Source organism: Streptomyces neyagawaensis (assembly GCF_023516595.1).
In the GTDB taxonomy this organism is placed as follows: Bacteria; Actinomycetota; Actinomycetes; order Streptomycetales; family Streptomycetaceae; genus Streptomyces; species Streptomyces neyagawaensis.
The window spans coordinates 283,782-326,433 of sequence record NZ_JAMGBG010000013.1 but is presented as its reverse complement, the minus strand read 5'-3'; the positions used below and the strand labels follow the sequence as shown (position 1 = coordinate 326,433).

Genomic DNA, 42,652 nt, shown 5'->3' with positions numbered 1-42,652 from the left:
CTGCGGATAGCGGTAGCCGAGGGCCACGTTGAGGATGCCGCGCTGGGGGCCGCCGCCCTGCGCGACTATGGCCTGGAGAAGCTGAACGACCTCGGGGAGACGGTCGCCACCCGGCGGCGGCACCGCGACCACTTCGCCCGACTGGGCGCCGCGTACGAGCGGGCCTGGTTCGGCCCCGACCAGGTCGGCATCACCGAACGGCTGCGCATCGACCAGGACGACTTCCGGGCCGCGCTGGACTTCTGCCTCACCACCCCCGGCGAGGCGCAGCACGGGCTGCGGCTCGCCTCCACCCTATGGTTTTACTGGGTGGCGTACGGCATCTGGGGCGAGGGCCGGCACTGGATGGACGGCGCGCTGCTGGTCGGGGCCCGACCGGACGGGTCCCTCACCCGCGCCCTGTGGGCGGGGGCCCTCACCTCGCTGGTGCACAGCCGCTCGGCCGCCGTCCTCGCCGGTCTCGATCCCGCCCGGCCCGCGCCCGCCGACGACTCGGAGCTCCCGGTGCCCGCTCCGCCGCCCGTCACCCTCGGCCCCGGCGGCCTGGCCCGGACGTCCCACGCCTCCTTCGTCGTCCTCACCCGGATCGAGCTGGCCTGCACCCTCGTCAGCCGGGGCCGCGCCGCCGAGGCGATCCCGTTGTGCGCCGAGGCCGTCGCCCTGTGCGAGGCCCACGGCGAACAGTGGGCCCGCTCCTGGGCGTTGCGCACCCTCGCCCTCGCCCACTGGTCGGCCGGGGAGTACGCGCGGGCCGCCGGGCACGCCCGCGCCTGCCTGCGGCTGCCGTACACCGAAGGCCAGCACCAGAGCCTCGCCCGCACCCTCGACCTGCTCGCCGCCGCCGAGGCCCTGGCGGGGCGGGCCGAGCGGGCCGCCGTCCTGCACGGGGCCGTCGACCGCATCTGGCACGCCATCGGCGGCGACCCCACGGCCGCCCACCGAGCGGGCCGGCCGGGCGTCGCCGAACGCCGTGCCCGCCAGGTCCTCGGCGACCCCGCCTACGAACGGGCCCGCCTGCGCGGCGCCGGCCTGTCGCCCGAGGAGAGCGTCGCGTACGCCCTCGCCGAGGGTGGGGAGCGGGCGGGGACGGCGACCTTACGCGAGGATCCTGCCGTGGTGCGGAGGGGCCCCGCCCCAAGCGCGCCGAGGGGCCTCGCCCCAGCCGCACATGGAGGCCCCGCCCCCGTCGGCCGTACGGGCCCCGCCCCCGCCGTACCGAAGGAGCCCGCCCCCGACTTACGCGAGGGCCGGTCCCCGGCCGGGAATCCCGCCCCCGGCAGCGCCGCGACCGCCGGACCGCCCGCGGACCCCGTGCCGCTCACCCGGCGGGAGCTCCAGGTCGCGGCCCTCGTCGCCCAGGGCCGCACCAACAAGCAGATCGCCGACCATCTCGTCATCGCCCGCCGCACCGCCGAGGGCCATGTCGAACGAATCCTGGCCAAGCTGGGCTTTCGCAACCGCAGTCAGGTGGCGGCCTGGTTCAGCGCGCGGTCGTGGTCCTAGGCCCTGAGGTCAAATGATCTCGGTTGGTGGATCATGGTCGTGCGATACGCCGACATGAACTGCCCGATGCCCGAAGCCGCGCGACGTGGTGGAACGGTGCTTCACACCCGCTGGAGCAGGGACGCGGCATCGCCGGTGTGACATGTGGCGACAACTCCCGGCCCGAATGTGCTTGAGGCCCGCGGTCTGCTCTCCTCCGCCAGTCGCGTCATGGTCTTGGTGGCGACCTCCTTGACCAGGAAACCCATGTCCACGTCGGGATCGGCGTCACTGCACCATGTGACGCGTGTGTGGAGGAACAGCCCTCCGTCCTGAACGCACACCACGTACTCGGACCGGAAGAGGTCGGGCGGCGTGGACGAGGTTTCTCGGGTCACCGAGTGCTTGCCCCATGCCAGCGTGCCCACATCTTCGAGTTCCCGGTACCCTCTGCCTCCGCATTCTCCCTCCCTTCTTGCGGCGTAGAGGACACGCAGCGCACCTGTGCGACCGTCTGCGGGCAGGGACACCATGACGTCGACCCGAAGAAGACCTTTCTCCCCCTGCAACGTCAGGGCGCACATCATTCTCTGTCCTGCTCTGCGACGCCTGTCTTCAGGGGCTTTGACGGGCTCTTCGGCAGTGCTCATCGACTGTTCGGGGCCGGCGAGATATCGCACGGAAGAGATGTCGACGGCCGCACAGGGATCTTCAGGCAGCCTGTAAGAAGGCGCTTCCATCCCAACGGCGACAGTCGCAGGGACGGCCAGGGCCGCCAGACTGAGAGCCCCGTACCGTAGGAGCCGCGGCGAGCTGAACTCCCGTGAAGGGGCCGGTTCAGACGCCTGGGCGGTGCGCACCACCAAGATGGCGACGCCGACGGCCAGAGCACCGTCGAAAAGGATCTGCCGCAGCACGGAGGCCGTGAAGCCTCCGAATACCTCTACTTCGCCGAGACCTTCTGTCGCGTCGAAGCCAAGGGCCGGCAGGGCTATGGCGGAAACCGTGCCCGCGAGGAGCGCTGTCAGCAGTGCAGCCGCGCCCGGCCACCGCCGTGCCACGAGAGAGCCGCCGACAATGGCCATGCCCCATACGGAGAACGCTACCTGGCAGTGGATGTAGTAGGCGGAAAACCCGGTGCGGGCCACCGTGCCGGGGAACTCCCGATACAGCAATGCCCGCGCCATGACCTGCCCGGCAATGATGCAGAGGCCGCCCACCAGCCCTGTCATCGCCACAACACCGAATGGCGGACGTGTGCCCACCAGGAGCGGGACCAGGGCGATGATGAACAGTGCCGAGAGGAACAGCCAATTGTGCTGAAGGGTAAGGAAAGGTGCGTAGCACCACGACAGCAAGGCGTTCGCCGGACCCTCCCAATAGTCCCATCCCTGTTGTCCGGCGACCCTCGCGATATGCGACCATGTCCAGGTGAGCATCGGCGGGTCGTCATGGTCCCGGAACCACATGAGGAAGAACGGTCCGAAGACCACGGAAGCGACAGCGGTCGTGCATGCCCACATCGATCGAGGGGATGCTCCTTCCCCGTGCGAAAGCCAACGGGCGGCGATACCGGCCAGCCAAGCGGTGACGAGAAGAAGAGCGGCGAATAGGAGCCCAGCCGAGATCACCGCAGCTCCCGGGCTGAGCTCAGGCCAATGGCCAAGGGAACCCCAGTAACGGAGATCCAGGCTCATCGTGAGCGGGTCGCCGAGAAGCATCCCGGCGCAGAGGCCGAGCAGTGCGCGAAGGGGGAACTGCCTCTTTCCCAGATGACGTGCGAGGAACGCCGTACGCCACACCACTGCGGCGAGGGCGCCGATCACGAACACGGTCGCCGCGCCGACGGTGAGCACCTGGGCAGTCCAGGCAGGCATGAACAGCGCTCCGTACTGCACCCCCCCTGTCGTGGCCGCCATGGTGGCACAGCCGACGTAGGCCGACTCCCAGAACCCCGCGCGCAGGATGTCGTGCGGTGATCGGACCACCTTGCGTCGTAGCTGCGAGGACGGATGGAATGCGAACGGGCGGGTGATCCCGCGCCACGAGGGCTTGTTCTTCTCCGCCTTCTCCAACTTCTCCAGGAACCGGAGCAGCCCGTCCTGTGCGTCCGTTCCATGGTCGGCGGCACCCGCGTCGGCATGCAACTCCCGGAGGCGGCGCGCGGAAGCGTACGTGCACAGGCTGATCGTCGCGAGCAGTGTCAACCGGGCGATCTCTGCGAGGAGGTCCGCAGCCGGAATCGACCCGGTGCCGAGCGGCATGATGACCGCGCAGGAGACGAAACCGACCATCAGGAACGCCCGCCACAGCGCATCGGCCGCGCTTCCGATACTCATGTCCCGGTTGCGGATGTGAGTCAGCTCGTGCAACAGGACCGCGGGCACCATCTCCGAGTGGTGTTCGGACAAGAAGCCGGAATCGAGCTGGACCACGTAGCGTCCGGGCCGTCCGTAGGTCGATGCGTTCAGGCCGGACTTCGCCACGAGCGAGCCGTCCTCCTGCCAGGCAGGCAGCAGCACGAGCGTGACGTCGGTGTGCGAGGGGATCCTGGCCCTCTTCTTGAGGTCACCGAAGTTCTTCAGCAAGTTGCCCGTCAAGGGAATCGCCCCTGAGCGGGACTGCAGCCACAGTGGGGTCACCACGTACAGGAGTCCTGCGACCAGCAGTACGACCGCGAGGCCTCCCAAGACCCAGTACCCCATCTCGCGGTTCTCGCCGGCCACACATGCCCACTGCTCCTGCTCGGCCTCCCGCAGCCTTCTCAGCACCTCGTCGTCGACGAGCACCTCGATGTCGTAGCGCAGGTCCAGGCCGGAGACACGACTTTGGTACTTCTGTTCACAAAGCGAATGGGTGCTCAATACGTCCTGCCCGCGGCCGGGCACCAGCAGATAGAGCACGATGAACAGCTGGGCACTGGTGGTGAGGATGGCAATCACCAGGAGGGCGAAGCGCGTTGACGTCCCGGAGACGACCGACAGTGGAGACGGGAGCCCGCCGCTCTCCACCGGGTTCTCAGTCGGTGCTGTCATCGAGCGCGTCCAGCACGGCATCGGCCAGTTCTTCCAGCCTCTCCTCCGGCAGACCTGCCTCACCGGCCGTCTCCCGGACGATCCGCCGCACCTCGTCGGAACGCTCACGTACCCGGTCCCTCCGCCGGTCGGCACGGGACTCCAGTACTTCAGCCGTGAAATACCGAACGACCTCCACGGCTACCGCCGCGACCACCGGTGCCAGGAGAGCCACGACTTCGGCCGGTCCGCCGGAACCAAAGGGGGTGAGGGTGAACCACTTGAATCTCCGCCGAGGACGCCGGACGGCGGGCCGGCCATCCATGTGAGCCTTCAACAGCGGAAGCTCGGCAGGCTTGAGCCGTACCATGATGTCCTGTGCCAGCTCGTGCGGAGCGAGGGGCACGCGAACCTCTTCTGCGGGGTGCTGCGAGCAGTTCTTCACCGCCGCGAGGCCGGCCGGGAGGTCGAGCCGGGCGCGCAGCGCCTCGTCCACGCGTCCGTCGGCCCTGCGGATCATGGCATCCACGGTGGCCATGTCGTCGTCAGACATCGTCGGTCCCCTTCTCCTTGCTCCTGGACTCCTTGAGCAACTCGATGAGCTTCTGACGTGCTCGGCAGAGGTTCTGCCGCACGGCCTCGGGGCTCATGTTCAACTCGTCGGCGATCTCCGCATGGCTGAAGCCGTCGTACTGATAGTTCATGACTCGGTGCTGGGCGTAGGGCAGAGCTGCGAGGGCGTCGATGACCGACCGCGTCTCCTCGTCGAGCTCCACAAGGGCGTCCGGCGAGAGCGGTCCGGCGGTCTCCGGCGGCTTCTCCACGGTCAGCTGTCTCGCGCAGGCCGAGCGGAGGAACCTGCGGTAGGCCACCTTCCGCATCCAGGCCGACGGGTTTCTGATCGAATGCCACTGCGCGTAGGCCTCGATGAACGCCTCCTGCACTGCATCCGCCGCTTCATGCTCCGTGGCGCCGTTCCTCATGAGGAAGCGCACGAGTGCCGCAAACTCTGCGACGTAGAAGTCGTCGAACCCATCCATATAGCTCCTCCGGTCGTCGGCCTCATGAGGGAGTGCGCCGGGCGGGACGATTCGTGACATCCCTTAGGGCCCTTCTTATGGATCTCCGCGACCGGACGACGACGCGAACTGTTGGACACGGCCTATGCACCCGCCGGGTCACCCGGCCGCCGCCTCCTCGCCCTCCACCCTGACCACCAGCTGCGGCACCTCCGCGGCGCCCAGCTGCTCCAGCACCAGCGCGAGCAGCTCCCCGCAGCGCACGGTCACATCGCTGCCGGGAGGCAGGGACGCGGCGAGACTGATCAGCTGCCAGGCGCAGTGCGCCTCCATGAAGCACAGGTCCCGCAGATCGAGGACGAAGTGACCGGGCCCGGAGTCGTCCCCGCGGTCCAGGGCCTCACACAGCGCCTCCACGAAGTCCGTGCGGGTGCCCACCTCCGCGGTTTCGACGATCCGGCCGCTCTCGGGGGTCCCGGTGACGGCCGGCGAGTCGAGCCGTTCCACGACCCGCAGCGGGTGCGCCTGTGCGACACGGGCCGTCAGGTCGTCATCGAACCGCCGCCGGTCGTACCAGCAGATCGCGGTGAACAACGGGTCCGCGAACAGCGGTGCCACCGACGCCTCGTAGTCCAGCAGCCGCTCGTGGTCGAGACGCACCCGGGGCGCCCAGCTCATGTCGGCGGCGATCCGCAGCCCCGACCAGCCCTCCGCGTGGGACCGGCCGACCTCGGTGCCGTACGCGTCGATCGTGCGCTTCTCCTCGAAGCGGCCGTCGGGGACGTAGATCTCCGTGTTCCGCTTCACCGCCAGCTGCCCGCGGTCCCGCGCCGCCACCGCCCAGCCACTGCCCCCGTCCAGCAGCGTGACCACCTCGTCGTCCGTCAGGTCGTCCGGGTCCAGCACCAGCAGCACCTTCTCCCGGCGCGCCAGACTGGTCCGCGTGTACGCGGTGAACACCTTCCACGGAGACTCCCCGGCTACGTCCGCCGTCGCCATGCACGCGTGATCCCCCAGCCGCAGCCCGTCGACGGACACAGTGCGGCGCTCCGCGGAACGTTCGGACGACATCGGGGCGCCTCCCTGGCGGTACGGGACTCTGCGCGGAGGTTAAGCCCTCGCGGGCCGACGTTGAGGGGATGATCACGACTGTCCGACTTGGGTCCGGCGGCGAGCGAATGAGAGGCAAGGATGAACGGTCACGTCCCCCACTCGTGACCGCGACCCGGACCCGAGCCACAGGCCCTCGATGGGCCGACAGCCAACCGCCGACAGCCCGACCCGACCGGCGGCAGGCCCTACTGCGCACTCACCCGCTGCAACAGCCCCCACGTGAACTCGGCGACGACCTCCCGTCGGGCGCCCCGCGCGTCCGGCGCGGTGAACGCCAGCCCCCAGCGGGTCGGCGCCGTCCCCTCCAGCGGCCGGGCCGGGGCGAACGCGCGGGCCACCTCGTCGACCGTGCACGACCACGGGGTGAGGTCCTCCAGCGTGGCCGGGGCGGGGCCGGCGGCCCCCGGCGCCCGGACGAGCCACTCGTTCCAGACCGCCCCGTCCGGGCCGACCAGCACCTCGAACCGGAGGTCCGGCCACAGCGGCACCGGCCACAGCCGGGCCTCGCAGTCCAGGTCGCCGATACGGCGCGGCGCCACGGACTCCGGCGGGCCCAGCACGGACCGGTACCGGGCGGCGGCGCCCCGCGCCCGGGGCGAGCGGACCATCGCCTGCCACCGCTTGTTCGCCTCGCGCATCTCCGCGATCGACACCCCCAGCTCCCGCCGGGCCTCCTCCACGAGCCCGGGATTGTGGTCGGCCATGCGCCGCAGCAGCACGAGCTGGAAGTCGAGCGGGGTGAACGGACCCGAGGGGCTACCGGGGCGCTTCGCGGAGGGCATGGGAGCCATGCTCCCGCACCGTCCCCCCGCCCGGGCGGCGCCCGTCCGGCAGGAACAGCACCGAGTTCACGTACCGCGGCCCCCCGAACGGCAGGACCCGGCGCAGCAGACCGTGCGACGCCACGTACGACGTACGCGCCTGGTGGGCCTCCAGCACGGCCGGGTTCAGCCGGTGCCAGGTCCCGGCGGGCAGCACCCAGCCGGTGTAGCCGAGGCCGGTGAGGAGATCGACGACGGGGGCGATCGGCTGGATACGGGACTCCAGCTCGACGAAGAGGGCCGGACGGTCACGGGCGAGGGTCGCGGAGGCACCGCGCAGCACGGCGAGTTCGTTGCCGTCCACGTCGATCTTGACGAAGCCGACCTCGCTCAGGCCGAGCCCGTCGAGGGTGACGCACGGGACGTCCAGGGCGCGGGCGTGGATGTCCCGGCGGACCAGCGACGACACGCCCCGTCCGCCGTCGTCGCCGGGCGGCAGCCACAGCCGGGCGGTGCCCGGCCGGTCGGAGGCAGCGGCCTGGACGACCCGGACGTTGCCGGGGGCGTCCGCGACGAGCAGCCGGGCCAGCCGGGGCACCGGCTCGACGGTCACCACCCGCGTGGCCCGCCGGGCGAGCCGGTGCGTCCACGGGCCGTACCAGCCGCCGACGTCGACGGCCGTGCCGCAGCCGGGCGGGCACAGCTCGTCGAGCCGGGTCAGCTCGGGCTCGAACCGGGGATAGACGAACCGGGCGGTCGCGGCGACCGCCCGGTCGGGCAGCAGCGGGGCCAGCCGGGCGGCGAGCGTGGTCATGAACACATCCTCCTCAGCAGTTCCTCGTGTTCGTCCTCCGTGACCTGCTCGCCCGAGGACGGCAGCAGTTGCGGGATGCCGTCGACGATCGGGTACCGGCGGTGCAGCCGCGGGTTGTAGAGCGACTCCGGTGCCCGGGACGCCTCGTCCGGGCCTGCCTCGGGCACGACCAGATGCAGCGGGCCCTTGTCGAGCGGGCACGCCAGGATCTGCAGCAACGGGTCGTCGGGGTTCATGGCGGCGTCAACTCCTTGGCGGGGGCGGTGGGTTGCTGCGTCGGCGGCGGCGCGTCGTGCTTGGGCATGCTCAGCAGGACACCGACCGCGAGCACCGTGCCGGACAGCCGCAGCGCCAGCCGCAACGGATCGTCCGGCAGCGACTCGCCGAACGACAGCGTGCCGAGCACGGCCGTGAACAGGCTGGTCACCGTCGTGCACACCGGCACGATCAGCGACGCCCGGCAGCGCTGCAGCGCCGCCTGCGACATGACCAGGCCGAACGCGCCGGTGAACAGCAGCAGATACGGGTACGGGGAGCGCAGCACGGCGACCACCGCGTCCCCGATCCCGCCGACGGTGAGACGGCTCGACACCCCCTTGATCGCGAGGGAGCTGACGCCGTACAGCAGGCCCACGGCCACGCCGTACTCGACGCCGGTGGTCGGCAGCCGGTGCCGGTGCCGGGCGCGCCGCTCCGCGGACCGGTACAGCCACACGCCCAGCGCCAGCGACGGCAGACAGATGGTGAGGACCAGCGCGTACGGCGCGTCGCGGCTGACGGTGTCGGAGCCCTCGTCCAGCGACAGCACCACCATCAGCAGCGCGGCGAGGATGGCGCCCAGCGCGTACCGCTCCCGGCCCGTGGTCTCCTCCCCGAGCAGCCGCGCCGACAGCAGCACCAGCAGCACCAGCCCGGAGACGAAGATGCCCTGGGCGGCGGCGATCGGCAGCGTACGGTACACGGCGAGCTGCGCCGCGAACCCGGCGGCCAGCGACAGCGAACCCCCGATCCACAGGGGGCTGCCGAGGACCAGCCGCAGCAGTCTCAGCGGTTGCCGCACCGACACCTGGGGCAGCGCGCCGAGCGCCCGCTTCTCCAGCACGAACCCGGTGCTGTACAGCGCGTTCGCCAGCAGGGCCGCGGCCACCCCCCACCACATGGTCACGCGCCCCGCGTCGACGGCGGCCTGCGCGCGTGCAGCAGCAGGATCGACGCGGCCGACGGGGCCGCGCACACCAGCCGGTCCAGCGGACGCATCGGACGCGGTACGCCGTGGAAGGGCGCGCCCCGCAGCCGTACGATCTCGAAGCCCGACGCGGCCACGAACTCCCGCAGCGCTCGGGCCGTGTAGAGCCGCAGATGGCCCACGACCTCGGTGCCCGGCCGGCCGTGGATGCCGCGCAGGCTGACCTCGGAGAACACCGGCTGGACGCCCGCGAGCAGCAGGGCCCGGTTGTACCAGGCGGCGAGGTTCGGGGTGGAGAGCATCAGATGGCCGCCGGGGCGCAGTACGCGGCGGATCTCGTCGAGCGCCGCGTCCGGGTCGACGAGGTGCTCGATCACCTCGCTGAACAGCACGGCGTCGGCGGACGCGGCCCGGAACGGCAGCCCCCCGTCGGTGAGTTCGCCGCGCACGGCGTACGGCAGACGGGTGCGGGCGCGGCGGAGGGCGTCCTGGGACCAGTCGACGCCGATGAGGCGGTGGCCGGGCAGGAGGGGCGCGGCGGTGGCGGCGGCGGTGCCGTCGCCGCAGCCGATGTCGAGGATCGTGCGGGCGCCGCGGGCGGCCGGGCCGAGCGCCTCGGCGAGCATCCGGGCCTGGCGGAGACTGCGAGGGCTGCCGGAGGCGACGGGAACGGCCGGGTCCTCGTAGAAGTCCCGCAGGCCGGGGCGGTCGGTCGTGTCCGTCGGAGCCGTTGTCCTGGGTGTCTTCGTGGACATCAGGGGGTGTCCTCTTCCGTCGCGTGCAGATAGTGCTCGAAGAGGTCGCGGAGGTGGGCGCCGTCGCCGTGGCCGAGCAGGGCGCGGGACCAGCGCAGGGCCAGGTGGAGCCGGCCCGCCGTGGAGGCGGTCGTGACGGTCAGGCCGCGCGGCATGCGGGCGGGCGCCGAGAACCACACGGCGTGGGCGCGGCCGGCCTCCTGGCCGAAGTCCAGGGAGTACGGGATGCGGCCGATGTTGCTGAGCAGGGTCGTCGACGTCCAGGGGGCGGCCGCCCGGCGCAGTCCCCGGGTGAGGGCCGCCCGCCAGGAGACGGGGACGACGGGCGCGGTCAGGAGCGAGGCGCCGTGGCCCAGTTGGGGTCGGGCGAGCGACTTCAGCGCACGGGTGCGGTCGGCTGTGCGGCGCAGCAGGACGGCGGTGGGCGTACGGCGCTGGTCCACCTCCTCCGGGAGGAAGGCGACGTCGACCAGGCGGGTGCCGTTGCCGATGGGCATGCGGGTGTCGCGGGGGCGGTCGTCCACGGGCATGGTGATGCGGAAGGGGCGCGGGCGGGCGCCGTGCTCCCGGTTCCAGTGGGCCAGCATCAGGGCCGTGGTGACCATGAGCTGGTCGTTCACGGTGTACGGGGCCGACCTGGGGCGGCGGGGCACCGGCAGTTCGGTGACGAGCAGGCCGTTGCCCGGGGAGGGTTCGGGTGTGCCGGGGGCGACACGCGCGGGCGGGGCCCAGGTGGACGGCGTCTCGGGGCCGGCCAGGGGGAGGTCGGGGGTGGTGGCGCGGACCGGGGGCGCGGTGGGGGCGTTGTCCTCGCCGCCGTACAGCTCCGCCGCGGTGGCGAGGATGCGGAGGCAGGCGGGGCCGTCCAGGGCGGTGTGGTTGATGGTGAGGAAGAGGACGGTGCCCTCGCGTTCCGGGAGTTCCGCCGGGCCCGCGCCCGCGACCACCTCCAGACGGATCGGCGGGGAGAGCGACAGCGGTGGGGCCTGGGTCAGGGACCTGGTGCGGGCGTCCCGCAGGGCGTGCGGACCCGGGGGCGGGAAGCTCACCACCTCCACCTCCGGTTCCTTCGTCAGCTCCCACTCGTAGCGGCGGCTGTACCAGTGCGCCGGGGCCTCCCGCATCAGGATGCGGGGGTGCCGGTGGAGGGCCTCGGTGAACGCCGCCCGGAGGCGGTCGGGGGCGAGGCGGCCCGGCAGATGGACCTCGATGTGGACGGTCTCGGGTTCCTCCTCCTGGAGGCAGTGGCGGGACACCTCGTCGACGACCGGGAACGGGATGCGGACGGGGCCCCGGGCGGCGTCGTCGCGGGCCGGATGGTCCAGTGTGGTCATGTCCGCCCGCCCCTCCCGGTGACGCCGTCGCCGTCGTCCGCGGCACCCGCACCACCCCCGCCGCCGGAGGCACCACCCGCGCCGCCGGAGGCACCACCCGCGCCGCCGGAGGCACCACCCGCGCCGCCGGAAGCTCCGCCCGCAGGGCCGGTGCCACCCCCGCCGCCCCCGTCGTCCGCCGACGCGGCGGCCCCCGGCTTCGGCTTGGTGAGGGGGATCCGGCGGGTCGGCGTGTCCGGTTCCCGGTACGGGGCGCCGGGGCCGCGCGCGGAGATCGTCTGGCTCGCGGCGGGGCCGCTGGTGCGGGTCCGCCGCGGCAAGGGCTCCGTCGGCTCCTCCGCACCCGGCGGTACCGGGAACTCCCGTGGGGAGCCGGGCCGTTCCGGGGACGGCTCGGCGCCGGACCCCACGCTCACCAGCGCCGCGAACAGCCCCAGGAGGGCGAGGAGTTGGGCCACCGGCCCGAACGCTCCCTGGTCCGCCGCCACCGGCTCGCCCGCTCCGGCCGCCGCCGCGACGCCCGCCCCGGCGAGGGCGAGGAACGCGATCGGCACCAGCAGGGCGTGCCGCGTCCGGGCGAGGAGCGCCAGCAGTGGGACGAGGAGCGCGAGGAAGCCCGCGATCACGATGCCGACGAGGGTGAGGGCGACCGTGCCGAGCCACAGGCCGGGGGCCGGCGGTGCCGGCTGCGGCGCGTCCGGGTTGGGCTCCCGGCGCCGCCACAGCGCCAGCCCGACGAGGGCCGCGAGGCCCACCCCGGCCCCGATCAGCCCGGCCTCGTACGTCACGGACGGCTCGTAGGACAGCTTGACCGCGCCGCCCGACCCGCCGGGGATCCGCCAGCCCTGCTGCCAGCCGTCGAGCCGTACCGGGGTCAGCTCACGGCCGCCCAGGGTGGCCTTCCAGCCGTCGTTGTAGTTCTCGTACGTGGTGAGGTACGAGGCGGCGCCGTCGCCGACGGTCACCTCGCGGCGGTCGCCCAGCCAGTCCCGTATCCGCAGCTCGCGTCCGGTGGCGGCGGGCGCGGTGACCGTGCCGCGGGTCAGCGTGACCTCGGTGACGGCGAGGGCCCCCGAGTCGTCGGAGTCGACGGTGTGCCGTTCGTCGGCGCCCAGCTCCAACGCGGCGTCGGGCCTGTCGTTCTGACAGAGCGTCAGCTCCAGCGGGCGGCGCTCGGTGAGGTCCCGTACGGTCCCCTTCGCGCTCGTCTCGTACCGCTTGCCGTCGACCTCGACGACCGGGCCCTCACCGCACGGGAGGTCGACGTCGCGCGTCGGGGCGGGCTGCGGGGTGCGGTACGGGTCCAGCGCCGGGACGTACGCCTCGACCAGGCCGACCGGGAGGCGCAGATCGTCCCCGGCGACGGGGTTGTGGACGGTGAGCCGGGCCGTCTCGGTGACGGTGATGTCGAGGCGGTCGGTGGTGATCGGGTCGAAGCGGACCCAGCCGTTCTCGTCGACGGCGGCGACGGCCGCGCCGTCCGGGGAGCTGATCGCGACCTTGGTCGCCCGGGTGGACAGACCACCCGCCGGGGCCAGCACCAGCGAGCCGATGGGCTGCTTGCCCGTCCAGCGCAGATGGATCGTCGGGTCGTCGCCCGCGATCCACGCGGAGGTCAGGTCCCCGTCGGTCAGATTGCGCGGCGACAGCCCGGCGCCGAGGGAGGCGGTGGAGTCGGCGGTCGCCGTGATGCGGTTCTCCTGCTCCGGGGCGACCTTGTACAGCAGCTTGTCCAAGGCTTCGCCCGGCACGGGCACGGCGCTCGCGCTCACCTCGTACGTGCCCGCCGTGGTCGTGCCGAAGACGCGGTGCAGCCCCGGTTCGGTGCCCGTGGGGGACAGCCCGGTGGGGTCGGCGGCGCGGCGCAGGGAGACCATCTCGACGGGGGCGCCGGTGTTGTCGGGGCCCTGGGCGTCCGTCGGCAGCCGCAGGGTCCGGGTCACCCGGACGCCGGGGATCTCGATCTCGGAGAAGCCCGCGCCGACCAGCCCGGTGTGCCGTTCCGCCGAGTCCAGGATCGTGACCTTCAGCCAGTTCGTCTCGCCCGGCCGGGCGCCCACCGTCTGGGTGGAGCCGTCGGCCTGTAGGTTCGTGGACCGTGAGCCCCGCTCGGTCTCCACCTTGATCCGGGTGGGCGCCGACCGCACCCCGTCCTGCGGCAGCGGGGTCACCTCGAACGTCGACGGGATGTCCTGCGCCTCCTCGAAGTCGATCCGCAGCCACTGCCCGTCCGCCGACCCCGGCGCGCCCTCCGCCCAGGCCGTCGCCGGGTCGCCGTCGAAGGCGTTCACCGGGTCGAACCGGGGGAGGTGGAACAGCCAGTTGCCGGACGTCGACGCGGTGACGGACTTCGCGCCGCGCAGCTCCGCCACCGTCTGATGCCCGAGCCCCTTCAACGGGAGGATCTGCCGCGGCTTGCCGCCCGCGTCCTGCACGCTCCCGCTCGGGTTCCGCTCGTCGGCCGTGTACGTGTACGACGTGTTGGCGTTGACCAGGCCGAAGCGGGTGTCCGCGCGCCGCAGCCCGTCGCCGACCACCTGGACGGCCGGGGTGCCGAGACCGGGATGGTTGTCACCGGTCAGCACGGTCGCGCGGTCCCGCATCGACGGGTCGGCGGCCAGCGGCAGCAGCGACTCCGGACCACCGGACACGACGGCGGTGTCCGCGATCCCCTTCAGCCCGGCCTGCCCGGGACGCGGCACGTCCTCGGCCGGCCGGTAGATCTCCACGGCCCGCTGCCGCGCGTACAACCCCTCCACCTGCAACGGGGTGTTCTCGGCGATCACCCCGCCGGTCATCACCGGCCCCAGCCCCTTCACCCGCTCGTACCCGGACTGCTCCAGGGTCCGCTTCACGGTGCTGGTGGGCACGGATCCGATCTGGTCGGGGTCCAGGTCGTTGCGGACGACGACGTAGTACAGACCGGCCCGGCTCAGAAAGTCGGCGAGCCCCGGCACCTCGGCCCCGGTCAGCAGCGCCTGCTCGACGGCGTCCATCGCGCGCCGGTTGCCGGGCGTGCCGAAGGGGACGTAGTCGCGCTGCGCCCAGCGGGACTCGGCGAGCACGTCCAGCGGCTGGTCGATGGTGGAGCCCCACGTGTGGATGCCGTGCGCGGTGGCGGGCACGACCAGGGCCCGGGAGTCCGGCGAGTACTTCTCCAGCCAGTCGGCCGTGGCCCGCCAGTACGTCGGCAGTTCCTGGAACGAACCGGGTTGCAGCACCGACCCGTTGAGGTACGGCCACAGCAGCCCCGGCAGGACGACCACGGCCGCGACCAGCGGCGCGAAACCACGCCCCCGGACCCGCCGGGCCCCCCGCTCCCGCGCGGCCACGCCCACGAGATGGGCCAGCCCGAGGACCAGGGCGAGCGCCAGCCCCGTCTGGAACTTGTAGATGTTCCGGAAGGGCACGAGGACCCCGTTCAGCAGGTCCTGGACCACCCCGTGGAAAGGCGCCCCGAACGATCCCGCGTACCCGGCGAGCGTGACGAGGGCGACCGTCAGCACCGTCAGCACCAGCCAGCGCCGCTCGGGCATGTCCCGCCGGGCCAGCCCGGCGAGGCCGAGGCCCGCCGCGAGCGCCGACGACAGGATCACCGGCGCCGACGCGGCCACGGACCAGCCGGCCGGCAGCCATGCCTCACCGAAGTGCAGATAGCCCACCCAGTTCCCGGCGCCCCTGAGCGCCTCGGTGGCGGACATGGTGGCCGTCGTGGTCTGCGACGTCTCCACATAGGGCAGGAAGTTCTCCCCGTAGAAGCCGAGGAGCAGCAGCGGGACCACCCACCACAGGGTCGCCAGGATCACCCCCGGCACCCACCAGACGATCAGTCTCCGCCGGCGTGGTCCCGGCGGCCGACTGAGCAGATACAGGCCCACGGGCAGCAGCGAGGCGAGGGTCGAGGCGGCGTTGACCCCGCCCATGAACGGGACGAACAGCGCCGACCGCAGCGCGGCCACCCGCGCGCTGTACCGCTCGTTCGTCAGCGGCAGCAGCACCCACGGCAGGAACGCCCCCGGCAGGGCGGCCGCCGACGTCGACCCGACGACGGTCGTGAACACCGGCCACAGCGCGTACGCGGCGGCCGCCACCAGCCTCGATGCCGGGCTCCCGATCCTCAGCCGCTCGGCCAGCCGCAGCGCGCCCCAGAAGGCCACCGACACGATCAGCGACATCCACAGCCGCTCCGCGAGCCACACGGGCAGCCCGACGAGATCGCTGACGCCGTAGTAGGGCAGCATCGGCCACAGATAGCCGGCGTACTGGTCCTGGATCCCGCCGAACCCGCCCCGGTCGTGCCACAGCTGCCCGAGGTCGGACACGAACTGCCAGGGGTCGGTGGTCACCCCGAGCTTGGTGTCGAAGGTCTGCCGTCCGGGCCGCGCGGCGACCAGCAGCACGAACACCACGGCCCAGAACCCCAGGAGCCAGCGGCGCGACCGACGCCCCTCGGGGGGCCGCCCGGTCGTGCCCGCCGGCCGCACCGGCGCGGGAGGTGGAGCCTGGACCGTGCTCGTCATGGTGCACACCGCCGGAGGATGAGAAGGAGGTTCCAGGTGGCGAACTCGCGCAGGCCCGGCGCCTTCACGACGGTCTCCGCGAGAAACGGCCAGTAGCGGGAGCGCGCCGACACGACCGTCACGTCGTCCCGTGCACGCACCTGCCGCAGGGTGCGTCCGATGTGCACGGCGAAGAGGTTCTCGCCGAGCGTGTGCTTGGCGTCCTTCCCGGTGCGGCGCCGATAGCGGGCCCGCGCCCGCTCCGCCCCCAGGTAGTGCCAGGGCGCCCACTCGTGGCCGCCCCACGGGGACAGCCAGTTGGTGAACGACACATAGATCAGCCCGTCGGGCCGGGTCACCCGCACCAGCTCACTGAGGAACGTCGGCGGATCCGCCACGTGCTCCAGCACGTTGGACGAGAACGTGACGTCCGCGACCCCGTCGGCCAGCGGCAGCAGATACCCGTCCGCGATCACCGCCCCGTCGGGCGGCTTCGCCCCCAGCTCGGCGAGATCCGGCTCGAAGAGGTACGCGTGCGCCCCGCGACGCCGGAACTCCTCGGTGAAGTAGCCGCTGCCCCCGCCGACATCGACGACCGTGCGGCCCTCCAGGGCCCCGCCGTACGCCACGACCTGGTCGACGGCGTCCCGGGCGAGCAGCGCGTAGCAGGACGCGGGATCGTCCTGCTCCCTCATGAAGGCCCGGAAGAGGGCGAGGGACCGCCGCAGCGACGGATCCTTCAGGGCACCCTCTCGCGCGTTCAAGAGCCCCCACCCCGCACCGCCTCCGCGGCGACCGCCCGGAACCGCCGCACCGTGTGCCCCCACCGGAAGTGCGCCGCCCGCTCCCGCGCCGCCCTCCCCATCAGCTCCCGCCGGTCGGCCGACAGCGCGAGCGCGCACCAGGCCGCGGCGAACGACGACTCCCCCCGGGCCAGTACCCCGGTCTCCCCGTCCACGACGGAGTCCCGCAGGCCCGGCACGTCGAAGGCGACCGACGGGGTCTGCCGCACCGCGGCCTCGGTGACGACGAGCCCCCACCCCTCCATGGCGGACGGGTGCAGCAGCAGCCAGGCCGCGCACAGCAGCCGGTGCTTCTCGGCCTCGGAGACATGCCCGGCGAATTCGACGCCGGGCCCGGCCATCGCCTCCAGCCGTTGCCGCTCCGGTCCGTCGCCGACGATGACGAGCCGACCGCCGGTGACGGGCCTGACCCGCTCCCACAGCCGCAGCAGCAGATCGATCCGCTTGTACTCGACCAGCCGCCCCACGGCGACGAACAGCGGCTCGGGCGACCGTTCGGCACGTGGCCCCGGCTCCTCGACCCCGTTGTGGACGACCCGGATCCGGTCGCCGTCCACGCCGATCGCGGTGAGCGCCGTCGCCGTGGACGGGGAGACGGCGACCACGAGGTTGCCGCGCTGCGCGCCCGTCAGCGCCCAGTGTTCGAGGCTTCTGCCGAGCCGGGCCGCGGGCGCCAGCGCCCCGCCGAACCGCATCTGCCACACATCGGTGTGCACATGGTTGACGAGGCACAGCGTCGGCCCGCGGTGCCACAGCGGTGTCAGGTACGGCATGCCGTTGCACACCTCGACGAGCAGGTCGCAGTCGCCGACCTGACGGGCGAGGGTGCTTCTGGCCCGGAAGTGGTGGCTCAGGTCGCCGCCCGCGGACACGACCCGGTAGTCGCGCAGGGCCGCCGGGCCCCCGCAGAGCAGGGTGACCTGGTGACCGAGTCCCGTCAGGCCCTCGGCGAGCCGGTGGACGAGGAGCTCGGAGCCCCCCGCCGCCGGATTACCGAGGTCACGGCGGGCGAGGAAAACGATCCGGCGTGGCGGTGGGGCGCCCGCCGGGGCGTGCCGGACGCCGCGGGGAAACGCGTCGACCAGCGAGAACGGCACGTGCTGGGGCATGGGTGCTCCAACTCGTCTCGGGGTGCGGAACTCAGCGGGGGAGAAGGAGGTTCGCTGTGAGGGTTGTTCCGGTGGGGCGTGTGGGGGGACGGTCCGGTCGCGGCGGGCAGGTCGTGGTGCGCGGGAGCGAGGTCGGGAGCGAGGTATGGGTGGGCTGTGCTCAGGTGGGGTGGACAGTTTTCGCCGAGAGTTTCGAAGCTGCTACTCACCGACGTGACAATTTCCGGGGTTTGTTGAACTGACGCCCTGTCATATCGTGATCGGATCCTGGGGCGACTCGGACCTTTCGGGACGCCGCCTGCCGCGCACCACCAAAACGGCACCCGGCACGGCGAGGACGAACCCCACCACAGCGGTACCGATCGGCAGCGTCCGCCCCACCAGCCGCAGCAGTCCGCTGTCCCGGTCCGCCTGCTCGACCGCGAACTTCTGCGTCTCGGCGGTGAACGCCAGCTTCCGGCTGTCGAGCAGCACGGCCGCGTCCTCGGTGCCGCCGGGCGCCCGCAGGGTCCGGCGCGGCCCGGTCCGCGCGTACAGCACGCGTCCCGTGGCCTGGTCGACGACGAGTTCGAGGCCGTGGTTGGCATACCACTCCTCGGCCAGTACCTGCGGCCGGCCCGGCTCGTCGACGAGGGCGCCGGGCACGAGCCGCGTGCCGGTCCTCGTCGCCGGAACGGTCGCCGTGAAACGCATCCCCTCGTACCCGCGGATCTTCTTGCGGCCCTCGTAGTGGAGCGTGACCGTCGCGCCGAGCGAGTTGTCCCACCAGCGGTAGGAGCGTTCCCGCACGTCGAAGGGGAACTTCAGGTACGCCTCACCCTCGATGTACGGCTTCTCCTTGCAGCAGTGCACCGGCCGGTTGGTCCTGCGGTCGCTGACCCAGCGGTGCGGGACGAAGTCCAGCGCGTCGTGCGGGTCGGCGGCCGGCAGCGACCTGTCCGTGTCGACGCTGGTGATCACGTCCCACACGGCCGCTCCGCTGCGTTCGCTCTCGGCCACGTCGCCGCGTACCCGCTGGGTCACGGTGATCTTCTGGTCCGGTACGGTCCGCACCTGCTCCACGTCGAAGACGCTGCCCGTGCCGGTGTAGACGGCGGTCGTGTCGATGTCGATCGGGTTCAGCGCGGCCCGTGGCTCCACGTACCAGGCCAGCAGGGGTGCGAGGACCAGCAGGAAGGTACCGAGGCCCAGCAGGACCAGGGACAGGGGTGAGGCTGTACGGCGCATCCGGGCACTCCAGGGGCGTTGGAAGGTGCGGCTCGGGTAGGCGTCTCGGATGGGGCGACGCCAGGGGGAAGGTGCGCGTGACGTATGGGCCGGGAACCGTAGGCGGAGTCTTGACGCAGTGTCAATGCATTGCTGACACTGGGCCGGAGCCGGTGTCCGGGACGGACGACTGGCTGAGGGGCCGTCGACACGCCCCCGGCGAGGTGGACGAGTACCGGGACCGTCAGGAGGTCCCGAGGTGTGGGGTGCCCTGGGTGGGGCCGACCTTTCGACCGAGAGGCTGACCCTGCGATGTCGCACGCCGAGACCACGCACCAGACGCCGCCGGACCCGCCCTCCGCGCGGGCGACGGGACTTCCGCGGCGCGCCCTCGCCGCCGCGCTCACCATGGTGGCCGCCGCCGCGCTCGCCGTGGCGGCCGCGTTCGGTGTCGTCGCACTGCTGGAGGCGACCCCGGACCAGCCGAACACCCCGCTCATCACGTACGAGAACGCCGGCCAGGAGCGCTGAGGGGTGACCGGGCGCCCGGGAACCGTCTCAGTCCGCTCCGCCTGGCACGACGTACCGCGTGACCAGGTGCGGGAGTTCGCCGCGATCGCCCTGGCCGAGGCGCCGGCCCTCGCCGAGGAGATCCTGGGCGAGATCCGCCGCGAGTACCCCCATCTGCCGGTCGTCCTCGACGACTCCGGCGAGCCGATGGCCCTCATCGGCATCCGCCGCGCCATCGAGGTCTTCGTCCAGCACCTCCAGACCGCGGAGGGCCGCCCGCGGGTGCCTCCCGGCGTGTTCCAGGAGTTCGGCCGGGGCGAGGGCCTGCACGGCCGCAGCCTGGACTCCCTCCAGGCGATCTACCGCCTCGGCGTACGCCTCGCCTGGCGCCGCTTCGCCGAGATCGGCCAGCGCGTGGAGATCCCGCCGCCCGCGATGTACGAGCTGGTCGACGCCGGCTACGAGTACCTGGATGGGCTGGTGGACCAGTCGGTGCGCGGCTACGCGGAGGCGGCGGCCCGGCAGGCCGGCGAACGGCTCCGGCTCCAGCGGCGCCTCATGGAGCTGCTCCTCGTCGAGCACCACCGGGGCGACCCCGCGGACGCGCTCACCGAACGTGCCGCCCGGATCGGCTGGCCCCTGCCCGAGAAGGTCGCCGTCGGCGTCCTGCTGCGGCCCGCCCGCGAGGCCATGGCCCCGGCCGTCGGCCAGGGCGTCCTGCTCGACATGGAGTACGAGCAGCCCCGCATGGTCGTGCCCGAACCGGACGCCGCCGGGCGCCCCGAACTCCTCCACCGGGCCCTCGCCGGGTGGTCCGGCGCGATCGGGCCGCCCGTGCCGCTCGCGGAGGCGGCGAAGTCGCTGCGCTGGGCGGAGGCCGCGGTGAGCCTGATGGAACGCCGGCTGCTGCCCGCCGGGGAGGTGCTGCACTGCACCGAGCACACCGAGGCCCTGGTCCTCCTCCAGCCGGAGGAGCTCATCGACGACCTGGCCCTACGCTGCCTGGCGCCCCTCGCGCACTGCGGCCCCACGCACGGGCGCCGCCTCGCCGAGACCCTCCTGGCCTGGCTGGAGACCAGGGGTGGCGCCCCCGAGGTCGCCACCCGACTCGGCGTCCACCCCCAGACCGTCCGCTACCGCCTGCGCCAGATCCGGGAACTGTGGGGCGACGAGATCGACGACCCCGACCGCCGCTTCGAGCTGGAACTGGTCCTCAGGGCGCAACGACTCCGGGGAGAGCTCGGCGACCCGCGCGGCCGACGCTGACGCGCGCGGCGGCCGCGGCAGGGGCGCGGCCACCGGGAGCTACGTGAGTCCGGCCCAGGCCTCGTCCACCAGCCGGGCCACCTCGCTCGGCTCGTGCGTGAGGTCCCCCGTGACATCGCGCACCAGCACGGTCAGCCGCTCGTCGCCGCGCTGACAGGAGACTGTGGACACACTGTCGGGCTCCGGCTCGTTCCCGGCGTTGGTCGGCTGGTGGTGGAGGACGCAGTCCACCTTCCCGAAGGTGACCCTCTCGTTCGTCGGCTTCTCCAGACCGAGCGCCGACGGGTCCGCGTACGGCACGTACGGCCGCGGGGAGGGTCCGCGGACGGCCGCGAACTGGAAGAACGACTCCAGACGGGAGTCGGAGAAGGACTGGACGGTCGCCGCCGCGCCCCCGTGCGCCTCGGACAGCAGCTCCCCGCTCCTGCCGTCCCAGTCGCGGTTCCGTTCCGCCAGCTCCTTCCCCTGCGAGGCGTCCAGCTCCAGGACGGCCTCGTCCTGATGGATGAACCTGCCCAGCTTCGCGGGCGCCGACAGCTCCCCGCCCCGGCCGGCCGGTGCCCCCGCGGCCCCCGGCGCCTCGTCACTGTCGTCCCCCGTGATCAGCCAGGCCCCGCCGACGAGCCCCACTCCGAGCGTCAGGCCGAGCAGGCCGCCGAGCAGGAATCTGGCCGCTCCGCCGGCTTCCGTCATCGTCCGCCCCCGTCCCCTTGGTGTGGAAAGGGGCTGCCCTCACCCACATGCCGGGAAACACGGGGTGTTCTCGGCCATTGCCCGGCCGCACCCCGTTGATTAGCCTGTGTTCGTCATGCCGATCGACTGTTGAAATTTCGAACACAGCCGGTACCGAGAACGAAGAAACAAGGGAGGGGGCCGACCATGGGACGCCTAGTACCTGCCGTGACCCGGGCGCTCGACATATTGGAGCTCTTCCTGGACGGGGACGGCACACTCTCCGCTCCCGACATCGTGCGCAAGCTCCAGCTGCCGCGCACCACCGTCCACGAGCTGGTCACCACGCTCGCAGCCCGTGGCTACATCGTGCCCGTTGCGGGTCAGCCGGGACGCTACCGCCTCGGTGTCCGTCCGTACCAGCTGGGCAGCCGTTACGCCGAGCAGCTGGACCTGGCCGCCGAGGGCCAGCAGGTCGCCCGTACCGTCGCCGAGACCTGCGACGAGACGGTGCACGTGGCGATCCTGGAGTACACGGACGTCATCTACATCGCCAAGGTCGACTCCACGCACGCCGTCCGCATGGTGTCCGCCGCCGGTCGTCGCCTTCCGGCGCACTGCACCTCCGTCGGCAAGATGCTCCTCGCCTCCCTTCCCGAGGCCGAGCTGAACGCCCGGATCCCGGACGACGCCGACCTGGTCGCCATGACGCCCAACAGCATCACCGACCCGGGCGTGCTGCGCGAGACCCTGGCCCAGATCCGTGAGCGGGGTCTCGCCGTGGAGAACCGCGAGTCCAACCCCGACGTCTCCTGCGTGGCCGCCCCCGTCCGCGACCGCACGGGCAAGGTCGTCGCCGCGCTCTCCATCTCGGTCCCCATGATCCGCTGGAGCGAGGACCGCCGCAGCGAGCTGGAGCAGCTCGCCGCCAAGGGCGCCGCGGAACTCTCCGAGCGCCTCGGACACCGGAGCGTGGCATGAGCACGTACGACATCGCCGTACGCGAGTACGCGACCCTCGGCGAGGGGCCCACCTGGGACACCGACGCCCAGCGGCTGATCTGGATCGACATCCTCCGCTCGCGGGTCTACACCTACGATCCGGCCTCCGGCCGCCGCACCATCCTCGTCACCGAGCAGCACGTCGGCGCGGCCAAGCCCCGCGCCGGCGGCGGCCTCGTCCTGAACCTGCGGGACGGTGTCGGGCTGCGCGACGCCGACGGCGGCTTCCGCTGGCTGCACCACGAGCCGGTGCCGGGCCGCCGGGCCAACGACGCCGCCGTGGCCCCCGACGGCTCCCTCTTCGCCGGCACCATGCGCTACGACGAGGCCCCGGGCGGCGGCACCCTCGCCCGGTTCACCGCCGACGGCCTCGCGCAGGCCGTCCTCGACGACGTCGCCGTCAGCAACGGCATCGGCTGGAGCCCGGACGGACAGCTGATGTACTACATCGACTCGCCGACCCGGCGTATCGACGTCTTCGACTACGTGGAGACCGACGGCGTGCGGCTCCCCGTCGACCGGCGGCCGTTCGTCACCATCGAGGAGGGCGCCGGCTTCCCCGACGGCCTCACCGTCGACGCCGAGGGCTGTGTCTGGGTCGCTCTGTGGGAGGGCGGCGCCGTCCGCCGCTACACCCCCTCCGGTGAACTGGACCGGGTCGTCCCCCTCCCCACCCCCCGCCCCACCGCCTGCGCGTTCGGCGGCACCGACCTGACCGACCTGTACATCACCACGGCCCGGGTCGGCACCGACACCCCGCATCCGCTGTCGGGTTCGCTGCTGGTCGTGCCGGGCGCGGGCAAGGGCCTCGCGCAGCCCGCGTTCGCCGGCTGAGCCCACCCGCACCGCACATCCGTCGACGGCCCGTCGGCCCACCCGTACCTCGGGGGCCGACGGGCCGTCACTCGTGCGCGGACACGCTGCTCTCGGCGGCGGAGGACGCCGGGTCCGCGGGGTCGACGGGGCCCGTCGATCCGGATGAGCCTGCTGATCCGGTCGCGAGGGTGCGGACCTCCTCGATCTCCGCGGGGCGGCGCAGTGCCCGGGAGACGGCGTCGATGTCCTGGAGGAGGTCGGTGAGGTCGGAGGAGACGGTGAGCTCGGGGCAGGCCGCGCGGCCCGGACCGGCCGTGAGGTCGGGGAAGATCAGCGGGCCCGACGTCAGGGAGAGGACCGGCGGCCCGGGGGCGGGCGACGCCTTCCGCGCGGCCAGCGCGTCCTGGATCGTCACCGCGGCGGCCAGCGCTCGCGCCCGGCCGGGACCGTGACCGAGGGCGAGGGCCCCGGCGTAGGCGCGGCGGTGCAGATCGTCGTCGAAGTGGCGGGCCAGCTGGAGCAGGGCGTCGCGGATGAAGGTCTCGCGGCGGGTGAGGCGCAGCTCCGCCGTGGCGCGCAGGGCGAACGGCACCCCGGAGCCGCTGACGCTCCGGGTGAGCAGGTACAGGGGCCGCAGCCGCCAGTGGCTCACCCGTACCCGCCAGCGTTCGTGCAGGTACTGGCCGCCGTGCGGCAGGATGAACCCGACGGCGATGAAGATCGCCGCCACGGCCACCACCGGCGGCGCCACATCGGTGCTCAGCCAGTCCAGGTCGTGGCCCGTCCAGCGGGCGACCAGCGCCGTGATCTTCGAGGCGTCGTACACCAGGTTGAGCGCGTAGCCGATCCCGAGCGCCTTCAGACCGCCGCGCAGCCACAGGTCCAGGCCCTGGGTGCGGACCCAGCTGCGGATCAGATGACAGGTGATCAGGCAGGCCGCGGTGTGGGCGGCGAGGTAGAGGAGGATCTCCTCGCGCATGAAGGGCGTGGTGGCGTAGTACGTGTCCAGGTCGCGCAGCCGCTCCCGGGGGACGTCCGCCAGCGCGAACAGCACCCACAGGACGACGATCACCGCCGCGTACACGCTGACGACCCAGCGCATGGCGCGGCGGGTCGTCGGGGAGCGGTCGGCCGGGCCGTTGCGCCAGGCGACGATGAGCAGCAGACAGGCCGCGCAGTACGCGGTGATCAGCGAGTACACCCAGGGCGCGGCGACGTTCGGCACGCCGACGACCCGGTTGGTCCAGGCGATCACCGACGGCACCGCGAACAGGAACACACTGCACGCGAGCAGCAGCAGACCGCCGACCGCCCGCAGCAGCGGGTCCTTCCACAGCTTCACGATGCTGGGCAGCTTGATCACCAGCGCGGCCGTCAGGACGGCCGTGGGGATCCAGAACGAGATGTACAGCCCGCCGAAGAAGTCGGCGGGGCTCATGGCACCGATCGTGGTCGCGGACACGGTGGCCCCCCTCATCCGCGCGGTCCGCGGTAGCCGAGGGACGCCTGGAGGGCCTGCCGCACCGAGTCCGCCCGGTCGGCCGGACCGGCGGCGGCCGGGGTGCCGGGAGCCGGGGTGCCGTGGGCCGGACCGCCGGGGGCCGGACCCGTGGGGCCCCCGTGCCCGGTGTCCACCCAGGGACGCAGGACGGTGGCGAGCCGGTGGCCGAAGTCCTCGGCCTCCTGTTCGGCCGAGGCGTGCGAGCCGTTGCGCGCGGCGACCCCGAGGGCGGACCCGGGCCAGCCCGGCCCATCGGACAGCGCGAACGCGGCGGCGTCCGCGCCCGGCACCCGGTGATGGCTGTGCCCGGCGTGCAGATGCCACAACTCATGGCCCAGGATCACCAGTTGCTGCACGGGAGCGGCCCGCTCCTCGACGATCACCAGGTCGAAGTCGGGGAACTCCATCCACAGCCCCGTCACCTCTATCTCGTCCGGGAACCGCTCGAACCGCAGCTCCACCGGCCGCCCGCCGCGCCGCGCGCTCATCTCCGCGCACAGCGCCGCCCCCAACTCCCGCACCCCCGTGGGGCCGTCCAGCCGCGCCCGGACCGCCTTGGCGAGCCCGGCGGTCAACCTGCGCCGCTCGGCGGCGGGCCGGGCGGGCAGCAGCGCGGCCCGTACCCGGCCGAGGACACCGGTGGCCGCGGCGGCCCCGGCCGACCCGCGCGGCCGTGCGCCGCCCGGTTCACGACGGCTCATTTCGCGGGCTCCTCCTCGTCGACGCCGAGCAGCCCTTCGAGCATCACCGCGAGGGCCTCCTGCTTGCGCCGGGTCAGGTTCATCCGCCCCCCGCGCAGCGCGAGGGTCACCACTCCGTGCCGGGTCGCGAACTCCACGAGCGGACCCTCGCCCCCGTCCCCCTCCAGTCCCTCCAGCACCCGGCGCAGTTCCCGGTCCAGGACGGCGGCGGCCGGGTCGGTGAAGAACCGGACACCTTCCTCGACGCCGAAGAACGCGGCGAGTTCGGTGAGGTCGGGCACGTTCGGCATCTTCTTGCCGAGCAGCAGCTGCCGGGCCCACTCCGGGCTGATCGACAGCCGCTCGGCGACCTCCTTGCACACGTCGACGGTGCGTTTGCCGCTGCGCGCGAGATACGCCGTGTGCAGCGCCCGCACCCGCCGGCGCACCCGGTCGTCGATCCGGTCGCCCGGCGGTTCGCCCCCGTCGAGCAGCGCCCGCACGACGTCCTCACCGAGCGCGGTGCGCTCCGACAGGGCGGCCACGTCGAGGAGTTGCCCCCGATCGGCCCCGGTCCGGGCGGCGAGTGCGTCGAGACGGGCGAGGGTGTGGGGGAGGAGTTCGGGGAGGTCGGGCACGGCCAGACCCTACGTGCCCGGTGGCCTGAACACCACGGAAATCCAACGATCGTTGAAATCGGACCAACGATCGTTCGACCGCCGTTCGTCCTGTCGGCCCCCATTGACTCTCTCCACCGGCGAACATAACGTCCCGTTCGACCAAACGAGCACCATTCGTGATATCGAACGCGAAGGATGTCCATGGCCCGCACAGCCCGCTTCACCCTCGACCCCGCCTTCCAGGTCGGTGAGGTCAACCCCCGACTGTTCGGCTCCTTCGTCGAGCACCTCGGCCGCTGCGTCTACACCGGGATCTTCGAGCCGGACCATCCGGCGGCCGACGAGGCGGGCCTGCGCACCGACGTCCTGGAGCTGGTCCGTGAGCTCGGCGTCACCACGATCCGCTACCCCGGCGGCAACTTCGTCTCCGGCTACAAGTGGGAGGACTCCGTCGGCCCCGTCGAGGACCGCCCCCGCCGCCTCGACCTCGCCTGGCGCTCCACGGAGACCAACCGCTTCGGCCTCTCCGAGTACATCGCCTTCCTGAAGAAGATCGGCCCGCAGGCCGAACCCATGATGGCCCTCAACCTCGGCACCCGAGGCGTCGCCGAGGCCCTCGAACTCCAGGAGTACGCCAACCACCCCGCCGGCACCGCCCTGTCCGACCTCCGTGCCGCGCACGGCGACAAGGACCCGTTCGGCATCAAACTCTGGTGCCTCGGCAACGAGATGGACGGCCCCTGGCAGACCGGCCACAAGACCGCCACCGAGTACGGCCGCATCGCCGCCGAGACCGCCCGCGCGATGCGCCAGATCGACCCGGGCGTCGAACTCGTCGCCTGTGGCTCCTCCAGCCAGTCCATGCCGACCTTCGCCGCCTGGGAGGCGACGGTCCTGGAGGAGACGTACGACCTCGTCGACCACATCTCCCTGCACGCCTACTACCAGCCCGAGAACGGCGACATCGACTCCTTCCTGGCCTCCGCCGTCGACATGGAGTCCTTCATCGAGAACGTGATCGCCACCGCCGACCACGTGGGCGCGAAGCTCAAGTCGAAGAAGAAGATCAACCTCTCCTTCGACGAGTGGAACGTCTGGTACATCTCGAAGTGGCACGAGATCGAGAACTCCGAGACCCGGGACTGGGCGGAAGCCCCCCGCCTCCTGGAGGACAACTACAGCGTCACCGACGCCGTCGTCTTCGGCTCCCTCCTCATCGCGCTGCTCCGGCACGCCGACCGCGTCACCGTCGCCTGCCTCGCCCAACTCGTCAATGTCATCGCCCCGATCATGACCGAGCCCGGCGGTCCCGCCTGGCGGCAGACGACGTTCTTCCCGTTCGCCCAGGCCGCGCGGTACGGCCGCGGCCTGGTCCTCGACGTACGGGTGGACTCGCCGACGTACGCCACGGAGAAGTACGGGGAGGCGGACCTGCTGCACGCGACCGCCGTGCGGGCCGAGGACGGGTCGGTGACCGTGTTCGCGGTCAACCGGAGCCGTACGGAGGCGCTTCCGCTGGAGGTCGCGCTGGGCGGGCTCGACCTGAGCCGGGTGGTGGAGCACAGCGTGCTGGCCGACGCCGACCCCGACGCACGGAACACGCTCGCGGAGCCCGAGCGGGTCGGTCCGCACGCGGCCGAGGGGACGACGCTGGAGGGCGGGGTGCTGAAGGCCGCCCTCGAACCGCTCTCCTGGAACGTGATCCGCCTCGGCTGATGCCGGCCGACCCCGCCGACGCCCACGGCCGCGCGGACTCGGGGCGGGTCTCCCGGTCCGCCCCGCGTGGCCGACAATGTGGCCCATGAGGATCTCTGCACGGGCGGACTACGCCGTACGCGCGGTACTGGAGCTCGCCGTACGGCAGGACGACGACCCGGTGAAGTCCGAGGTCATCGCGACGGTCCAGGAGATCCCCCACAAGTTCCTGGAGGGCATCCTCGGGGACCTGCGGCGCGGCGGCCTCGTGACGAGCCGCCGCGGCGGCAGCGGCGGCTACCGGCTCGCCCGGGACCCCGCCGCGATCACCGTCGCCGACATCATCCGCGCGGTGGACGGGCCGATCGTGTCCGTACGCGGCGAGCGGCCCACCGGCCTCACCTACACCGGCTCCGCCGAACCGCTGCTGCCCCTGTGGATCGCGCTGCGCGCCAACGTGCGCCGCATCCTGGAGGGCGTCACGGTCGCCGACATCGCGGCCGGCGCGCTGCCCGAACCGGTCCGGCGACTGGCGGCGGAACCGGCGGCCTGGGAAAACCCCTAGGGCCCAAGACGACCCCTGAACGCCCGTCACATCGTTGGAATCAAAACGCAACGCCCCCGGACCGTGCGGTGCGGGCACGCGCCATACGATCAAGCCCGAACGTGAGCACGAACGGGCGAGATCCGTATATACGTACAGACGCGTCCCGGGAACGGTCGGCGGCATCGGCCGGCGGCATCGACCGGGCGCGGGCGGCGCCGACGGGCGACGGAATGTGCCCGGCGTGCTCGACCAGGGAGAAGTGCCGGAAGCTGGAAGTGGGGAAACCGTGCGCCACAAGGCCCGGACGATCGTGGCGGCCACGGCCGCACTGACACTCGCGGCGGGGCTCTCCGGCTGCGGCGGGGACGCGGACGCCGAGTCCGGCCGGGTCTCCCTGACTGTCGTCGCCACCAACTACGGCGACAACGTCCACAAGAACTCCGAGGGTTACTGGGACCGGGTCGTCCTCGCCTTCAACGTCGAGCACCCCGACATCGACGTGAACGTCGAGGTGTACGCCCCGGACAAGGTCGACGAGAAGGTCGCCGAACTGGTCGAGCGGGGCGAGACACCCGACATCGTGCAGGCCGACGGCTACTCGCAGTACGCCGCCCAGGGCCTCCTCTACAGCGCCGACGAGCTGTTGTCGGTGCCGGTCCAGGCCTCCTTCGTACAGAGCCTCGCCGACGCCGGCGAGATGGACCGGGTGCAGTACGGGCTGCCGTTCACCGCGAGCACCCGGCTGCTCTACTACAACAAGGACCTGTTCGCCGCGGCGGGCCTGCAGCCCCCCAAGAGCTGGGACGGCCTCGTCACGGCGGCGCGGAAGCTGAAGGCCCAGGGCGTGGAGTCGCCGATCGCCGTGCCGCTCGGCCCGGAGGAGGCCGAGGCCGAGACGCTGATGTGGCTGCTGGCCGGCGACGGCGGCTACACCGACGACTCCAACAGCTACGACCTCGCGTCGCCCGCCAATGTACGGACGCTGACCTGGCTGCGGGACAAGCTGGTCGGCGAGGGCCTCGCCGGCCCGGTCCCGCCCGGCCAACTCAACCGCGACGACGCCGTGCAGAGCTTCCTGCGCGGTGACGCGGCCATGGTCAACGGCCCGCTGTCGCTGATCCGCCAGATCGAGGACTCCTCCGACTCCGTGCCCTACGGGTCGATCCCGCTGCCGAGCCGCGACGGCCGGGCCACACCGGCCATGGGCACCGCGGACTGGATCGTCGCCTTCAAGAACGACGACCACCGCGAGGCGATGGGCCAGTTCCTCGACTTCCTCTACAGCGACAAGTACGTGATCGAACAGGCCGCCGAGTACGAGCTGCTGCCCGTCACCACGACCGCCGCCGACGCGATGCACGCCGACAAGCGCCACAAGGCCCTGTGGAGCGGCCTGGACACCCTGCAGAACCTGCGGCTCTACCCCGTCGCCGAGACCAACTGGTCCCAGGTGGCCGCCGCCATCCGCAAGCAGATCGGCGGGGCGGTCAAGGCGAACGGCGATCCGCGGAAGGTCCTGGACTCGATAGCGACGGTCGCGAAGACGGCCGAGTGAACGACTGACGCGACGCCCACGACTCGGCACCCCCTTTCACCGGCCCCCCTCACGCACCCCGTGGGAGGGGGCCGGTGCCGTCGTGTTCGGCGGAGCCGCGGCCGCACTGCCCCGATCGGCGGAGCGGCGCGCCGCCCTGATCGACGGACGGCAACCGATCAGCCGAGGTCGAGCGGAAAGGATCGTGGTTCGGTCGAATTCGTACGGTTCCGACCAGGCACAATGCCCTCCCGATCTCGTGGGTACTCATCGGGCGAGCACGGCTAGCGTGGGCGGCGTGCGGCAGTTCGCCTTTGACGCCCAGCGCCCCGTGCCCGGGCACTTCGACCCCCATGGAGAGGAGGCGGCTGCGATGCCGGGCGGGGAGACAGACGGCGGAACCGGCGACACCGGCGGCCCGAACGCCGGCGTCCTGGGCGCTCCCGTGGGCACACAGGTCGACCCCCCCGCCGGTACACAGGTAGGCACCCCTGTCGATACACCGGTCGGCGCCCCTTTCCGCGGCGCTCCGAACCGCCGCGGCACACTCCTGCTGATACGGCACTTCACCGGCGAGAACCTGCCCCAGGTGCGGGCCCAGGTCGAGGACGCGGCGGCCGCCGCGGGCCTCGGGGGCGTACGGCTCGGCGAGTTCACCCTCGCCGTCAGCGAGATCGCCGCCAACGCGGTGGAGCACGCCGGCGGCCGCGGCCGACTGGAGCTGCGCCGGCTCCCGGACGAACTGGAGTGCCGGATCACCGACGACGGCCCCGGCTTCGTCCCCGCCATCCCCGAACTCCTCCCCGGCCTCACCGAGGGCTGCCGGGGCCGCGGCCTCTGGCTCGCCCACCTGGTCACCGACCGCCTGACAGTCACCACCGACACAACAGGAACAGGCGCCGAGGTCACCCTGGCCCTCCGACTCACCTGAGAACAGCGACACAGGGCGACGCCCCCGACAGGCCACGAAGGGCTGTCGGGGGCGTCGCCCCATGGGGTTCTTCGGCGGTGGGGATCAGCCCACCTGGTTGTAGACCGCCCCCGCCGCCGGCCAGCCCAGCGGCTCCGGCTGCTCCTCGGGGGCCGTACGGCCGCGCACCTGGGCGGCGGTGAGCCCCTGGGCGGCGCCCATCGCGCGGCGGTTGGCGGCCGCGGTGGCCATGCCGGGCATCCCGGTCTGGGCGACCGGCTCCAGCCCGGTGGCGGGTGCGGGCGTCATGCCCGGGATGCCCGGCATACCCGGCATGGCGGCCACGTTCGGCATGGAGGGGATCGACGGCCCCTGCGGCATGGGAGCGGCGGGCGCCGGCATCGGTGCCGGCATGGGCACCTGCGCCGGAGCGGGTGCCGGGGTCGGCATGGGGGCGGGGACCGGGGTCGGCATCTGGGCGACGGCCGGGGTGGGCATCGGGGCCGGGGTGGGCATGGGGGCCGGGGTGGGCACGGGGGCCGGGGTCTGGTTCATGCCGGGCATGCCGACCGGGCCGGTGGCCTGCGCGGCGAGGCCCGCCATACCGGCGCCGTTGGTCTCGCTCATCAGCCGGTCCACGGCCGCCGTACCCGAGCTGTAGCTGGTCCCGGTGCCCAGCTCGGGTACGGCGGCTCCCCTCCTGGACCCGTAGAGAACCGACTCCAGGCCGGACACCAGGCGACGCACGTCCACCTGGGGCCGGACCACGAGTCGCAGGAAGCGACTGGACGAGCCGACCTTGTTGCCGCACTCGCGGACCAGGATCCGGTGCTCGGTGAGCAGCCGGTCACGGACCACGGTGCCCTCGGCGCCCACGGGCAGGCGCACGAAGAGGAAGTTCCCCTGTGACGGATACACCGTCAGACCGGGGAGGGCGGAGAGCTGACGGGCCATGTCCAGGCGGTCGCGCCGCACCTGGTGCAGGCTCTCCATGTACTCGGGGCCGTGGTTCTTCAGCATGAACACCACGTGCTCCGCGAAGGAGTTGAGGTTCCACTTCGGCAGCATCGAGCGGATCTTCCCGGCGAGCGCCGGGTTGGCGACCAGATAGCCGAAGCGGATGCCGTGCAGTCCGAAGTTCTTGCCGAGCGAACGCAGTACGACGACGTTGGGCCGCATCACCGCGTCCTGCACCGTGCTCGGCTCGGACTCGGCGTCGGCGAACTCCAGGAACGACTCGTCGATGACGATGAGGTCCAGGTCGGCCATCGCGTCCATGAACTGCACCAGCGCGTGCCGGTGCAGGAAGCCGCCGTCGGGGTTGTTCGGGTTGCAGATGACGGCGACCCGCGTGCCGCGCGCCCGGATGAACTCGGCGTACTGGGCGAGGTCCAGGGCGAAGCCGCTGGACTCCTGCAGCGGGAACATGTCGACGCGCTTGCCGGTCTCCATCGGCTGGTCGGTCCAGCGGCCGAAGGTGGGGACGGGGACGGCGAGGGACTCCCGGACCAGCAGATGGTCGATCCAGGTGATGAGCTCGGTCGAACCGTTGCCCATCGCCACGCACTGCGGCGGCAGTTGCAGCAGGTTGCACAGCTCCGCGGTGATGGTGTCGGCGCTGCTCGGGTAGTACGTGATGATGTCCTTCAGCCTGCTCGCCATCTCGTCGAACATGGCCGGGGTGGGGAAGTACGGGTTGCACGGTATGCAGAAGTCCACCGGGCCGACCCCGTCGCCGCCCTCACGCGTCAGCGCCGCCATCGAGGGGCTGTGCGCCGTCGTGCTGCGGAACAACGAGGTGACGTTGTCGGCCATGGAACCTCCGTAGGGGGCGGACCCGTTGGGGACGAACCGGGTCCGACGACTAAGGGCGGCCCGTGCGGGGGAGCACGAGCCGCCCCTACATACGGAGAACGGGGGGACGCTGTTCAACCACTGGGAAGTTGGCCGGAATTTGTGAAGAACCTGTGCGCTGCCGTGTTCAGGCTCCGAACGAGTGGACCGTCGTCGAGCGGTACGTCTGCCCCGGTCGGAGCACCGTCGACGGGTACGACGGCTTGTTCGGCGAGTCCGGGAAGTGCTGGGTCTCCAGGCACACGGCGTCGCCCTGGCGGTAGATCCGCCCCGACGGTCCGGCGAGTGTGCCGTCGAGGAAGTTCCCCGAGTAGAACTGGAGCCCCGGCTCGGTCGTGGAGATCGTCAGGGTGCGGCCCGAGGACGGGTCGCGCAGTGTCGCGGCCCGCTCCGGGAGATCCGTCCGCCCCTTGTCGAGCACCCAGTTGTGGTCGAACCCCTTGGCGTACAGAAGCTGCTGGTCACGCGTGCGGACGTCCGCGCCGATCGGCTTGGCCCGACGGAAGTCGAAGGGCGTGCCCGCCACCTCGGCCGGTTCACCGACGGGGATGAGGCCGGCGTCGACGGGCGTGTAGCGGGAGGCGGCGATCTCCAGCTCGTGGTCGTGGGCGGAGCCGCTGCCCTCGCCCGCGAGGTTCCAGTAGACGTGGCTGGTGAGGTTGACGACGGTCGGCCGGTCGGTGGTCGCCTCGTAGTCGATGCGCCAGTCGCCCTCCTCGGTCAGGGTGTAGGTGACCGCGGTCCGCAGGGTGCCGGGGTAGCCCATCTCGCCGTCGGGGCTGGTGCGGGTGAGACGCAGACCCACGTTCGAGTCATGAACGAACGGCTCGACGTCCCACACCGTCTTGTCGAAGCCGCCGGCACCGCCGTGCAGGCTGTTGCCGCCGTCGTTCACGGACAGCTCGTACGCCGTGTCGTCGAGGGTGAACCGGCCCCCGCCGACGCGGTTGCCGTACCGGCCGATCAGGGCGCCGAAGTAGGGGGAGTCGGCGACGTACTCCTCGACGGAGTCGAAGCCGAGGGAGACGTTCGCGTACCGGCCCTCACGGTCCGGGACCTCCAGGGACTGCACGATCCCGCCGTACGACAGGACCCGCAGCCGTGTGCCGCCGTTCTCCAGCGACCAGCGGTGGATCTCGGTGCCGTCGGCGAGCTTGCCGAAGACTTCCTTCACCGGATTGCTCCTCTCACGGGAAAAGGGGGCCCCGCCCGCAGGCGAGGCCCCCTTGCGGGTTCCGTCAGGAACCGCCCTTGCGCTTGTTCCACACGTCGAACCCGACCGCCGCCAGCAGCGCCAGGCCCTTGATCACCTGCTGCCAGTCGGTGCCGACGCTGAGGAGGTTCATGCCGTTGTTCAGCACGCCGAGGACGAGACCACCGATGATCGCGCCGAGGACGGTGCCGACGCCGCCGCTCATGGACGCGCCGCCGATGAACGCCGAGGCGATGGCCTCCAGCTCGTAGCTCAGACCGGCCTTCGGGGAGGCCGCGTTCAGCCGGGCGGCGATCGCCAGACCCGCGAGGGCCGCGAGGACGCCCATGTTGACGAAGACCAGGAAGGTGACCTTCTTGTCCTTCACACCGGAGAGCTTCGCGGCCGGCAGGTTGCCGCCGATCGCGTAGATGTGCCGACCGAAGACGGAGTTGCGCATCAGGTAGCCGTAGCCGACGACCAGCGCACCCAGGACCAGCAGGATGATCGGCGCGCCCTTGTAGCTGGCGAGCAGCATGGTGACCGCGAGCAGCGCGGCGGAGATGGCGATCAGCTTGAGCAGGAAGATGTTGCGGGGCACCACGTCCAGGGAGAATTCCTTCTGGCGTGACCGGTCACGGATCTCCTGGATCACCACGAAGGCGATCAGGGTGAAGCCCAGCAGCAGCGTGATGTTGTGGTAGTTCGTCGTGGGGCCGACCTCGGGCAGGAAGCCGTTGCCCATCTTCTGCAGGCCGTCGGGGAACGGGCCGAGGGTCTGGCCCTCCAGCAGGATCTCCGTCACACCGCGGAAGACGAGCATCCCGGCGAGGGTAACGATGAACGAGGGTATCCCGAGGTACGCGATGAAGAAGCCCTGCGCCGCGCCCGCCGCCGCGCCCGCCAGCAGGCAGAGCACGACCGCGAGCGGCCAGGACACGTCGTGCTGGACCGTCAGCACGGCCGCGAACGCGCCCACGAAGGCCGTGAGCGAACCGACCGACAGGTCGATGTGGCCCGCGACGATCACCAGCATCATGCCGATCGCGAGGATCAGGATGTAGCTGTTCTGCAGGACCAGGTTGGAGACGTTGCGGGGCAGCAGCAGGTCGCCGTCGGTCAGGATCGCGAAGAAGGCGACGATCAGGCCGAGGGCGATCAGCATGCCGTACTGCCGCATGTTGCGGCGCATGCCGTCCAGCATCAGCTGCAGCAGTCCGCCGCCGGTGGCCGATCCGGTCCCGCCCGACGGCGCCGGGGCCGGGCTCTTGGCGGTCACTTCCGTGCTCATCGGGTTACCTCTTTGTCCTTCGTCATCTGGCGCATCAGCGATTCCTGCGTGGCCTCGGCACGCGAGAACTCGCCGGTCAGCCGCCCCGCGGCCATCGTGTAGATGCGGTCGCACATCCCCAGCAGCTCCGGCAGCTCGGAGGAGATGAAGACGACCGCCTTGCCCTCAGCGGCCAGCTTGTCGATGACCGTGTAGATCTCGTACTTGGCGCCGACGTCGATACCGCGCGTCGGCTCGTCGAGGATCAGCACATCCGGCCCGGCGAAGATCCACTTGCTGAGGACGACCTTCTGCTGGTTGCCGCCGGACAGCTTGCCCACCGGCTCGAACACCGTCGGCGCCTTGATGTTCATGGTCTTGCGGTAGCGCTCGGCGACCTGGCGTTCCTCGTGCTCGTCGACGACGCCCCGCTTGGCGACCTTCTTCAGGGCGGTCAGCGAGATGTTGCGGTTGATCGTGTCAATCAGGTTCAGACCGTAGTGCTTGCGGTCCTCCGTCACGTAGGCGATGCCGTGCTTGACCGCGTCGGCCACCGACTTCGTACGGATCTCGGCGCCGTCCTTGAGGACCGTGCCGCCCGCGTAACGGCCGTAGGACCGGCCGAAGACGCTCATCGCCAGCTCGGTGCGGCCGGCGCCCATGAGGCCCGCGATACCGACGATCTCCCCGCGCCGCGCGTGGATCGACACATGGTCGACCACCCTGCGCTGCTGGTCGATCGGGTGGAGCACGGTCCAGTCGCGGATCTCCAGGGCCGGTGCCGCGCCCTCCTCCGCCTCGTGCGGTGTGCGCTCGGGGAAGCGGTGGTCGAGGTCGCGGCCCACCATCCCGCTGATGATCCGGTCCTCCGTGGTCTCCGGCGCCTTCACATCGAGGGTCTCGATGGACTTGCCGTCACGGATGATCGTCACCGAGTCGGCGACCCGGCGGATCTCGTTCAGCTTGTGGGAGATGATGATCGAGGTGATGCCCTGCTTCTTCAACTCCAGGATGAGATCCAGGAGTTTGCCGCTGTCCTCGTCGTTCAGGGCGGCGGTCGGCTCATCCAGGATGAGCAGCTTCACCTTCTTCGACAGGGCCTTGGCGATCTCCACCAGCTGCTGCTTGCCCACACCGATGTCGGCGACGCGGGTCTCCGGGTGGTCGTCGAGACCCACCCGGCGCAGCAGCTCGGTGGCGTGCCGCAGGGTCTCCCGCCAGTCGATGAACCCGCCCTTGGCGTGTTCGTTGCCGAGGAAGATGTTCTCCGCGAGGGAGAGGTACGGGGAGAGCGCCAGCTCCTGGTGGATGATGACGATGCCGCGCTGCTCGCTGGCCCTGATGTCCTTGAAGCGGCACTCCTCTCCCTCGAAGAGGATCTCGCCCTCGTAGCTGCCGTGCGGATGGACGCCGGAGAGCACCTTCATCAAGGTGGACTTTCCGGCGCCGTTCTCACCGCAGATGGCATGGACCTCGCCCTGGCGGACGGTCAGGGTGACGTCCGACAGCGCTTTCACACCGGGAAAGGTCTTGACGATCGAGCGCATTTCCAGGACGGGTCCCGCCATGGTCGTGCCTTCCAATCAGTGGTGGTCGGGGATCCGGCTTACTTGAGGTCTCCCGCCTTGATGTAGCCGGAGTCGACGACGACCTTCTGGTAGTTCTCCTTGTCGACGGCGACCGGCTCCAGCAGGTAGGCCGGCACGACCTTCGCCTGGTTGTCGTAGGTCTCGGTGTCGTTGGTCTCCGGCTTCTTGCCGTTCAGCAGCGCGTCGACCATGCTCGAGGCCACCTTGGCGAGCTCGCGGGTGTCCTTGTAGACCGTCATCGACTGGTCGCCCGCGATGATCGACTTCACCGAGGCGACCTCGGCGTCCTGCCCGGTGACGACCGGCAGCGGCTTGTCCTTGGAGCCGTAGCCGTCGGACTTCAGCGCGGAGATGATGCCGATGGAGATGCCGTCGTACGGCGAGAGCACGGCGTCGACCTTGCCGCTCTTGTACGACTTGGTGAGGATGTCGTCCATGCGGCGCTGGGCGGTGGCGCCGTCCCAGCGCAGCGTGGTGACCTTGGTCAGCTCGGTCTGACCGGACTTGACGACGAGCTGCTTCTTGTCGATGTAGGGCTTGAGGACGTTCATGGCGCCCTGGAAGAAGTAGCGGGTGTTGTTGTCGTCGTTGGAGCCGGCGAACAGCTCGATGTTGAACGGGCCCTTCTTGCCGCTCTTGAGGCCGAGCTTGTTGACGATGTAGTCGCCCTGGAGCTCGCCGACCTTCTCGTTGTCGAAGGAGGCGTAGTAGTCGACGTTCTCCGTGCCGAGGATCAGACGGTCGTAGGAGATGACCGGGATCTTGGCGTCCTTGGCCTGCTGGAGCACGTTGTTCATCGACTTGTTGTCGATCGCCGCGACGATCAGGGCCTTCACGCCCTGCGTGATCATGTTCTCGATCTGGGAGACCTGCTTGGCGGGGTCGTCCTCGCCGTAGACCAGCTGGGTCTTGTAGCCCTTGGACTCCAGGTCCTTGACGACGTTGTTGCCGTCGGCGATCCACCGCTCGGAGGACTTGGTCGGCATCGAGATGCCGATGGTCGCGCCCTTGGTGCTGCCGCCCTCGTCCTTGCTGCCGCCCTCGCTGTTCTGACCACAGGCGGACAGGGTCAGGGCGAGGGAGGCGGCGGAGGCTATGGCGGTGAGAGCGGCTCGACGAGTGCGCATGATCATCATCCTTGATGTCTTGTTGCCTGGAACGTTCTGGCGGTGAGGACGGCGCTTCGCGAGCGAGGGAGGAGCCGAGAGGACGCCAGAAGAAGATGTGGGGGATTCTGTGTGACCGCGTCTTCTTCTGTGAAGACGGTTGGCCAGTTCGTTATGCGGGATTACTAAATCGCTTCAGGTCCCCCGGCAGACGCGTGCCGAGCGGCGCCATGTCGCCGTCCGCCCCGTGCCGCGCCAGAAGGTCCAGGGCGAGCCGACCGCGCCGCACCCGCTCCTTGGCGGTGGACAGCGTCAGGTCGCGCATGTGGTGCCCGTAGGGGTAGATCCCGGGCGCCTTCGACAGGCCGAACTTCAGGTAGATCGGCGCGCCGCGTCTGATCAGCTCGGCGACCTCGTACATCCGCACATAGCCGCCGAGGTCGTCGGGTGCCTCGATGTACATGTCCATCGGAGCGCCCGACACCCGCCGGATCTCGGTGAGGTGATCGAGCGTCAGATCGCTCGGCACGTTGATCGAGTCGCCGCCGAGGTTCTCGTACACGGCGTACGCGGTCGGGTTCACGGGGCCGATGAGCGCCGAGACCTTGAAGGTGGTGTCGGCCGGCAGGATGCCCGCCTCACGGGCGCGGTGCAGTGTCCAGAGCACGCCCTCGTCGGCGACGAGCAGGCACTTCACGCCCAGCTCGGTCGCGCGCACGGCGTCCTCCACGCAGCCGGCGACCGCGTCGTGGCCGCGGGCGCGCAGCCCGGCGCCCCGGGAGTCGGTGCGGGTGGAGCCGCCGATGTCCCATGTGCCGCGGGGGCCGGTGAACAGGCAGAGCTCGATGTCGCGCTCGGCCGTCGCCTCCACCATCTCGGTGATCTCGGCGTCGGTGAGCATCCAGACACCGCTGCCCTGGCTGATCCGGTGGATCGGCACGTCGAGCCGCGAGGCCTCCTTGAGGACCACGGCGAGCGCCTCCGGCCCCTCCACGGAGGGAACCTCGGTGCGCCAGCGGCCGCCGCCCGGAAAGGTGTGCGGAGAGGCGTCGGCGGGGTCGAGAGCGGGCGCGTCCAGGCCGAGCGCGGCGAGCGCCTGCTCGCCGGGCCGACGGGGCGCCGGAGCGTTGGTGTCGGTCACAAGCTGTCCTTCAGGTTCGATATTTCGGACGAGGTTCGCGGCTCATCGCACAGAGATCTTGGGGTGTACGCCGGTACGGAGTAGTCAGGTACATCCGTACCGGCGTACGGCTCAGGGTTGTGTCACGGCCGCAGGAGGACCTTTCCGACCTTCGGGTCGCCGGAACCCACCAACTCGATGGCCTCCGGGAATTCGTGCAGCGGCAGCTCGTGCGTGACGAGCGGCAGCGGGTCGAGGAGCCCGGCCCCGAAAACCCGGACCGTGTGCGCCCAGGCGTCCGGCGGCGCCCCGAACACGGTGTGCACCTCCAGTTGCCGTACGACGAGGTCCGTCGGGTCGAGCCCGTCCGCGCCCGACGCCGGGATGCCCGTCAGGACCAGCCGTCCGCCGCGCCGCAGCAGCGCGGCGGCGGTGACGGCCGCGTCCGCGGAGCCGGCGGTCTCGATGACGACGTCGAAGTCGCCGGGCAGCTCCTCATCCTTCGTACGGAAGTCCGAGGCGCCGAACCTTCTGGACAGTTCCGCACGGTCCGGACGGGTGCCCACGACGAGCAGCTCGGCCGGGGACGCCGCCTTCAAGAACTGAACGGCGAACATACCGAGGGTGCCGGTGCCCACGACGGCCACCCGCTCCCCGGGGACCGCGTTGGCCTTGAGTGCGGCCGCCGCGATGCACGCGGCCGGCTCCAACAGCGCCGCCGCCGTCAGATCGCAGCCGTCCGGAAGAACATGCAGCAAGCGGGCAGGAAGTGTCAGCGTGGTGGCCATGGCGCCCGGCTGGGTGAAGCCGGTCTCCTCGTACCCCGCCGAACACAGCGTGGTCTCGCCGGCGTGGCAGCGGTCGCACACCTGGCAGTTCCGGAAGCCCTCGCCCACGACCTTGCGGCCTACAAGACTTGAAGGAACGCCGTCGCCGACGGAGACCACCGTCCCGGACCACTCATGGCCGGGGACGAGGGGGTAACGGACATATCCCTCGGGCCTGTTGCCCTGGTAGACCTCGCGGTCGCTGCCGCAGATCCCGGAGGCGTGGACACGGACCAGTGCCTCGCCCGCCGCGGGCTGCCGGGGCTCGTGCGGGACGAGCCGGTGCTCGCCCGGAGCCTCGATGACGACGGCGGTGGCCGCGTCGGGCGAGGTCGTCACTGGGTCCCCTTGGGCTTGCGCTGCTCCCAGCCCTCGGCCCACAGGTCGAACCGGGCCTGCTGCTGCGGGAACTCCGCCGCCGCGTCCACGTCCAGTTCGACGCCGAGGCCCGGCTCGTTGGAGAGGTGGAAGCAGCCGGTCTCGGGGTCGACCTGCGGGGCGCCCTTGATGACCTTCTTGATGTCCGCGTCCGCGAAGTCGTTGAAGTGCTCGAGGATCTTGAAGTTCGGCGCGGTGAAGCCGACCTGGAGCGAGGCGGCGGTCAGCACCGGGCCGCCCACGTTGTGCGGCGCGACCAGCATGTAGTGGGTCTCGGCGGTCGCGGCGAGCTTGCGGGTCTCCCAGATGCCGCCGATGTGGCCGACGTCCGGCTGGATGATGTCGACGGCCTGGCTCTCGAAGAGCTCGCGGAACTCGATCCGGTCGTGGATGCGCTCACCCGTGGCGATCGGCATGTCCACCTTGGCGGCGACCTTCTCCAGCGCCTTCAGGTTCTCCGGCGGCACCGGCTCCTCCAGCCACGCGGGCTTGAAGGGGGCCAGTTCCTTGGCCAGCCGGACCGCGGTGGACGGGGAGAACCGGCCGTGCATCTCCAGCATCAGCTCGGCGTCGGGCCCGATGGCGTCCCGCACGGCCTCGATCAGCGAGACGGCGTACAGGCTCTGCTCGTGGTCGAGTTCGAAGTGGCCGGTACCGAAGGGGTCGATCTTGAGCGCCCGGTAGCCGCGCTCCATGACGCCCCGCGCCGCCTTGTGGTACGCCTCCGGCGTGCGCTCGGTGGTGTACCAACCGTTCGCGTATGCCTTGACCTTGTCGGTGACCTTGCCGCCGAGCAGCTGCCACACCGGGACGCCGAGGGCCTTGCCCTTGATGTCCCAGCAGGCCATCTCGATGACGGCGATGCCGGACATCACGATCTCGCCGGCCCGCCCGTAGTCGCCGTACTTCATCCGCTTGACGAGATCCTCGACAGCGAACGGGTCGGACCCGAGAATGTGGTTGGCCTCCGCCTCGCGCAAGTAGCCCAGCAAGGCGTCGGTGTGGCCCAGCATGCGGGTCTCGCCGACTCCGGTGAGTCCCTCGTCGGTGTGCACCTGGACGTAGGTCAGGTTCCGCCACGGCGTTCCGACCACGTGTGTGCTGATTCCCGTGATGCGCACGGTGCTCCCTGTCCTTCATCGTGTCTGTTCGAAATTTCGAAGCTCGTTCGAAATGCTGGCGCGACAGTAAGGACGACCCGCTCCGAGTGTCAATGGGTCGAACGCACAACGGTCTCGTCACGAAGGTCCCGAAGAGGGGCGATGATCAGGGCTTGAGCCGTCCTGACCCGCCAGTACACAAGGTTCCTACACAACTTTCACGAGGGCGCCTGGGAACGTCACCGGCGCGCCAAATAATCTTCCGGCGTCATGGACTACTGCCACCCGTGCCAACGGCACCTCAACGGCGCCCTGGCTTGTCCCGGGTGCGGCGCACCGGCCGAAGAGAGCCGGTCGTACATGGGCGCATCGCCCGAACCGGACGACTTCACCGCGGAGGAACGCGGCGAAGCGTATGGGCGCGACGAGGCGTACGAGCGTGATGAAACGCGTGAGCGCGACGAAGCGGATGAGTACGGCGAAGCGCCGCGCGAAGGTGACGGTGAAGCGCGTGAGCGCGACGACGATGGCGAGGTGAACGTCGGCGGGCGCCGGGCCGCCCGCGCCGCCCGGTCCCGGTCCAAGGGCCGCGAACCCGGCGACCGTGCCGCCCGGCGGGACCGGCGGGCGGCCGCGCATCGCCGCCGGCGCAGGCGTCTGCTGCTGGTCGGGGCGGGGTTGGTGCTCGCCGCGGGCGGGCTGAGCCTCGCTGAACTCGGCATGGAGGCACCGCCGTCGCACCCGAACGCGGCGTCCGTGGACGACGCGGTCACCCCGTCGCCGGCCAACTCGGCGGAGGGTGCGCCGGACGGCGACTCCGGCGTGGGCGGGGTGGACGGCGCGGACGGCACGTCGCCGGACGACTCGCCTTCGCCGTCCGCCTCGGAGTCCGGGAAGTCCAAGGACGACGAGGACGCCGAGGACGAGGGCAAGCCGAAGGACCGTTCCGCGTCGAACGCCTCGGTCCGTCCCACGGCCGCGCCGCCCGCCGAGACCGAGGCCCCCCAGAACTCCGACACCTCGAACCCGGCCCCCACCACCCCGAAGCCCACACCCACCCCGTCCCCGTCGGAAACCTGCACGCGCATCCTGTGGTGGTGCTCGTAGGGCCGAGCGGGGACTTGCGCTGGGTGGCGCCTGGGGGAGGGCGCCCTGTCCTCCGGGTGGTGCGCGTGGGGGTGCGGGGTTCAGTCGGTCGGGCATGTCCGGGGGCGCGTGGATCCTGACCCGGCTGGGTGCTCGTGAGGTGCGGGTCGTGGTGAGTGGTGCCGTGGCCTGAGCGATCCTGCCGAGTGGTGCTGTGGCGTGCGGGATCTTGGCACTTGGTGCCGGGGCGCGCGAAGTTGTCGCCGGGTGGCGTCTTCCCGGG

At 71.5% G+C, this 42,652-nt stretch carries 35 protein-coding genes and 1 pseudogene; 10 read left to right on the top strand and 26 right to left on the bottom strand.

What is annotated here, in order from left to right; translation table 11 throughout:
• Positions 1 to 1,503, top strand: a 1,503-nt coding sequence (locus M8J73_RS09720; RefSeq protein WP_249828472.1) for a LuxR C-terminal-related transcriptional regulator, incomplete at its 5' end; no start/stop codon positions are given.
• Positions 1,504 to 1,604: 101 nt separating this feature from the next.
• Here the strand turns inward: M8J73_RS09720 and M8J73_RS09715 are convergent.
• The 14 genes from M8J73_RS09715 to pgfA form a co-directional block, all read right to left on the bottom strand.
• Positions 1,605 to 4,517, bottom strand: coding sequence for a M48 family metalloprotease (locus M8J73_RS09715; RefSeq protein WP_249828471.1), 2,913 nt, complete (start codon positions 4,515 to 4,517; stop codon positions 1,605 to 1,607).
• Entirely contained in the window at positions 4,501 to 5,049 is a 549-nt protein-coding gene (locus tag M8J73_RS09710) for a hypothetical protein (RefSeq protein WP_055540845.1), read from the bottom strand. The genes M8J73_RS09715 and M8J73_RS09710 overlap by 17 nt, the downstream gene beginning before the upstream one ends.
• Positions 5,042 to 5,596: an RNA polymerase sigma factor gene (locus M8J73_RS09705; RefSeq protein ID WP_079055056.1), complete on the bottom strand. Its 555-nt coding sequence runs from the start codon at positions 5,594 to 5,596 to the stop codon at positions 5,042 to 5,044. Before M8J73_RS09705 ends, M8J73_RS09710 begins: the two co-directional genes overlap by 8 nt.
• Positions 5,597 to 5,674: 78 nt before the next feature.
• On the bottom strand, positions 5,675 to 6,586 hold the full coding sequence (locus M8J73_RS09700) for an MEDS domain-containing protein (protein WP_055540843.1): 912 nt from the start codon (positions 6,584 to 6,586) through the stop codon (positions 5,675 to 5,677).
• Positions 6,587 to 6,813: 227 nt separating this feature from the next.
• Positions 6,814 to 7,410 carry a hypothetical protein gene (locus M8J73_RS09695; RefSeq protein ID WP_206187953.1) on the bottom strand — a complete coding sequence of 199 codons (597 nt, stop codon included), beginning with the start codon at positions 7,408 to 7,410 and terminating at the stop codon, positions 6,814 to 6,816.
• Positions 7,385 to 8,203 carry an FkbM family methyltransferase gene (locus M8J73_RS09690; RefSeq protein ID WP_055540841.1) on the bottom strand — a complete coding sequence of 273 codons (819 nt, stop codon included), beginning with the start codon at positions 8,201 to 8,203 and terminating at the stop codon, positions 7,385 to 7,387. Before M8J73_RS09690 ends, M8J73_RS09695 begins: the two co-directional genes overlap by 26 nt.
• Positions 8,200 to 8,439 (bottom strand): Trm112 family protein, encoded by a 240-nt coding sequence (locus M8J73_RS09685; protein WP_055540840.1) that lies wholly within the window; start codon positions 8,437 to 8,439, stop codon positions 8,200 to 8,202. Before M8J73_RS09685 ends, M8J73_RS09690 begins: the two co-directional genes overlap by 4 nt.
• Positions 8,436 to 9,350: a hypothetical protein gene (locus tag M8J73_RS09680; RefSeq protein WP_055540847.1), complete on the bottom strand. Its 915-nt coding sequence runs from the start codon at positions 9,348 to 9,350 to the stop codon at positions 8,436 to 8,438. Before M8J73_RS09680 ends, M8J73_RS09685 begins: the two co-directional genes overlap by 4 nt.
• Positions 9,351 to 9,364: 14 nt before the next feature.
• Positions 9,365 to 10,144, bottom strand: a complete 780-nt coding sequence (locus M8J73_RS09675; protein ID WP_249828470.1) for a class I SAM-dependent methyltransferase — start codon at positions 10,142 to 10,144, stop codon at positions 9,365 to 9,367.
• Complete coding sequence (locus tag M8J73_RS09670; RefSeq protein ID WP_249828469.1) at positions 10,144 to 11,478, bottom strand: condensation protein; 1,335 nt, start codon at positions 11,476 to 11,478, stop codon at positions 10,144 to 10,146. The genes M8J73_RS09675 and M8J73_RS09670 overlap by 1 nt, the downstream gene beginning before the upstream one ends.
• On the bottom strand, positions 11,475 to 15,998 hold the full coding sequence (locus M8J73_RS09665; protein WP_249828468.1) for an alpha-(1->3)-arabinofuranosyltransferase domain-containing protein: 4,524 nt from the start codon (positions 15,996 to 15,998) through the stop codon (positions 11,475 to 11,477). Before M8J73_RS09665 ends, M8J73_RS09670 begins: the two co-directional genes overlap by 4 nt.
• Complete coding sequence (locus M8J73_RS09660; RefSeq protein ID WP_055540080.1) at positions 15,995 to 16,672, bottom strand: class I SAM-dependent methyltransferase; 678 nt, start codon at positions 16,670 to 16,672, stop codon at positions 15,995 to 15,997. The genes M8J73_RS09665 and M8J73_RS09660 overlap by 4 nt, the downstream gene beginning before the upstream one ends.
• Before the next feature lie 65 nt (positions 16,673 to 16,737).
• Positions 16,738 to 17,889, bottom strand: a complete 1,152-nt coding sequence (locus M8J73_RS09655; protein WP_055540073.1) for a glycosyltransferase family 4 protein — start codon at positions 17,887 to 17,889, stop codon at positions 16,738 to 16,740.
• A gap of 249 nt (positions 17,890 to 18,138) precedes the next feature.
• The gene (gene pgfA / locus M8J73_RS09650; RefSeq protein ID WP_055540074.1) at positions 18,139 to 19,116 is read right to left on the bottom strand and encodes a cell envelope lipid trafficking protein PgfA; all 978 of its coding nucleotides are present in this window, start codon (positions 19,114 to 19,116) and stop codon (positions 18,139 to 18,141) included.
• A 291-nt stretch (positions 19,117 to 19,407) separates the two neighbouring features.
• Here pgfA and M8J73_RS09645 point away from each other — a divergent pair, with 291 nt between their 5' ends.
• Entirely contained in the window at positions 19,408 to 19,626 is a 219-nt protein-coding gene (locus tag M8J73_RS09645; RefSeq protein WP_055540075.1) for a hypothetical protein, read from the top strand.
• Positions 19,627 to 19,629: 3 nt separating this feature from the next.
• Positions 19,630 to 20,871, top strand: coding sequence for a PucR family transcriptional regulator (locus M8J73_RS09640; protein ID WP_055540076.1), 1,242 nt, complete (start codon positions 19,630 to 19,632; stop codon positions 20,869 to 20,871).
• A gap of 39 nt (positions 20,872 to 20,910) precedes the next feature.
• On the opposite strand, the gene M8J73_RS09635 is transcribed toward M8J73_RS09640, so the two are convergent.
• Positions 20,911 to 21,564, bottom strand: a complete 654-nt coding sequence (locus M8J73_RS09635) for a hypothetical protein (RefSeq protein ID WP_055540077.1) — start codon at positions 21,562 to 21,564, stop codon at positions 20,911 to 20,913.
• A 186-nt stretch (positions 21,565 to 21,750) separates the two neighbouring features.
• Between M8J73_RS09635 and M8J73_RS09630 the strand changes: the two genes are divergently transcribed.
• Positions 21,751 to 22,524 carry an IclR family transcriptional regulator gene (locus tag M8J73_RS09630; RefSeq protein WP_055540078.1) on the top strand — a complete coding sequence of 258 codons (774 nt, stop codon included), beginning with the start codon at positions 21,751 to 21,753 and terminating at the stop codon, positions 22,522 to 22,524.
• Positions 22,521 to 23,378, top strand: a complete 858-nt coding sequence (locus M8J73_RS09625; RefSeq protein WP_249828467.1) for an SMP-30/gluconolactonase/LRE family protein — start codon at positions 22,521 to 22,523, stop codon at positions 23,376 to 23,378. Before M8J73_RS09630 ends, M8J73_RS09625 begins: the two co-directional genes overlap by 4 nt.
• A 67-nt stretch (positions 23,379 to 23,445) precedes the next feature.
• On the opposite strand, the gene M8J73_RS09620 is transcribed toward M8J73_RS09625, so the two are convergent.
• The 3 genes from M8J73_RS09620 to M8J73_RS09610 are packed head-to-tail and all read right to left on the bottom strand — an operon-like array spanning position 23,446 to position 26,179.
• On the bottom strand, positions 23,446 to 24,837 hold the full coding sequence (locus M8J73_RS09620; RefSeq protein ID WP_372503922.1) for an MAB_1171c family putative transporter: 1,392 nt from the start codon (positions 24,835 to 24,837) through the stop codon (positions 23,446 to 23,448).
• Positions 24,834 to 25,562, bottom strand: a complete 729-nt coding sequence (locus M8J73_RS09615; protein ID WP_240501069.1) for a toxin-antitoxin system, toxin component — start codon at positions 25,560 to 25,562, stop codon at positions 24,834 to 24,836. The genes M8J73_RS09620 and M8J73_RS09615 overlap by 4 nt, the downstream gene beginning before the upstream one ends.
• Positions 25,559 to 26,179, bottom strand: coding sequence for a hypothetical protein (locus tag M8J73_RS09610; RefSeq protein ID WP_055537548.1), 621 nt, complete (start codon positions 26,177 to 26,179; stop codon positions 25,559 to 25,561). Before M8J73_RS09610 ends, M8J73_RS09615 begins: the two co-directional genes overlap by 4 nt.
• Before the next feature lie 183 nt (positions 26,180 to 26,362).
• On the opposite strand from M8J73_RS09610, the gene arfA reads away from it, so the two are divergent.
• The 4 genes from arfA to M8J73_RS45225 all read left to right on the top strand — a co-directional run bounded on the left by arfA (position 26,363) and on the right by M8J73_RS45225 (position 30,868).
• On the top strand, positions 26,363 to 27,877 hold the full coding sequence (gene arfA, locus M8J73_RS09605) for an arabinosylfuranosidase ArfA (protein WP_055537547.1): 1,515 nt from the start codon (positions 26,363 to 26,365) through the stop codon (positions 27,875 to 27,877).
• 85 nt (positions 27,878 to 27,962) lie between these two features.
• A complete protein-coding gene (locus tag M8J73_RS09600) occupies positions 27,963 to 28,421 on the top strand; it encodes an RrF2 family transcriptional regulator (RefSeq protein WP_055537546.1) in 459 nt (152 codons plus the stop codon).
• Between the two features lie 268 nt (positions 28,422 to 28,689).
• Positions 28,690 to 29,958 carry an ABC transporter substrate-binding protein gene (locus tag M8J73_RS09595; RefSeq protein ID WP_206187785.1) on the top strand — a complete coding sequence of 423 codons (1,269 nt, stop codon included), beginning with the start codon at positions 28,690 to 28,692 and terminating at the stop codon, positions 29,956 to 29,958.
• Positions 29,959 to 30,235: 277 nt separating this feature from the next.
• The gene (locus tag M8J73_RS45225; RefSeq protein ID WP_308408340.1) at positions 30,236 to 30,868 is read left to right on the top strand and encodes an ATP-binding protein; all 633 of its coding nucleotides are present in this window, start codon (positions 30,236 to 30,238) and stop codon (positions 30,866 to 30,868) included.
• Between the two features lie 84 nt (positions 30,869 to 30,952).
• Here the strand turns inward: M8J73_RS45225 and M8J73_RS09585 are convergent, their stop codons facing one another.
• The 8 genes and pseudogenes from M8J73_RS09585 to M8J73_RS09550 form a co-directional block, all read right to left on the bottom strand.
• Positions 30,953 to 32,662 carry a pyridoxal phosphate-dependent aminotransferase gene (locus M8J73_RS09585; RefSeq protein WP_249828466.1) on the bottom strand — a complete coding sequence of 570 codons (1,710 nt, stop codon included), beginning with the start codon at positions 32,660 to 32,662 and terminating at the stop codon, positions 30,953 to 30,955.
• Positions 32,663 to 32,828: 166 nt separating this feature from the next.
• A pseudogene (locus tag M8J73_RS09580) lies at positions 32,829 to 33,881 on the bottom strand (aldose epimerase family protein); the annotation flags it as partial.
• Positions 33,882 to 33,939: 58 nt separating this feature from the next.
• A complete protein-coding gene (gene mmsB / locus M8J73_RS09575; RefSeq protein WP_055536539.1) occupies positions 33,940 to 35,184 on the bottom strand; it encodes a multiple monosaccharide ABC transporter permease in 1,245 nt (414 codons plus the stop codon).
• Complete coding sequence (gene mmsA, locus M8J73_RS09570) at positions 35,181 to 36,731, bottom strand: multiple monosaccharide ABC transporter ATP-binding protein (protein ID WP_055536538.1); 1,551 nt, start codon at positions 36,729 to 36,731, stop codon at positions 35,181 to 35,183. Before mmsA ends, mmsB begins: the two co-directional genes overlap by 4 nt.
• Positions 36,732 to 36,769: 38 nt before the next feature.
• A complete protein-coding gene (gene chvE / locus M8J73_RS09565) occupies positions 36,770 to 37,879 on the bottom strand; it encodes a multiple monosaccharide ABC transporter substrate-binding protein (RefSeq protein ID WP_372503921.1) in 1,110 nt (369 codons plus the stop codon).
• 151 nt (positions 37,880 to 38,030) lie between these two features.
• The gene (locus M8J73_RS09560; RefSeq protein ID WP_055536536.1) at positions 38,031 to 38,999 is read right to left on the bottom strand and encodes a hypothetical protein; all 969 of its coding nucleotides are present in this window, start codon (positions 38,997 to 38,999) and stop codon (positions 38,031 to 38,033) included.
• Between the two features lie 122 nt (positions 39,000 to 39,121).
• Entirely contained in the window at positions 39,122 to 40,144 is a 1,023-nt protein-coding gene (locus tag M8J73_RS09555) for a zinc-dependent alcohol dehydrogenase (protein ID WP_055536535.1), read from the bottom strand.
• Entirely contained in the window at positions 40,141 to 41,304 is a 1,164-nt protein-coding gene (locus M8J73_RS09550) for a mandelate racemase/muconate lactonizing enzyme family protein (protein WP_055536534.1), read from the bottom strand. Before M8J73_RS09550 ends, M8J73_RS09555 begins: the two co-directional genes overlap by 4 nt.
• 249 nt (positions 41,305 to 41,553) lie before the next feature.
• Between M8J73_RS09550 and M8J73_RS09545 the strand changes: the two genes are divergently transcribed.
• Positions 41,554 to 42,390, top strand: a complete 837-nt coding sequence (locus M8J73_RS09545) for an SCO2400 family protein (protein WP_420834085.1) — start codon at positions 41,554 to 41,556, stop codon at positions 42,388 to 42,390.
• Positions 42,391 to 42,652: the final 262 nt, after the last annotated feature.

What these genes read in the sequence shown, in the direction of transcription:
- M8J73_RS09715 (WP_249828471.1), bottom strand. Translation starts at nt 4,517, where the DNA reads ATGACAGCACCGACTGAGAACCCGGTGGAGAGCGGCGGGCTCCCGTCT.
- M8J73_RS09710 (WP_055540845.1), bottom strand. Translation starts at nt 5,049, where the DNA reads ATGTCTGACGACGACATGGCCACCGTGGATGCCATGATCCGCAGGGCC.
- M8J73_RS09705 (WP_079055056.1), bottom strand. Translation starts at nt 5,596, where the DNA reads ATGTCACGAATCGTCCCGCCCGGCGCACTCCCTCATGAGGCCGACGAC.
- M8J73_RS09700 (WP_055540843.1), bottom strand. Translation starts at nt 6,586, where the DNA reads ATGTCGTCCGAACGTTCCGCGGAGCGCCGCACTGTGTCCGTCGACGGG.
- M8J73_RS09695 (WP_206187953.1), bottom strand. Translation starts at nt 7,410, where the DNA reads ATGCCCTCCGCGAAGCGCCCCGGTAGCCCCTCGGGTCCGTTCACCCCG.
- M8J73_RS09690 (WP_055540841.1), bottom strand. Translation starts at nt 8,203, where the DNA reads ATGACCACGCTCGCCGCCCGGCTGGCCCCGCTGCTGCCCGACCGGGCG.
- M8J73_RS09685 (WP_055540840.1), bottom strand. Translation starts at nt 8,439, where the DNA reads ATGAACCCCGACGACCCGTTGCTGCAGATCCTGGCGTGCCCGCTCGAC.
- M8J73_RS09675 (WP_249828470.1), bottom strand. Translation starts at nt 10,144, where the DNA reads ATGTCCACGAAGACACCCAGGACAACGGCTCCGACGGACACGACCGAC.
- M8J73_RS09670 (WP_249828469.1), bottom strand. Translation starts at nt 11,478, where the DNA reads ATGACCACACTGGACCATCCGGCCCGCGACGACGCCGCCCGGGGCCCC.
- M8J73_RS09665 (WP_249828468.1), bottom strand. Translation starts at nt 15,998, where the DNA reads ATGACGAGCACGGTCCAGGCTCCACCTCCCGCGCCGGTGCGGCCGGCG.
- M8J73_RS09660 (WP_055540080.1), bottom strand. Translation starts at nt 16,672, where the DNA reads ATGAGGGAGCAGGACGATCCCGCGTCCTGCTACGCGCTGCTCGCCCGG.
- M8J73_RS09655 (WP_055540073.1), bottom strand. Translation starts at nt 17,889, where the DNA reads ATGCCCCAGCACGTGCCGTTCTCGCTGGTCGACGCGTTTCCCCGCGGC.
- pgfA (WP_055540074.1), bottom strand. Translation starts at nt 19,116, where the DNA reads ATGCGCCGTACAGCCTCACCCCTGTCCCTGGTCCTGCTGGGCCTCGGT.
- M8J73_RS09645 (WP_055540075.1), top strand. Translation starts at nt 19,408, where the DNA reads ATGTCGCACGCCGAGACCACGCACCAGACGCCGCCGGACCCGCCCTCC.
- M8J73_RS09635 (WP_055540077.1), bottom strand. Translation starts at nt 21,564, where the DNA reads ATGACGGAAGCCGGCGGAGCGGCCAGATTCCTGCTCGGCGGCCTGCTC.
- M8J73_RS09630 (WP_055540078.1), top strand. Translation starts at nt 21,751, where the DNA reads ATGGGACGCCTAGTACCTGCCGTGACCCGGGCGCTCGACATATTGGAG.
- M8J73_RS09625 (WP_249828467.1), top strand. Translation starts at nt 22,521, where the DNA reads ATGAGCACGTACGACATCGCCGTACGCGAGTACGCGACCCTCGGCGAG.
- M8J73_RS09620 (WP_372503922.1), bottom strand. Translation starts at nt 24,837, where the DNA reads ATGAGGGGGGCCACCGTGTCCGCGACCACGATCGGTGCCATGAGCCCC.
- M8J73_RS09615 (WP_240501069.1), bottom strand. Translation starts at nt 25,562, where the DNA reads ATGAGCCGTCGTGAACCGGGCGGCGCACGGCCGCGCGGGTCGGCCGGG.
- arfA (WP_055537547.1), top strand. Translation starts at nt 26,363, where the DNA reads ATGGCCCGCACAGCCCGCTTCACCCTCGACCCCGCCTTCCAGGTCGGT.
- M8J73_RS09600 (WP_055537546.1), top strand. Translation starts at nt 27,963, where the DNA reads ATGAGGATCTCTGCACGGGCGGACTACGCCGTACGCGCGGTACTGGAG.
- M8J73_RS09585 (WP_249828466.1), bottom strand. Translation starts at nt 32,662, where the DNA reads ATGGCCGACAACGTCACCTCGTTGTTCCGCAGCACGACGGCGCACAGC.
- mmsB (WP_055536539.1), bottom strand. Translation starts at nt 35,184, where the DNA reads ATGAGCACGGAAGTGACCGCCAAGAGCCCGGCCCCGGCGCCGTCGGGC.
- mmsA (WP_055536538.1), bottom strand. Translation starts at nt 36,731, where the DNA reads ATGGCGGGACCCGTCCTGGAAATGCGCTCGATCGTCAAGACCTTTCCC.
- chvE (WP_372503921.1), bottom strand. Translation starts at nt 37,879, where the DNA reads ATGCGCACTCGTCGAGCCGCTCTCACCGCCATAGCCTCCGCCGCCTCC.
- M8J73_RS09545 (WP_420834085.1), top strand. Translation starts at nt 41,554, where the DNA reads ATGGACTACTGCCACCCGTGCCAACGGCACCTCAACGGCGCCCTGGCT.